Source organism: Alkalihalobacterium sp. TH-98 (assembly GCF_057473385.1).
On record NZ_JBYCKM010000046.1, the window covers coordinates 1 to 47,837 of the forward strand.

The window sequence follows — 47,837 nt, forward strand, 5'->3', positions numbered from 1 at the left end:
CCTAAAAAGTCCCATAAGTGCACACGAACCAGCAGTATACGTTGAAGGGATCACCTAAAAAGTCCCATAAGTGCATACGAACCAGCAGTATACGTTGAAGAGATCTCCTAGAAAATCCCTAAAGTGACGATAATGAAGAGTTACTCTATGTTACTTGAAGTTTAATAATTCCATCGATAGTGTCCGGCAATTGGGGTGGAAAAGGATGAAAGTTTAACTTCGGCCGCAAAGGGTCTGTTATTGTGAATTAAATAGGGTGTTCCGTCTTTTGCTCGTTTGTCGGAAACAATACCTACATGGTGATAGCCTTCGAGGAACAGGACAATATCGCCGGGTTGCCATTCTTTTAAGTTCTCCATGTCACCTGGAATGAGTTCAGTCGTCAAAGACTCAGCATGGCGCTCAAAAAAAACGTATTGATTCGGGACACGTCGAAAATCAATATTCGGATCAGGCTTGCCATCAACCCGCGGGTATAATTCCGTGTGTTCTGAAATATCCTCATCCATAAGATCTTTTAGAATAACATCGGCACCTAGTAACCCTCGCCATATGACATCAGTACAAACACCTTCATCATTTGGCGGGTAACCTCCAGCATAATAGGCACTCTTATAATGGGTCCGTTGCTCGACTTCTTTTCTGGCGGTATACACGATATCCAGAGGGTCGGGAATCCCATTTCCGTTTCGATCAACTGTTGAATATTCCTCAGGGATGTTGACGGTTTGTACAAAAAGACGCTCTATATGAATGCCGAGCGAGTCCAGAATAATTCCACCTTTAAAGAAATACATAAACGAGAGTAGGGCGATTGAAAGAATTGATATCGAGCCAAGCCATCTTTTTAACATTTTCATTCCCAAGCACACCTCATAAATAGTAGATTAAATAGAACAGAAACCAAATATTGGATAAAATAATTGTATTATATGCCTGTCTTAAAGGGAAGAAAGACTTTGAAATTATGCCTAAATTTTTTGAAACTTCTTAAAGCCTTATACGTAGAACAATAAAAAGGTAAACAATCGTTTTAACAATATTTCATGTGTCTCCCATAAAAAGTTTAGTGAGGGATTATATGATTTTTCTGTCATTGCTTTTCTTGTTCAATAGGTGCACTTATGTTATTTCACCTATCAGTCTTCTAGCAAATCACAAAACCAGTGTTAAATCAACAGGTGCAACTGGGCCAGCTGGACTTTATATATGGACCACTCGTTTTGGGGGAGTGATGTTCACAATTGTTGAAATTGACTGATATTTGTTGTGATTTTCGAGTAGTTTAATATAGTTTGTTTGACCTTTTGCTTTTAAAAGTATTCAAAACGAAACGAGAAATTGAGGTGAAAGTGTGGAAATTATTGTAACGCTTATCCCTATGTTTTTATTTATTATTTTTATTTTTTATGTTTGGGATTCGCTGGCTAAAATTAAGAAAAATCAAGATCTGATTATGAAGCATCTAGGGATCGATCCAGAAGGCTCAGGCAGAAATAAGGATGAATAAATCAATCCAACACATAAAGGAGTATGATCGATGAATAATCCACTAATTCAACAATTAGATAATGCTATTGAATTAAGAAAAGAAGGACAGTTAAAGGCATCGAATCAATTACTTTTACAATTAGTCACCGAACACCCTGAGAATGCAGAAGTGAACTACCAATGTGCTTGGAGCTATGATGTCTTAGGCGAAGAAGCAGACGCAGTGCCTTTTTATGAAAAGGCGATTGAGCTAGGTTTATCGAGAGAAGCATTAGAAGGGGCGTTATTAGGTTTAGGAAGTACGTATCGAACGCTAGGGGATTATGAAAATTCAAAACGGATCTTCCAACAAGCGATTAACGAGTTTCCTGCAAATCATGCCATAAAAGCTTTTTATGCAATGACATTATACAATACGAGTGATCATAAATTGGCAATGGAAGTACTCTTAAAAAGTTTGCTTGAAACAACTGCCGATGAAACTATATTAAAATATAAAAATGCCATTCACTTTTATTCGGATAAATTGGATGAAACATGGTAGTAGAGCATAACCATAACCTAGTGGATTTAAGTGACTTTAAAAGAATAAAAGGGAGAAGAGTGTTGATACGGTAAGAATTACTCTCTATAAGAAGATGGATGTGTAATTATCAAACTAGGGTTAGGGGAGAATGGTTGATGGGAGAATTAAATTATAAACAGCCGATGAGTACGAAAAAATTAATGTATTGGATTGGTCTTTTCATATTCGGTGGAATGCTATTAGCTTCAATTATTGATTCCAGCCTATATTTAGAAATATATTCGGCGGCTAAATTATGGGAGTTTCGGTGGTTTACCCTCGGGAGTGCAGTGGTTTACTATGGATTGGTTTTTCTAATGAATAGAAAACGATAGGTGTAAACGTCCAAACGTTTTTATATGCAGCTCTAGTTTAACCAGAAGCTAATTTATTGTGAAAGGAGGAAGTTATGAGGTTTTTATTCGCACTCTTACTTACACTTCTTTTAGTAGCGGGACAGTTTGGTGCAACTTTTTGGATTGCCAGTCTGATTCATATGACATTTTTAGATGTGATGTTCTTTACATCCATCGGTTTTTTAGCATTATTTATCTTTTTTTCTAGTAATGGGGGCTTAGTGTCTAACTATGCTAATGTGATGGCTTCTAAACAGTCATTTGGGAATGATGTGTATAAAAGAGAAGTGTTTTCATTTCGTATCAATCCGTTTGTTCTTTCAGCTCTATTACTTTTTATCATTCATTACATTTAGTCTTTAGAAATTAGTTTGATATGAGAGATGGAACTCATGAATTTTATAATAGCTAAGGCTCAGGATCGATAAATGTACCTGAGCCCAATCAAGTTAGGTCGTTTAAGGAGAATTCTTTATTTTAGTTCAGCTTTCTAATATTCACCTAAAAAACGCTCAACTCTATCAATCATTGTTTTTTTGTTGTAGTTAATAAATAAGCTGCTGGTTAGTCGGACGGGGTCGCCAAAAAAGAATCTTTCATACAAGGTTTGTCTCGTACCAAATGGACTCATGCACAAATCCCAAGCAAGACGAAACAGCTTTACACGTTCTTTAGCATCTCTCGTTTTCGCTTGAAGATATAAATCTAAATCATCCTTGATCCCAGATTCGAAATCTTCCTCAGTAGGTATGTTAATCATTCCACTTGCGCCGAGGAGTTGGAGGATTTCGGTAAGCCTTGGATAAAGCCGTTGAAACATAACCATCCCAGTGTACAAAGGGTTTACTGCCGGAATTATAATCCCATTTTTGCCTTTTTTGGCTTCCGCTTCTGATGCAACTAGAAAGGCTTTCATTGTTTCAAGCGCAATAATGATATCCGACACCTTTTCCTGAACATGCTGATACTCACTCGTATTAATCGAGTCAACAATCAATTGTGCTACCCCTAGAATAAATTCTAGTTTCACTATTTGACGAGATACAACTTGGTGTAACGCAAACGGGGTGAAAGGTCCTTTTGTCGAAAAAGCATTAGCTACTTGTATATTGTTGTAATAAAATACTCGCTCCCATGGAACAACGACGTGATCAAAAACAACAAGCGAATCATTCTCTTCAAAACGAGATGACAATGGATAGTTAAATTTCGATTGACTCGAACAAAATGACTGGCGACATATGAATTTTAATCCTTTGGTATTACTAGGAATGGAAAAGGCAAAAGCATACGATTTGTCGAGAGGATTAGGAGTGGAGTAGACGATGATCTCATCGGTCAGTCCACCTTGTGTAGCAAGTAATTTCGCACCTTTAATAATGATACCTTCACTCGTTTCATCTATCACTTTTGCAGCAATAGGATGCGCAAATTCATCCAAAAAGTGCAGAGGTGCCCGGTTGAATTGTGGATTTATAAAAGTATGAGTAAAGGAGAGATCTTTCTCTCGTGCGTGTTCGTAAAGAGAGATTAAATGTTCGGGAAAGCAATTTTCATTACCTTCTAAAATGTGTTTAGAAGCTACAAAAGACACTAATACCGTATTCATATAATCTGGGCTTCTTCCCATCATCCCGGCATTGGTTTTTGCCCACTCTTGGATCATCAGTCTTCTTTTCTTTAAATCTCTTTTGGTTTTAGGCATCATAAAAGAAATGCCAACCCGTTCGCCGCTCGTTGGGGAAGGATAGGTCAACAACTCTTTTTTGGAAGCGTCATGTTGTAAATCGTAAAGCTTAGCTTGACTGTTTAACACACCACGAAAGGCAGGGTGCTCAGAAATTTTTCCTTCCACCCGTTTTCCGTCAATCCAAACCTCGGATTGAAGCTGATTAATCCGATCGATATAGTCTTTGCCCCTAATTGCTCCCAAGTCTATGCTCACCTCACTAAGTTGGCCATTTTGTAATCATTTCCTGTTCATCTTTACAATTTATTTTTATTAACATTTCTTTATGCCTATCAAATTTTTAGAAATGACTAGAGGTATCACTCATAGCTGCATTATGTGAAATCATATTGTTGTAACTTCAAGGTGTGTTAATGATAAACTTTTAATGATATAAAAAAGCGAGCTAGTTCTATGGCAAAAAAGTCTAACTTACTGCGATTAATTAGAAGTATCATAGAGAGGAGTGGAATATTGCAACAAATAATAGAGAAGCTTTTTGGTCAACCGTCTAAGGATAGTAAGCTTATGCTGTTCAGTTATTGGTCTGGAATTATTTTTTACATTAGTGTCCTTTTGTTTTTTATCATGCAGGCTGTCGTTGGTGGACAGTGGTTATCGGTTTTAGCGATATCGATTGCATTTCCTATTCTATTCCGAATCGTGTACAGTTTGAATGTTACTATAATGCGGAAATTTACAGGCTTCGGAAACCGCGGTATTTTTCTTTTAGCTGGTGTCATTGGTGTAATTACGATTATTTTTGTCGGTGCGATGATGCTATTTGCAGATAATCTAGCCATTAATGCGAGTAAGACAGAAGTAAATGGTCATGTAATTGTATCGATCGGGTCATTAAAAGGCAGTTATTTAGTAGATGATGTTAGAGTCATCGAAGAAGGAATGGTCGGTATACCTTACCGAGCGAGCATTGGTGAAGGGGACTTATTATTAGTCGTTGAACGTGGAGGCGATGTAGTTTGGGAGGACAAAGTGTCGCCTCAAACTGAAGGAATGATACAATTTTATGGTGGAGCAGGGGGCTATGAAATTCGTTTATATACTGAACATGCGGAAGATATTAACCTTGAGGTCATTACTGGACGGTTAAGAAAATAGAAGTTGCCTTATTGTTAAGCTGTTAAAATAATTGCTTATGTGAAAGAAAGAGATGTTATACAGTAAATGGGGAGTGGCTTTAGTGAAAAAAATTAAAATTGCTCTATTACACTTATTACCTATAGCAGGTGATCTTACATACAACCGTTACTTTGGTCGAAAAAGCAGTAAAACAAGCGGCAGCTCGAAACGTTGATTGGGTGATTACACCTGAGTTAGCAATTAGCGGTCTGCAGTTTGATCATCTGATTGGAACGGATTGGATTCTTGAACAGCCTGATGAATGGATGATAAATTTTATGAATGTAATCCAGACATTAAATACGACAGTGTTTTTAGGGTGTGCAGAAAGATCAGAAGAAGGTGCACTTTATAATTCCGTTTTTGTTATTAACGGCGAAGGTAAAATCATTGGGAAGCAACGAAAGCTAGCCAAAATTGATAGATGGTCAACTCCAGGAAGCGTGTTAGAGCCGATTTCGATAGGTGATGTTAAAGTAGGGGTTTTAATCTGTGCGGATGCATATACAAAAAGAATTGCTGACACCTTAAAAGAGAACGGCGCACATATGATTATCGCTCCTTCGTCATGGGGGCCTGGACTGCACGGACCGGACGGGGAGTGGGAGCAAAGATCGATCGACACAGGGCTGCCACTAATTGTTTGTAACCGTACAGGCGAGGATAAGGATGTTTCTTTTTGGAAAGCGGAAAGTTCGGTCATTGTGAATGGAAAACGAGTCATTTTCCACCATTCCGAACAATCGGCGATCCTCACGTTTGAATGGGATCTAGACGAAATGGAGCTGCTCTCCTCGGACTTTACGGTTGAGTATGTGGACTAATCGGTACGCTCGCTTTACGGAGTGTATACCATTTTTCATTATAAATTCCGTTTTTATAACACTAGAACTTATTTGGGATGCATATCTCTCAATTTTGTTGATTGCTGGATTTAGCCATTATATTTGCTAGCCGGACTGAGAAGCCCTTATCTAGCAAAATATCTCCGGTTTTCTATAGATTAATAGCAAATAAGGTTCTCTGAGTCCATAAACACCTACATAACGGTGGAATTTTTGAAAATAAGGTCCTCTGAGTCCGCAAAATTTCTTAAGAATTCTATTTGCTTCTTGTTTATGATGCAATCTCTGTTCACGTAAATTGATAAATAGAAAAATGGCAAAAAGATAAAGCTGAACATTCAGATGTTCAGCTTTTCTTTTATGGAAGATAGCACAACAACTTAATATGGATCAGATGGATGACCCATTTGTTCGGATTGGTGAGCCGCTTCTTCTGCTTTTGTATCTTGTTGTTCACCGGCTTTTTTAAGCCCTTCAGCAATTCGTTTACCGTAATCTTCGTCACACTGAGTCAGCATGTCTACCATACGGTCTTGAATTTCTTTTCGACAGGTCGCAAGGGCCCCTGTTAAATTCGAAATGAGCTCGTCTCGTTCCCAATCGTTTAGTCTGCGGTACGTTTCACCTGCTTGACCAAAGTTATTTTCACGAGAAATTTTTTCTCGTTTTACATTTCCTTCTACATACGGCTCATGCTCTTTACCAGGGTTTTGAGCTTCTTTTAAACCGCCAATAAGTGAAGGTTCATAATTGACATGTGGATTTTGGTGCTTGCCAAAGTCCGTTCTGTAATCCATTTGTCCAGCTTCTTGATTGGAAGCAACATGCTTTTTTGGCTTGTTAATTGGTAATTGTAAATAGTTAGATCCTACTCGATAACGCTGCGTATCGGAGTACGAGAAGGTTCTGCCTTGTAGAAGTTTGTCATCGGAAAAGTCTAACCCGTCAACGAGGACACCTGTACCGAAAGCGACTTGTTCGACTTCAGCAAAATAATTTTCAGGGTTTTTGTTCAAAACCATTTTTCCGACTTTGTGCCACGGGATATCTTCTTTATACCATAACTTCGTTGGATCTAGCGGATCAAAATCTAACTCTGGGTGCTCGCCATCTTCCATAATTTGAACATACAGCTCCCATTCCGGGTAATCTCCACGCTCAATGGCTTCATATAAATCCATTGTCGCATGGTTAAAATCTGTCATTTGAATTTGATCTGCTTCTTTTTGAGAAAGGTTTTTAATTCCTTGGACAGGCTCCCAGTGGTACTTCACTAACACGGCTTTTCCTTCTTCGTTAACCCATTTATAAGCATGCACACCAGATCCTTGCATGTTGCGGTAATTGGCAGGAATGCCCCATGGTGAAAAGAGGAAGGTAACCATGTGCATCGATTCTGGCGTCTGACATAAGAAATCAAACATTCTTTCAGGATCTTGAACATTTGTTACTGGGTCAGGTTTAAAAGAGTGAACCATATCTGGGAACTTCAGAGGATCACGAATAAAGAAAATCTTTAAGTTGTTTCCAACTAAATCCCAGTTGCCATCCTCTGTGTAAAACTTCACCGCAAACCCGCGAGGATCTCTTAATGTTTCTGGGGAATGTCCACCGTGCACAACAGTAGAGAACCGGACAAAAACAGGGGTTTGGACGTCTGTATTTGTAAAGACTTTAGCACGCGTATATTTTGAAATCGGTTCACCGTTCACTGTACCGTACGACTCAAAGTACCCATGAGCACCAGCACCACGAGCATGTACGACACGCTCAGGCGTACGTTCCCGGTCAAAGTGACTGATCTTTTCTAGGAAATCATAATTTTCAAGTGTTGTCGGCCCACGATTTCCGACTGTTCGTACGTCTTGATTGTTTGTAACCGGATGTCCTTGTCTATTAGTTAACATATCATCTGCTTGGTTGTTTTCATTTTGTTCACTGTTCATGTTACGGCCTCCTTTAATGGAAAAATTTCCTTTACCAAAAATAGGTTGCCATAATTCTTGAAAATCATGTATGAAACTGCATCAAAATTAAGATGAATTTTAAAAAGGGGGATCTATTAAAGAAATAAATCAAAAAGCTTACACTAAAAAATTAGTGCAAGCTTTCTTTGTTAAGAATTTAATATTTGTGCAGCTTTCTTAGATGTCTCTTCCATAAGGTGTGCAATGGAGTGATTATCGGTTGTCAGGTTCTCAATAGTGGCTGTCATTTCTTCAAGACTTGCAGAGGATTCTTCGATAATCGCTGCTAATTCGTTTGTTGAAGTTTCAACATTCGTCGATCTCTGTTTTACATCCACTGCTAGTTCCGTCAAGAAATGAACTTTTCCGTCTAACGATTCTAACATCTCTTTCATTGAGATGAGAGAGGTTGTGACATCTTCAGTCGATTGCAGACCTTTACCGATAAAACTACTGCTATCCTTCATTCTTTCTAATGCTTCCGAATTACTATTATTTAGTTGAGAAAGATTAAGGTTGATTTTATCTGTTGTATTTCTACTTAATTCCGCTAATTTTCGTATTTCTTGTGCTACAACTGAAAATCCTTTGCCAGCTTCACCAGCTCTAGCTGCTTCAATAGATGCGTTTAAGGCAAGCAAGTTGGTTTGCTCTGAGATTTCTTGAATAGTACCTGTAAATGTATTTGTTTCTTCTATCGTTTTAGTGAGCACGGTGAACGTATGATTTAACTTTTCTATAATTTGTTCAAGTTGCTTCATATCTTGATTAAGCTCTAATACTTGATGATGTCCTTTGTTAGCAAGCGTACTAGAGTGTTTAGATGCATCCGAAAGATCCGTGGAGACGTTATGTAACTCTTCCATCTTTTCTTTTGTGGTAAAAGCATTTTCGGATATATCGTTTATTTGTTCCGATTGTGTTGTACTTCCTGAGGCGAGCTCATTAATGGCTAAGCGAATTTCGTCTTGCGATTGTAAACTGTTTTTTACTTGATCATTTACTTTCTGTACGTCATCGATAATACCAGTAACGTTTAATTCTAGTTTATTCTTTTGTTCTTCTTTTTTACGACTATCTTCCTCAGCTTGGCTGATAAAATCTTGTAGTTGTAAAAATTGTTTTTGATTTAAATAGATAAGGACGCCAAGCACAATCCCGGACAAGATATATACTAAAATAGCAGTAACATAACTAGATTGAATGAGTTCTGAACTATTCCGGTCAAGAATGGTTGATAGGACGATAGCGATAAACCCTAATACAAATCCAATTGTAAACAGTCTACGGTTAAAGTGCAAAGCTGAAATAAGAGTCAAGAATAATACGATAATTACATTGCTTAAGCTAGGTCCTTGTAATAAAATGTTCAAAATAACAAAGATGTAGATATAAGGGACTGCTACTATAGCAAATAGTTGTGGCCGTTTGATTATAAATTGAAATAACAAAAACAGGATCGCAAAGCCGAGTAATTGAACGGAATAATGTAAAATGCCATAACTATTTCCGGTTGTAATTGTATTACCTATTGCCACAATTAAAGAAATAGAAAAGGTAACAAACATAAGGACATTCTTTTTCTTGATGTCGTTTAAATGCATTAATTCGAGTGCGGTCATAAAAAAACCTCCATGGTTTGTAGTGTCATTAGTTATATTTTACTAGTGAACTACTATTATTGAATATATTATCATAAACTAACATGAAAAACATAGGTACTTTATCATAGTTTTGGTATAAAAGTAATAATTTTTTCTAATAAATATAGAACTCGAGTCCATCGTTATTTAATAGTATTCATATCAATAATAATAGATAAAATAAAACCAGGTGGAGGTACCACCTGGTTTTATTTACTACATTAATTTATCTGTTATTTTTACTCCATGAGGTTTATAGTGAACTTTTATATTTGTGAAGCATTCAGAAGCACCGGTGTTCATACTAACTTGCTGGGTCTTCTGAATTAACTCAAACACTTCATGTAATTCTCCTTCAACGACGGTTTCCATTGGTCCCAATTCATATTTTAACCCAGAATTTTTAACGACTTCGATGGCTTCGGCGATCATTCCGTTAGTATTCATGTCTTTTCCATCAGGCAATACCTGAAAACCAACAGTAGCTGTTGCCATTTTCAATCATCCTTCCGTTTCGGTTATTTTTTTACAGTTTGCTTTAAGTCTTTTACATCTTCCCCTAGTTTCTGTTCAATCTTTTTGACCTCATCTTCGACAACTTTTTTTATATCTTGGCCAGCATTCATTTCCTCCTTCATGATTTCCCTAACTACTTCTTTTAAGTGGTCAATGTTCATTTCATGGGGTGAATCCGTATTTTTTAATAACGCCATGGCTTCATTAATGACCTGCTCACTTTTTTGTTTAACGGTTTGGGAGACATTTGAAGAGCTGTCATTGATGATCTCAGATAGTTCGCTCATCTTTTCTTTAATTTCGTTTGTCACTTCTTCGGTTTTGTTTTTTCCTTCAGCTAGTTCATTCTGAATATCTTTTCTTAGTTCTTCACCCGATTTGGGAGCGGTGAGCAATGCCGCTGTAGCTCCAACTACTCCTCCAACGACAGTACCTAGTGCAAAGTTTTTTTGATGTTTCATGACTACCAACTCCTTTTTAAGTGTCTAGTATTCTGTAACCGAGTTAGAGAAAGTTTAAACATCTGATTTCTTTTGAATGATATAACTGAGTGTTTAAAGTAAGGGAAGGAGTAGGTTTTGATAAAAAATACCAAAATAAGATCTATAAAGATATGTTTTTTTAGGACTTTAAAAGGTTAATAGATGTGTAATTAATATTTAAGGACGATTTAGCAACAAGGGGGAACGAGAATATGGGAAACAAAAAGAAACGAAATAGTGTGCTTAACGTATTTACCATTTCAGCAATAATCGTATTACTTATGACATTATGGGGGATTTTTTTTCCGGATCATATGGAAAATACAATGTCTATTGGGCTGCATTTAGTAAATGATGTGTTTGGCTGGTTTTATGTATTGGCTACAGCATTATTTGTAGGCTTCTGTTTATTCCTTGGGTTTGGTCCGTATCAACATATGAAGATTGGAAGAAAAGAAGATCAACCTGAATACTCCTATTACACATGGATTGGCATGCTGTTTGCAGCTGGTATGGGTGTAGGGCTTGTTTTCTGGGGTGTGGCAGAGCCTCTCTCTCATTATGTAAACCCACCAGAAGGAATTGAGCCAAAAACACAAGAAGCAGCAGAGAAAGGATTATTGTATGGGGTGTTTCATTGGGGGATCCATCCATGGGCTGTATATGGGATTGTTGCGTTGGCATTGGGCTTTGTCAAGTATAGAAAAGGGTTGCCTGGATTAATCAGTTCTACTTTTTACCCTGTTATTGGGCATAGGATAAGAGGTGGATGGGGCAAGGTAATAGACGTCATTGCCATTGTTGGAACAACAGTCGGGATTGCAACTTCGTTTGGTTTAAGCACACTTCAAGTCAGCGGTGGTCTCTCTCAATTGTTTCCTATTCAAAATGCGGAAATTGCTCAGCTTTCTATCATTCTAGTTGTTACTGTCATTTTTCTCATCTCAGTCTTATCAGGAATTGATCGCGGGATGAAATATTTAAGTATAGGCAATCTCACGTTAGCTGCCGTGCTTCTTATTACCGTTATTGTGATCGGGCCGACGCTTTTTATTATGGAACATTTTACATTGACGTTAGGAACCTACATCACTCAACTTGTTCCGCTTAGTTTTCAGACAACACCGTACACAGATAATGATTGGTTAGGCGAATGGACGTTTTTTTATTGGGCTTGGGTGATTGCTTGGAGTCCATTTGTAGGTACATTTATTGCTAGAATATCAAAAGGAAGAAGTTTACGGGAGTTTATCATAGGTGTACTCTTTGTCCCAGCTCTAGGAAGTGTCTTATGGTTTGCTGCATTTGGAGGTACGGCGTTATTCCAAGAAACGAAGGAGGAAGCGGGAATAGCCTCTACGGTTAAAGATACACCAGAAAGTGGTCTATTCCTTATGTTAGATCAGTTGCCTTTTGGATTTATTTTGAGTGTGGCTGCCTTAGTATTGATTTCGATTTTTTTTATAACGTCAGCTAATTCGGCTACGTATGTGTTAGGTGTGTTTTCCTCAGGCGGGAGTCTAAATCCAAGCAAGTATAAGCTGGTGACATGGGGATTACTCGTTTCAGCCATCGCTGCTTCTCTTTTAATGAGCGGCGGGATCAAAGGACTGCAAGCGACAGCCATCATTATCGCGCTCCCGTATACCATACTTATGTTTATCATGATGTTAGCTATTTATAAATCGTTGAAACGAGAAGGAATTAAGGAGCATAAGGTGGAAGAAAAAGAGGATTGGTAATATAGTAGCATAAAAATTGTTATGATGGATGGAAAATAAATATGGGGGACCGAAAATGAACTGTGAAAAAATCGTATTAATTACGGGGGCTAATTCTGGAATAGGGAAAGCCGCAGCTTTCAAGTTTGCTAAAGAAGGTTGTACAGTTATTATGGCATGTCGAAACCTGGAAATTAGTAAGCAAGTGCAAAGCGACATAAAGCAAACAACTAATAATGATCGGGTCGACCTCCTCGAACTAGACGTTAGTTCTTTCAATTCGATCCGTGAGTTTTGTAAGCAATTCAAAAATCGGTATGAGAAACTTGATGTGCTCATCCATAATGCGGCTTATGCCAATCATGGTGAGAAATATCGTCTTAGCGCCAATCAGATTGAATTAACGTTTGCGACAAATGTGATTGGGCCATACTTAATGACGATGTTGTTGGTCGATCATCTAAAAAAATCAGAAGATGCTAGAATTCTTCATGCCTCCAGTAATATTGTAAAGCATTACTTTGATCCGAAAAAAGACATTGATTTTAGTAATTTAAGAGGCGAGCGTAAAGACGACAAGAAATTTAGTGTGTATAACATGTATCGGGACTCGAAGGTGGCCTTGGTGTTACTGACGTTTAAACTGGCAGAAGAATTGCAGGAGAATGGGATTAAAGTCAATGCGATCCAAATAAATGGTGCAAAAATGTCCAAAGAGACGTTAATGAAATTTGCACCTGGTTGGAGAGTGATCGCAAGAATTCAAAATTTATTTTTCCCGCCTCCTGAAAAGTTTGCAGAATGTTACTTTGAAATCTGTATGTCTGACCAATTTAAAATGACAACAGGAAAACTGATTAATGATAAAAATCAAATCATGGAACCAACTGTTACAAAACCAAATTATAAGATGCAAATCAAGCAATTTACAGGTTCAGACTTATCTTGAAAATAGAGATAATTGGGATAAGGTCTGGAATTTATGTAGAGAACTAACGCATTAGAAGATTGTTAGGTACATAGTAAGTGGCACTAACTAAGCGCTTTAATGAATTTAAAACAGACTTAACTAGACGTTACGGGGTCAAAATAATACCGACCTAACTAGATGTTTAGTGGGTCTGTTTTTTTGCTCTGGGGCGCATGTATGTCAAGACTCTCGTATTGTTGTAATACATTCATATCAGTAAAAATTATTATTCTTGACCAAACTCTCTTTGGAATACGATAGAAGTAAAACCAATAGGGGTGAAGTGATGTTACATAAGGCGACTACTGAAGAAATAGAATTCATTTTAACAAAAGCAGCTGAATCAGCAAATGAAGCAATGAAATCAGATAAACCGATTAGTCAGGTGAAGGCGAAGAGTTTAATGTTGAGTGTACTAAGTTCAGGTGCTTATTATGTCGTCCTGCGTAATAAAAATGGGTCACTAAAAGGATGGGCGCTTATTGGTGAGAACATCGACTATATGACTGAAAAAAGGGCAGGGTTTATTTATGAATTATATTTGCTGCCTGAATTTAGAGGAGCAGGATTAGGAAAAAAATTAATTAAAGAAACAGTAAAAGAATTAGAGCGTCAAGGGTACGATGAAGTACGGTTAAACGTCTATTCCAAGAACTTTGCTAAAGAACTATATGAAAAGCTTGGGTTTAATGAACTGCAATCGATTATGTACATTAAAACAGGTCAGATATAAATGGCAAAGATATTAGAACAATATAAGCTGAACGATACTTATTAGAGAGTATCGTTTTTTGTTGATATCAACTTCATTGCTCATGAGTAATTACTTCATTATAATATAGTTCAACATATTTCTAAAAAAATACTCCTACAGAAAGGAGCTTACATATTGGATTATAAAAATATTATTGCTATAGCGATCGGTGGAGCAGTGGGTACGATGCTGAGGTATACCTTAAATGTTTATACATTGTTTGTTGGTTACCCTATCGGTACGGTGATTGAAAATATCGTCGGAAGTTTATTACTTGGACTTTTTACAGGTTGGTTCATCCATCGAAAACCGCGAGAGTGGGTAAAGCTAGGATTAGGAGTTGGCTTTTGCGGTGGATTTACCACGATGTCAACGTTAGCAGCTGATAGTTTGTTTTTATATCAACAAATGTCATTATTGGAGTCGGTCATTTATCTATCGGTATCTTTGTTTGGAGGGTTAACCTTCGCATTTGTTGGCTTACTTCTTGGAACGAAGTGGAGTGAAACGAAAGAAGATGGAAAAGAGGGGCAATGGTCATGAACGTTCTTATTTTAGCTTTGGGAGGAGCGCTCGGTGCTGTATCCCGATACTTGCTTGGCTTAGCAATCATGAAAAGAAAGCCGCATCCACCTATTCCTGTTGCTATGCTTATAGTAAATTTAATCGGATCATTCGGCTTAGGCTTATTTTTTGCAATGGCATACGGGATAATTCCTCTTTCAGCTGCCTATGAGGAGCCGTTGTTTCTTTTTTTAGGCATCGGTTTTTTTGGAGCCTTCACTACATTCTCAACATTTAGTATGGAAACGATTGAGCTGATTCGAAACAAACATATGAAAAAAGCGATGGTTTATTTTTTATTTTCTATTTTTGGAAGCATTGCTACTTTTATCATTGGTTTATCATTTGGTCATTTGTTTACTTAGAGCTTTTTTCAGAATACCTAATGCGTGGTGTGTAATTTTAGTATGTCCAAATGTTCTCTTTGGAAGCATAGAAATATCAATTTTGTGTACCCTAACATTGAGATAAATCTACTTAAATTATACATGTGGAGGAACGGTTATGGATCAACAACAAAATCAGCAAAACCAACAAAATCAACAACAACAAGATCAACAACAGCTTCAACAGGCACAAGCAGAGATGAATGCAGCCGAGCAAGAACTATTGATGGAAAAACAGCAATTGCAACAAGCTGAGATGCAGTTATTTCAAGCAAAAGAACAAGTAAAACAAGAGCAAATGGACGTTCAATCAGCACAGGCAAAAGTACAGCAAAAGCAAGCTGAAACAATGTCACAACGAGAAAAGTTTCAATAAATTGTAAAGTAGTCGATTATCTATGTTATAGAGAGTCATTAATCAAGCTTTATAAATCAACAGGCCAAATCTCAATTTAGATTTGGCCTGTTTTGTTTACAAGTATAGAGTTATGTCAACTTAATGTTCTAGTGCTGTAATATTATTCAGAAAACCTATTTTGATTTGTCTGATGTATGATATGGTGTGGCTATGGTATTAAATAAGAGGGAGGATTGTATATATGGAAAAGAGAAGAAAACATAGAACTTCACTCCTTATTTTAATCGGAATTATCCTTGCACTTACCTCGTTTTGGATAAATAGTGAACGTTTGATTTCGTACTCAGAACCGAGCAAAGCCATGCTTGCGACTGATAAAGAATTAGTACTAATACCTGCTTATAAGTTAAATAATGAAGCACTTTTCTTTTTTATTAAAGATCAACAATTTTTCGGTGCAGCAAAGGTGAAGAAAGGCATATTTGGATGGAAACAACCAATGATGGCTTGGGATCCGATGAGTGATCGATCGACTTATGAAATTCCAGGCAATTTGCAAGGATATGGGGATTTCTTAGTATATGGTCTAATAAAAAATGGTGTTGATTATCGAATTGAAGTGAATGAAAAGCATGCAGTTATTTTACCATTTGCAATGCTCCCACCTGAAAAAGTAAAAGCAAACGAGTTAGAGAATATGTACCTTTGGTATTATGAAAGCGAAGAGCCACTCCACCATGGACGCGTTGAATATTTAAATAGAGAGACTTTAGAATTGATCGAACGCATTGATTTTTAAGACTAGCCCAAAATCAACTCATATCCACAATATCCTAAATAAAGCTTTATAGTAAGTAAGAGGGATTTTTCTAAAACAATGAATGTGTAGGTGATAGTATGAGTCAATCCCGACCGAAAATCACGGTAGTCGGTAGTATTAATATGGATTTAATTACGGAAACGTCTCGCTTTCCGTCTCCTGGCGAAACGATACTTGGTGAAAACTACACAACTTTACCAGGGGGAAAGGGTGCCAATCAAGCTGTTGCTGCAGCTAGGTTAGGAGCTGACGTGTCTTTCATCGGTTGCATCGGTGCTGATTTGAATGGTGAAGAATTAAAAAAGAAGCTGTTAGAAGAAGGTATTGATGTTCGCGGAATTGACACAAGCAAAGTGAAGCCGACGGGTATAGCTCAAATTACGGTTACACCTGATGATAATCATATTATCGTCGTTCCGGGAGCAAATTTTGAGCTAACAGCAGAGTGGGTGGAAAAGAATAAGGAGTTAATTATCAATAGTGATATCGTAGTTCTTCAGCTTGAAATTCCTTTGCCTATTGTGGGCGAAGTGATTACACTTGCTGAACAGCACGGTGTTCCCGTTTTGTTAAATCCAGCACCAGCAAAAGAGTTACCAGAAAATTTTCTTAAAAAAATCACTTACTTTACCCCGAATGAAACAGAATTCATGGTTCTAACGGGAACTTCAATTGAAGAAGGATATGAAGCAACCTTCCGTTCTCTTCGGCAAAAAGGTATTCAACATGTGATTCTGACGAGAGGGAAACAAGGCGTTGTATTTGAAAATGATCAACAGCTCATGAAACTGCCGAGTAGAAAGGTTAAGGTCGCCGATACAACTGGGGCTGGAGATGCGTTTAATGGTGCGCTTGCATTTGGAATAGCATCAAAACAACCGCTTCATGAGGCTGTTGAATTTGCAATAAAAGTATCAGCTCATGCGGTGACAAAAATCGGTGCTCAAGCAGGCATGCCGACGATGGAAGAAGTTCAAAGGTTACGGTAGGCCTAATAATTTTTTGCTCTTTAATTGGCGGTTCTTTTATTATATTGAAATATCTATTATCTGAACTATTAAATAAATGCCCTATGAAAATTTTCTCATGATCTGAGCATTCGATTCGAACTTCATAAAAAATAGCCAGGTCCGGAATCGTATGGACCTGGCAACTATAGAAAAAATGTAGGGGACTGATATATGTAAAAGTTACCCTCATTCCTGATCTAGTAAACTTCTATTTTTGTTATATGACCGTTTTAAAGATATATAGTTAGAAATCGAATAGACAAAGCCAATTAGAAGCACAAGACCGAGAATTTCACTCCATTGTCCTTCGCTTCGTGGAAACCCGATGAAAACCATATAAACTAGTAAGTACAAGCTAATGAAGGTTATCGAACGTATGAGTATTTTCTTCCGTTCAAGCTTAAAAGACGTTTCGTTCGTCACATTTGCATAATCCATTCCTGAGAACATATATCTTGACGCGACATAAAAAATAAACACGATAATACTAATACCTAAGCCAACTTCTACGGAGAGATTCCAATGAGGAAATAAGCGATTTAAGAAGAATAGTGTTAGTAAAACAATGAGGTTAAGAACAGCGGCTTCACCTAAATAGTAGAGTAGCATTTTTTGTTTATACTCGTCTGAAGGTAATATGGTGGACAACCAAGATTTTTCCATACTAATCAACCTCCCAAAATAAATCATCAAGCGTTTTATCTAACGTTTTGGCAATTGCGATACAAAGTTGCAAAGTTGGATTGTAGTTTCCGTTTTCAATCAAACCAATGGTCTGACGCGTCACACCGACTTTTTTTGCTAATTGTTCCTGAGTTATCGCTTGTTCAACACGAGCTACCCTTACTTTATTTTTCACTTGATCACCTACAGTAGGATGAGATGTAATATATATGTTGCGAAATGTAATTTATATGTTACTTTATTATGGTGTTTAGGTCAATAAAAAGTGGTAATAATTCCATTTCTAGGTAAATGTAAGGAAGAAGGTTTATGAGGACATAGTCACTAGTCGTTATGGGCAGTAGAAACCTAGTTATTATGACTTTTTCAACTACAACTGTGTGCCAACCCCTGTAATGGTTCACGGTCCTCCTAATAAATTCCTTAAGTGCACGCCAGACCAACGTATTGGAATACTGGTCCTCTTAGTAAACTCCCTTAAAGTGACGAACTCCTCAACTATCGGAAAAAGTTCAAGTGCATTAAACTTTTCGAAAACAACTGAAAAATAAAGGGAAATCTGCATAGAACAGTGAAGGTATTAATAAGGTGATTTTTAGTGGTACATATGAAGGAGGAGAAAGGATGACGTATTCTAAATACCAGGTTGTTGTAGAAACAAAGAAAAACCATTTAAGTAATGTGGAACTGATCGGCTACATGGACGAAGCAAGGTCGGTTTGGTATGAGTATTGCATTTCAACTGGAGTAGAAGCAGTAGTTGTTCATCTGAGTACAGATTTCAAAAAAGAATTGTTTAATCAAGATCAGCTCAACATACGTACACAGATTGGACGTGTAGGAAACACTAGCTTTACACTGGAACAAAGCGTGGTTGATGTGCACCAACAACTTGTTTCAAAATCTGAGGTAGTTCTCACAACCATTGATATACAAACGAGACAAAAGGTGAGGGTTCCTGATCAAGTCCGAGAGCTACTTGAAAAAGATGGAACTTTACCTGCGAAAGTAGATCCGTCGTATTGTTCCTAATTAATTATGTTACCGTATTGGAATGGTGACGAGAGTTATTGATGAGTAGGATTTCCATTAGGAAGTCCTTTTTTACATTTAATTTACATACTTAACAACTTATTTTTGTTCCATTATGTTACAATTAACAAGATATATTTTAATGGATAGATTTTCCTATGAAAATAAGGAGCGATAATTTTGAGGTTTTTTAAGTTTTTAATCTATTTCGGTATAATGTTTTTATTTGGATACTATTATGCTGTAATTACAAAGGGAACTGTATTTGATAATTTCTTTGTGATGTTACTCTCTTTATTTATCATTCTATTTATATTCGAATGGATGTTTAGTAAGGTCAAAAAGAAAAATCAACCTGAAAAAGAAAACAAGGAAGAATTTGATGAGGATTGGGAGAAGATCAAAAGCGACCTAAAGCAACAGTTTGATGTGAAATATGGAAACCATACGATTTTAGTAAACAATGAATATTATAAAGAAGAGTTATATATTAACGGAAACTTAGTCGACCAAAATGAAAGAAACCGCTGGTACCAATGGTTGTGGTCGTTCTACCAGTTGAATGGAACTTTTGATGATTACGGTACAACGAAGAACGTAAAGGTAAAAATAGGCGGGTGGAAAAACCTTAACTGTCGCATATATGTAGATGAAGAATATATTTTGAAAGAAAAGATAAATTATAAGATACTACTCGGTAAAGTAGAACGAGTGGATAATGACGCGAATAAATAGATAAAAAGCTATCTCAATAGAGTCAGGTGCTCTCCATACTAATTGGAGGCTGCCTGGCTCTGTCTTGTTTTTACGAGATAGTCCTTTCTTTTAATAGATAAGAATATTTCAAGATGTCTAACTCTATAAGGGCGCTTGCACCTTTCCTATTGAAACTTATCTAAGCGGGAAAAGAACTGCTTTACAAACTCATAAAATACTTTTTCAGTAGGTGCTAGCTCACGATTTTTAGGGGTAATAATTCCGACCGTTCGCTTAACTTCAGGTGACGCAATCGATATTTTCGTCGTTAATCGTGATTCGCGATCGTAAAAGGTTCCATCGGGTAAAAGACTGACACCTATACCTGCAGAAACGAGCCCCTTGATCGCATCCATGTCCTCTCCTTCAGCTGTAATATTCGGTTTAAATCCTGCTTTCTTACACGCTTCAACCGCAATGTCATGTAAAACATATCCTTTTGGAAATAAGACAAAGTCATCCGTTCGTAAATCACTGAGTGAAACACTCTTTTGATCCGATAATGGATGGTTGGCTGGAACTAATAATGAAATTCCTTCAGAAAACAAAATATCAGTATAAAGATCCTGATCATTACTTGGGACGGGCCCAAGAAACGCTAAATCAATGTCGCCGTTTTTTACAGAATCAAGTAATAAAGCATATGACCCTTGCCGTAAATGATACGAGACATTCGGATGGTTCGCTTTAAAAGCCGAGATTACTGTAGGGAGTAAGTGGTTAGCTAAGCTCGTGGGATAACCAATTTTAATCGTTCCTTTTTCAGGATCTAGATATTCGTCTACTTTTTCTTTTGCATAATCAATCGCTTTGATCGCTTTTTTTGTATGAACTAAAAACGTCTTTCCAATCGGTGTTAACTTAATGTTTCGTCCGGTGCGTTCAAATAGTGTAATGCCTAATTCAGCTTCGAGTTTTGAGATTTGTAGACTTATAGCCGACTGTGCAACATGGAGATGTTCTGCTGCTTCCGTGAAGTGTTCGCGTTCGGCCACTTCGATAAAATAACGCAATTGCCGTAACTCCATCGATAACTGTCACTCCTATCTATATTGATTCGAGATGGTTTCTATCTAAATCATATATTGTTTATATCGATTTGAAAACCTAAAATAATACTATACAAAAATTCAAACGTGAAATAAACAAAAGGGGGAGAATATATGACATACAATTATCTGCCAAAAGCGCAAGGTCTATATCGACCGGAGTTTGAACACGATGCGTGCGGAATTGGTCTATACGCTCATATAAAAGGATTTGCAACACATGATATTGTAAAAAAAGGTCTAGGAATGCTTTGTCAATTAGATCATCGTGGCGGACAAGGAAGTGACCCGCTTACTGGTGACGGGGCTGGTTTGATGGTGCAAATTCCAGATCAATATTTTCGAAAAGTTTGCCCTGAGATGAATTTGCCGGAAAAAGGTCGTTACGGGGTCGGTATGATTTTTTTCTCAAACAACGATGTTGAACGGAACGAAATCGAAGCACGTATCAACGAAATTATTAAAAAAGAAGGTCAGACGTTATTAGGTTGGAGAACGGTTCCTGTTGATCCAACACAACTTGGAGAAGGTGGGAAAGCAACTTGTCCGATGATCCGCCAAGTGTTTATCGGTGCCAATGATAACGTTAAAGAAGATATTGAATTTGAACGTAAACTATACATTATTCGCAAACAAGCAGAACGCTTTGCTAAAGAACAAGATACGCGTTTCTACTTTGCCAGCCTTTCAAGTCAAACGATCGTATACAAAGGCTTGTTAACTCCTGAACAAGTAGATGCTTTCTATTTGGATTTACAAGATGAGGAGTTTACGTCGGCATTTGCTTTAGTGCATTCCCGCTTTAGTACAAACACGTTCCCGAGCTGGGAGAGAGCGCATCCGAACAGATACCTTATTCATAATGGAGAGATTAATACGCTACAAGGTAATGTAAATTGGATGAAAGCTCGTGAACAACAATTTATTTCTGAAGCATTCGGTGAAGATTTACCAAAAGTCTTACCGATCTTAGATACTGATGGAAGTGACTCGTCTATTCTTGATAATGCATTAGAGTTTTTCGTGCTAGCTGGACGCAAGCCGGCACATGCTGCGATGATGTTAATTCCAGAGCCGTGGTCAGAAAACCCGCATATGTCAAAAGAAAAACGAGCTTTTTATGAGTATCACAGCTGTCTAATGGAACCGTGGGACGGACCGACAGCCATTTCATTTACAAATGGTAAGCAAATTGGAGCGATTTTAGATCGAAATGGTCTGCGCCCGGCACGCTATTATGTCACAAAAGATGACTACATTATTTTCTCATCCGAAGTTGGTGTCATTGATGTCGAGCCTGAAAACGTCGTTTATAAAGATCGTTTAAGCCCAGGAAAAATGCTTCTCATTGATTTAGAAGAAGGCCGCATCATTTCAGATGAAGAAATAAAGTCGGAAATGGCAAGTGCAGAACCGTATCAACAATGGTTAGAAGAGCAGCTTGTTAAATTAGATGAGGAAGCAGAAGAAAATGAGCAGCCTGTTTCTGACTTGGTCGTACGTCAAAAAGCCTTTGGTTATACGTATGAGGATGTTCAAAAATATTTAATTGCGATTATTAACGAAGGAAAAGATCCCATTGGTTCGATGGGGAATGATAGTCCATTAGCGGTCTTATCAGATCGTCCGCAGTCCCTGTTCAATTATTTTAAACAAACGTTTGCACAGGTAACGAACCCGCCAATTGATTCGATCCGTGAGCAACTAGTCACAGCAACGGTATCCTATTTAGGTACAGAAGGAAATATCCTTCATCCAAATCAAGAAAATTGCTATCGTATTCAACTGGATACGCCGGTTTTAACTAACGGTGAGATCGAGCAATTAAAAGCGAATAAAAATCGGAAGTTCCAAAGTGTAACGATTGATACTCTTTTCAAAACCGATCTAGAAAGTGCCCTAGAGCAAATGTTTGCTAAAGCTGAACAAGCGATCCAAGATGGAGTATGTCTATTAATATTATCAGATCGAAACATGAACGAAGAAGAAGCAGCGATCCCTGCATTACTTGCTGGAAGTGCACTTCATCATTATCTGGTTCGTCAAGGATTACGCACGAAAGTAAGTTTAATCGCAGAAACAGGTGAAGCGAGAGAGGTTCATCACTTTGCGGCATTAATCGGTTACGGTGTCGATGCGATTAATCCTTACCTAACATTTGAAACTTACAAACAAGTCGTCGCTGATGGTAGTTTAGCAGTTAGCTATGACGAAGCGGTTAGAAAATATGTAAAAGGTGTAACAGAAGGCGTTGTTAAAGTGATGTCAAAAATGGGGATCTCGACGGTACAAAGTTACCGTGGTGCTCAAATTTTTGAAGCTGTTGGTATTGGTGCGCAAGTAGTGGATCGTTATTTTACAGGCACCGCCTCTCAAATTGGTGGAGTCGACTTAGAGACGATTGCAAAAGAAGCTGTCGTCCGTCATGAGAAGGCGTACCAGGAGATGAGTAATTCATCATTAGAGTCAGGTAGTGACTTCCAATGGAGAAAAGACGGCGAATTCCATGCGTTTAATCCACAAACGATCCATACTCTTCAATGGGCATGTCGTAAGGGGGATTATAGCTTATATAAAAAGTATTCGAAAATGGCGAATGAAGAGAGAATCGGCTTCCTACGCAACTTGTTTGCTTTTAATCCAAATCGTCAGTCGTTGCCAATCGACGAAGTGGAATCAGTGGACTCGATTGTGCGTCGTTTTAAAACAGGCGCAATGTCTTTTGGTTCATTGAGTAAAGAAGCCCATGAAACGTTAGCGATTGCGATGAACCGTATCGGCGGAAAAAGTAATAGCGGTGAAGGCGGAGAAGATCCAAGCCGTTACTCCACGGATGAAAAAGGTGACAACCGCCGCAGTGCGATTAAACAAATTGCATCGGGTCGTTTCGGTGTAAAAAGTCATTATTTAGTGAATGCTGATGAATTGCAAATTAAAATGGCCCAAGGAGCGAAGCCAGGTGAAGGTGGTCAGCTTCCAGGAAACAAAGTGTACCCTTGGGTAGCTGAAGTTCGGGGTTCCACACCAGGTGTTGGCTTAATTTCACCACCGCCTCATCATGACATTTATTCGATTGAAGATTTAGCACAGTTAATTCATGATCTGAAAAATGCAAACCGTGATGCAAGAATTAGTGTCAAGCTTGTATCAAAAGCGGGTGTTGGAACGATTGCAGCAGGTGTTGCAAAAGGGGCAGCAGACGTTATCGTTATTAGTGGATATGACGGTGGTACTGGAGCTTCGCCAAAAACAAGTATTAAGCATACGGGATTACCGTGGGAGCTTGGTCTTGCAGAAGCCCATCAAACGTTAATGTTGAACGGCTTGCGTGATCGTGTGGTGCTTGAAACGGACGGGAAGCTGATGACAGGAAAAGATGTTGTGATGGCAGCGATCCTCGGTGCTGAGGAATTTGCTTTTGCAACGGCACCACTTGTTGTTTTAGGGTGCATTATGATGCGTGCTTGTCATTTAGATACATGTCCAGTTGGTGTCGCAACACAAAATCCACAGCTTCGAGACAAATTCACAGGTGACCCAGACCATATCGTGAACTATATGCGTTTTGTTGCTGAAGAGGTTCGTGAACTAATGGCTGAGCTTGGGTTTAGAACCATGGATGAAATGGTCGGGCGTACAGATGTGCTAGAAGTAAGCGAGCGAGCTAAATCGCATTGGAAAGCAAAACACCTTGATTTATCAACGCTTTTATATCAACCAGAAGGTACGCGTATTCGTCAAACATCACAAAACCATAAAATCGACCAATCATTAGACATTCAAGAAATTTTACCTGTCGTGCAGTCAGCCATAGAAAATAACAAGCCAGTAGATGCTTCATTCCCAATTACGAATGTACAACGTGTTGTCGGTACGATTGTCGGAAGTGAAATCTCAAAGTATTACGGTGAAAAAGGTCTTGCGGAAGATACGATTACACTTCGCTTTACAGGCTCAGCGGGTCAAAGCTTTGGTGCGTTTGTTCCACGCGGAATGACACTTCAGTTAACAGGGGATGTAAATGATTATATCGGTAAAGGTTTATCCGGTGGAAAGGTCATTGTAAAAGCACCAGCAGAATCCACATTCAATGCGTCAGAAAATGTCATCGCAGGTAATGTTGCTTTTATTGGAGCAACGAGTGGAGAAGCTTATATCAACGGTAAAGCTGGAGAGCGGTTTGCGGTTCGTAACAGTGGTGCCCATGTCGTTGTCGAAGGTATCGGTGACCATGGCTGTGAATACATGACCGGTGGACGTATCGTCGTTTTAGGTGAAGTCGGTAAAAACTTCGCTGCTGGGATGTCTGGTGGAATTGCTTATGTATTACCGGAAAATGCGGCCGAGTTCAAATCACTTTGCAACGAAGAAATGATTGAATTCGAAACATTAGTTATAGATGAAGATGTAAATGAAGTTCGTGAAATGATTTCTAAACACCTAGGGTATACCGGAAGTCAGAAAGCAAATGAAATCCTTAACAATTGGGATCAATATGTAAAACAGTTCGTAAAAGTGATTCCCAAAGACTATAAACGCATGATGGAAAGCATCCGAGAGCAGAAACAAGCTGGATTAACAGATGACCAAGCGGTAATGTCAGCTTTCCAAGCCAATGCTGCTCAAGAGAAAAAAGCCAAAACATCTGCTAAAAAACTAGAAGTTGTAGGTCAGTAGAAAGGAGAGGGAGACATGGGAAAAGCAACAGGATTTATGGAGTATTCGCGCCAGAAGCCAAAAGAAAAGAATCCACTTGCACGAGTAAGCGATTGGAAAGAGTATTCCTCGATTTTTTCGGATGAATTATTAAGCCAGCAAGGAGCCCGCTGCATGGATTGCGGCACTCCTTTCTGTCACATGGGAACGGAAATACAAGGAGTTACGACTGGTTGTCCCATTCATAATTTAATTCCAGAGTGGAATGATTTAGTGTATCGTGGCAGATGGAGAGAAGCGTTAGACCGCCTAATGATGACAAACAACTTTCCGGAATTTACAGGAAGAGTTTGTCCGGCTCCTTGTGAGGGGTCCTGTACGGTTGCGATTTCAGATCCGGCCGTTTCTATAAAAAATATAGAGCGTACGATCATAGATAAAGGGTTTGAAAACGGTTGGATTACCCCGCGAATTCCAGAAAAGCGTACAGGGAAAAAAGTGGCGATTGTCGGATCAGGTCCAGCTGGGTTAGCAAGTGCTGATATGCTTAACCAAAAAGGGCACTCAGTAACTGTTTATGAGCGTGCCGATCGTCCAGGTGGATTGCTGATGTACGGTATCCCCAATATGAAGCTTGAAAAAGAAGTGGTTGAGCGCCGTATTCAATTACTCAAACAAGAAGGCATTGAATTTGTGACAAATACAGAAGTAGGAAAAGACATTACAGCAGAAGAACTTCGTGCTCAATATGATGCTGTTATCCTTTGTACTGGTGCACAAAAGCAACGTGATCTCATGATTGAAGGTAGGGAAGCAAACGGCATTCATTTTGCAATGGACTATTTAACAGATACAACAAAGAGCTTGCTTGACTCAAACTTCACTGATGGGAAGTTCATTGATACAAAAGATCAAGATGTCATCGTCATCGGTGGGGGAGATACAGGAGCAGACTGTGTCGCTACAGCGCTTCGTCAAAATTGTCGCAGTGTCGTTCAATTCGGTAAGCACCCTAGATTACCAGAACAGCGCACAGAAGATAACATGTGGCCAGCTTATCCAAATGTGTTCACTTTAGAGTATGCATACGAGGAAGCGGCAGCAAAATTCGGTAACGATCCGCGTCAATACTCCATTCAAACGAAGAAGATCGTTGCAGATGCAGATGGAAATGTAAAAGAATTGCAAACGATTCAAATGGAAAAATTAAAAGATGAAAACGGAAACTTTTACTTTGAAGAAATTCCGGGTAGTGAAAAAGTATGGCCGGCTCAACACGTTTTTATTGCGATCGGATTTGAAGGTACAGAACAACCGTTACTAACACAATTCGGTGTCGAAACGAAGAATGATAAAATTGATGCAGCATACGGCGACTACAAGACGAATGTCGATGGTGTGTTTGCAGCTGGGGACGCACGAAGAGGCCAAAGCCTGATTGTTTGGGCGATCAATGAAGGACGAGAAGTCGCGACAGCTGTTGATGAGTATTTATATGCAGCCGTGGCGAAATAAATTAATCATAAAAAAACCTAGGAAGCGATCGAGTTTCCTAGGTTTTTAATTGCTAACGACCTAACAGTGAGGATAGGTCGAAGGTTTTAAAAATGTAACCGTTATGGTTGTCCCATTCGATCCTGTGTCTAAAGTAATCGTCGCATGGTTTCTCTCGGCAATACTATAACATTTTGACAAGCCCAGACCGATGTGATGATCTTTGGTTGTGAAAAAAGGAGTAGCAATCTTATCTAGAATGGAAGGATGTATTCCTTGACCTTCATCTTTAATCAATAGCAAAATCTCATTTTCATTAAAAAGAGTTTCAATGGTTAAAACTTGATCATCTTCCATTGCCTCTAGTCCATTTCTAATTATGTTCATGATAAGCTGTGAAATTTCATTTTCATCGAAACAAATATGGGGGATTGCGTCTTTTTTAATGAACTTGAAACGGCTAGCGTTAACTCCAAGTTCAGATTGTATTTTCGAAATGCAGTCTCTTACAGTCTTATTGAGATTATTAGGGCGGAGCTCAACTTTTTTATTGTGAGCAAGCATAACAAACTCGGATATAATTGCATTGGCCTGATCAACATCTAATAGCACTGTTGAAATCATTTGTTTTTTCTCTTGTTCGGGTATATTAGTATGACTTAATAATTGTAAAAACATCTTAACGGTCGTCATCCGGTTTCGTATTTCATGTGCAAAGCCGACAGCCATTTCACCAACTAAATGCAATTGGTCCATCTGTCGTTTTTCTTTTTGGAGCCGTTCATTTTCGAGAATTTCTTGTTTCAATTTTTCATTTTTCTCTTTAAGCTCTCTTGTTTTTTCCTCGACGAGTTCAGATAGGTACCTTTTATGGATATTTAATTCAATTTCAAGTTGTTTTACCTCTGTAATATCTGAGATCGTAAGTACAGCGCCATCAATGTGCCCACCATCTGTAAAAAGGGGGATAGCTGAATTTAATATCGTTGCTTTTCGTCCATCAAATGTTTGAATATCTATGACTTCACCAAATGACGTTTCTCCTTTTTCTATTGCTCTAATAACCGCCCAATCTCCTTTTGATATCCTTTCATCTGTACCTTTATAATATCCTTCGTACTCTCCATACACCGTGTGTTTATCCCATTTTGCAGGATCGACACCCCAAATATCATAAACTTTTGAATTGATATGTAAAAATTCTCCTTTTGCATCAACGATCAGTACACCAAATGGCAGTGCATTTAAAATTCTCTGTATGTCAGAATTAGCTAATCCTTTTTTAAGCATTTTTAAAGCTCCTATGAAATATTTGACTCTTTTTTATCAAGGCAATCTCAGTAATTATAGTATTGTGATCAAAATTTATATCGAAAAGTCGTGTCAAATGTTCTGATCTAGTGTTCAATAGAATTAATAAGAGCCATTAAATAATAATCAATTATACTATGTACCCCGCGAATAATCATCCTGTACCGCAATACACAATGTTGAAGTGTAAACTTCAAATCACCAAATAAAGAGCGTCTTTCATTGACGCTCTTTAAAAGGAGAGAAGTTTCTTTTCTTCAAATTAATACTTCTTGTGCGTAAACGCAGTTCCTACAATGATGAGTAGGATAAATAATACAACGATTAACGCGAAACCTGTTCCTGGCGCGTGATGAGCAACACCAGCTACAGGAGCATAACCGAAGTGACAGCCGTAACCTCCGTAGTAACTCATAATTTCACCACCTTCCTTAAGCGGATAGTACATACTATGTAAGAAGCTCAATACGTGAATAGGCCGGAATGGAAGAAAAGTGAAATAGGTTAAGATTGAGAGGGTGTAATTTATAATTTTTTTTATATATAAGCGAAATCTGAAATTTCTTTGGAGTGTGTTCATTCATAGGGGAGGTATGTTAAGATTAAAAAAGTGTATTTTATCATCCAATGATCTAAAAACGATATGAATAGAAAGCGGGAATGTTATGAATGAAGGTAGATTTTTACGAGTCATTAACATTGTTCCTATTGTAATGACATGGCTCATGTTTATTGGAATTTTAATTTTTATTATTTTAAATGCAGAAGGATTACAAGAGTTAAATATGTTGACGATTTGGGTAATCGGTCTTATCGGAGTATTCATCGTTGCTTTATTCGGTACGTATAAAATATGGCAGTGGATCCGAGAAGGGAAGTTGTAGGGGATTACAACATAACCTAAAGAAGAGACAAAATTAAAAAGCTGATGAGAGTCGATCTCATCAGCTTTTCATTGTATTTGATTAGATAATACCTTGAACGATCATCGCATCTGCTACTTTTACAAATCCAGCAATGTTGGCACCGACTACAAGATTACCAGGAGCATCGTATTCTTCGGCAGCCTTTACACTTTCACGATAAATGTTTTTCATAATTTCATGAAGTTTTGCATCCACTTCTTCAAATGTCCAAGAAAGTCTCATGCTGTTTTGAGCCATTTCTAGTGCAGAAACAGACACTCCACCAGCATTAGCTGCTTTTGCAGGACCAAATAATACATCTTGATCTAAGAAAACTTCAATTGCTTCTAAAGTCGATGGCATGTTAGCACCTTCACCAACAGCTTTTACACCGTTAGAAACTAAAAGTTTTGCTGCTTCTTCATCTATTTCATTTTGTGTTGCACAAGGAAGTGCGATATCACAAGGGATAGACCAGATATCAGTACAGCCTTCAAAATAAAGGGCTTCTGGATGTTCTTTTACATACTCACTAATACGCTTGCTCTCAACTTCTTTAAGACGTTTTACGGTATCTAGGTTAATTCCGTTTTTATCGTAAATGTAACCGCCAGAGTCACTACATGCAACTACTTTTGCACCTAATTGCATTGCTTTTTCCATCGCATAAATAGAAACATTTCCTGATCCAGAAACAGTTACTACACTGTCTTTAAAACTTAAACCTTTATCTTTTAACATTTCTTCAACAAAGTAAACAGTTCCATATCCAGTCGCTTCTTTACGAGCTAAGCTACCACCGTATCCGATACCTTTTCCAGTTAGTACGCCTGCCTCGTAACCGCCGCGCATTTTTTTGTATTGTCCAAACATATAACCGATTTCTCGAGCACCTACACCGATATCTCCTGCTGGAACATCAATGTCAGGACCAATATAGCGGCTAAGCTCTGACATGAAACTTTGGGTGAAGCGCATGATTTCAGCGTCAGACTTTCCTTTCGGGTCAAAGTCAGATCCACCTTTACCACCGCCGATTGGTTGGCCTGTTAAAGAGTTTTTGAAAATTTGCTCGAACCCTAAGAATTTAATGATACTAGCATTAACGGATGGGTGAAAACGTAATCCACCTTTATATGGTCCAATCGCACTGTTGAATTGAACACGGAAACCACGGTTCACTTGAACATTACCTTGATCATCTACCCATGGTACTCTAAACGAAATCAGTCTTTCAGGTTCAACGATTCGTTCAAGGATCGCTTGTTTAATGTATTGTGGATTTTTAGCCAGCACAGGAATTAAAGAGTCAAAGACTTCTTTAACTGCTTGTAAAAATTCCTCTTCGTTTGGATTGCGTTTTTTTACGCTTTCGTATACTGCATCTACATACTCTTGAACTTCTTTTGTATACGATTGCTTCATTTTCTCCATTGTTTTCATATTCCCCTACCCCCAAAAATTTATATCTAAAGATTATAAAAAATATGTATATTAACAATTTTTTGTTTGTTAGATTTTTTACTGTAATTTATTTTATAATTAAAATAATCATCTAAACAATATCAAAAATCGATAAAGTTCATGCTTTTTTGAGATGGATTAAAAAGTGGGGGTCTTTCTGTGGAAATTAGACAGATTAAATATTTTATGGAAGTGGCAAAACGAGAACATGTAACAGAAGCAGCGGATGCCCTGCATGTTGCACAGTCGGCTGTGAGTCGGCAAATTTTTAATTTAGAAAACGAGTTAGGTGTAGACTTGTTTATTCGAGAAGGGCGCCGTGTAAAGTTAACACCTATTGGGAAAATGTTTCTAGAGCGAATGAAGCATGCAATGAATGTCATTGATGATGCAACACGGGAAGTGGCCGAGTATTTGGATCCCGAAAAAGGAACGATACGTGTAGCTTTCCCCATTAGTTTAGCAGCGTATACGTTACCGACTGCAATTTATGCATTTCGAAAACATTACCCCGATGCGAAATTCCAACTGAAACAGGCCCTTTATCGCGATTTAATTGACGGGGTAGTAAAAGGCGAATTTAATATGGCATTAATTGGTCCGGTACCGATGCAAGAAAAGAAAGTAAAGAGCAAAATATTATTCACAGAAAATGTTGTAGCGCTTTTGCCAATCCACCATCCACTGGCAGATCGCTCTTCAATCAAATTACTAGACTTAAAGGATGATCCTTTTGTTCTATTACCAGAAGGGTTTGTATTTAGAAATATTGTCGTCAATGCTTGTACGGAGCGCGGTTTTCATCCCCATGTTGCATTTGAAGGAGACGATATCGATGCATTGAAAGGACTGGTATCAGCTGGACTTGGCGTCACTCTAATGCCAGAAGTGACCCTAGTAGACAGCCTACCGCGTTCAACTGTAAAAATACCGTTAATCGAACCGAATGTCACACGAACGGTAGGTGTTATAACGCCTACCGAACGAGTCTTGCTTCCAACAGAGCAATTATTTTATGAGTTTTTACAAGACTTCTTTGCGAGATTAAATGAATTTAGAGAATAATAATTTTGTTTAACTTAAAAACAGGAAAATATGGTTTTATCGTGAAATACTTTCATTACCCATTATTATTAGAAGATAATAGGTGATGATGTTGCTGAGAGAAATTATGGATGACTTACAAGATATTTCCACTAGTGAACTTGAAGAAGTTCACCGGGTTATTAAAAGTTATAGATTGGAAATTTTAATGATCCAGTTTCAAACTTTGGTTGTTAAATGTTAGATGATATACTAGTACTATATTTTTGTTTTAAAAATGAAAATTTCTTTGGAGGGTTATAGATGAGACCATTACAAATCTCAGCAGATACAGCACAAAAGTTAGCGAAGACATTAAATGTCCCGCTAGAACAAATTATGCATATGCCACAACATATCCTTGTTGCCAAACTGGCAGAAGTGGAAGCAGCTGAAAAAAAGAAAGAAACAAAAGAATAAAACAATGAAAACCTGAGCTGATTTGAAATAAGCTTAGGTTTTTTATTTGGAAGTTACCATAGAAGTTAACATAAATTAAAATACTCGGATTGCTGATTATACACAGGACAAACCCCTCTTGAATAGAGTATAGAATTCATAGGTGAATACCTAGTTTTCAAGCATTGAACCGACTATTAAATTAGGGGGGATAAGATGCAAAATAAATATCCTAAGTATCCATATTTTGGTGCAAAAGAGCATTGTGAGGAACAGCTCATTTCATTCCCACCACAAGAACAAGACATTCATCCTGGTATTGAAGGACCAATGGAACCGAAGCCGATAATAGAAAACCCGTATTATAAAGGAAGTAAAAAATTAAAGGATAAAGTCGCTATTATTACAGGAGGCGATAGTGGGATTGGTGCAGCGGTGGCGATTGCCTTTGCGAAAGAAGGAGCAAATGTCGTAATTCCTTACTTTAAAGACTATGAGACAGAAGACGCCTTTCGCACGAAAAAACGGGTAGAGGAATTGGGACAACAATGTCTTCTTTATATAGCCGATTTAAAAGAACCAACCCATTGTGAATATATCGTAAACGAAACCGTTAAACAGTATGGGACGATTGATATACTAGTGAATAATCATGCGGTTCAATATGTGCAAGAGAGTTTACTAGATATCTCAATTGAACAGTGGGAAGAAACCTTTAAAACGAATATCCACTCTTTTTTTTATATGACGAAATATGCCCTTCCTTATTTACAAGAAGGAGATAGCATCATTAATACGACATCGGTTGTTCCCTATATGGGTCATGAAACTTTAATCGATTATACTTCTTCTAAAGGAGCAGTAGTCGCCTTTACAAGATCACTTTCTCAAAATCTAGCTGAACAAAAAATTCGTGTGAACGCAGTGGCTCCAGGTCCGATTTGGACACCGCTCATCCCATCTTCTTTCTCAGCAGAAGAAGTCAAAACGTTTGGAACCGATGTCCCGTTAAAACGTCCAGGGCAGCCGTTTGAATTAGCACCATCTTATGTATATTTAGCTTCAGATGATTCGAAGTATGTAACTGGCCAAGTGCTGCACGTGAATGGTGGAACGATGGTGAGTTCTTGAAGTTTCATCAGTTGATTCACGAACCGTATGATGAGTGAATGCCGGTGCTCTTGATATGAGGGGGAAGCTTGATAACGTACGTGCGGCGGGGTGGTGTGGGTCGAGTTTTGGCTGAACAGGTCGAGAAATCGATAAACGAGGTGAAATTGAAAATAAAATAATAAAAGTTAAAAATAAAACGATAGAAGTTGAAAATAATCCATACAAAGTTAAAAATAAAATCGCAAAAGTTGATAATATACCACAGTAACGTGTAGATAGAATGTTTATTTACTAGGGGAAAAACCTTTTTTCAGTCCTTTAACTAGAAAATGCTCATTTCACCTGCTTTTTTGTTAAGCTGAGTCTATTGAATAGGGGGTTTTCTCCTATTCTTTTAAAAAGGGGACAAGCTTAAAAATTTAATGAAACTTTTTTTCTTTTATAACGTCAAATAAGATAGATACAAACAAGGGGGAAGTATGATGAAAAAGTTAGTTGTAAGCATACTAGTATTGGGAATGATGCTAACGGGTTGTGGGTTAGGTAGTGAAAAAGCGAGTCAGGACTCAAGTCATGGAGGAAGTGAAGTAATAGAAGGTGGAATGGCCACACGTCTTGTTGAAGAAAGTCCTTTGATTTTCAACTATGAAGTGATGAACCAATCGGATAAAGCTGTTACGATGGAGTTTTCAAGTTCACAACGAATCGATTATACGGTTTCGACGGAAGCAGGCGAAGAATTGTTTTTATTTTCTAGTGTCTCAATGTTTCTTCAGGCTCTAGGTGAAGAAGAACTGACAGAAGGCGAAAAGCTAGAATACATGATCGATTTAAATGAGTTAGAGCTAGATCCTGGAAAGTACTTTCTTTCGGTATGGATGACACCAATGGACGGTGCTTCTTACAAGGTAATAAAGGAGTTTAAGATTGATTAAGTTATAGAGTACACTTTTTAACGAACCGATATATAATCTTACTTACCATATAGGTGGAGGTGCTATCGTAATGACGATAAGTACCTCCATTAAGTTTTCCATTCAAAAAACAAATTAACTAAATAAAAGGTAGGAATAAAATGAAAAAAAATATTGTTTCTTTTCGCCGTTGTTATCTTCTTGGTTGGCTGTAATTCGAATTTAACTTTTTCTGAAATTGAACTAAACTGTGTAAAAAAAGATATTCGAACCTTTTATAAAAGTGTAGAGGATGAAAATGGACTTCATCTTTATATGGATGGAAAAGAAGTGATTTATGTGATGTTAAACGGGAAAAACGTCATTGAATGTGAAAAGGCCATTCATTTTACAGGGTTTAGTGTCGATGCCGATGATGAAAGTTTATACATATACTATATTGAAGAAGAAACAGATAACTACTCAGACGAAACTCTAAAGCACCAAGTGGTATATAAAGTAAACAAAGAAAGAGACTATGAAAAAATTCGTACCTATAGAAATAGTGAGGAAGTTACGAGTGGAGTAGTGTCAGGAAACTAACTAATTAATAACAGGGGATAATATACGGATCCATCTATTAAAAAACTAGTAAAATCATTGGTTCTGTTCCATTAGAGGAAAAACGCAGGACAATATCGAAAGTAAAAGCATAGCTTTGTTCATATTAGAGGAAAGATCTAGGAGAAACCGTTAACCAATAGGGAGTAAGGGGCATCCTAGAGCAAAAATAAAGGAGGAATTTAATAACGTGAAACTAGTATTTTTGTATCACCCCGTTAAAGATCTTAATAAATCTCTTACATTTTATCTTGATACACTAGGCTTTGAAGAGGCGTGGCGAGAAGGTGAACACACTGTGGCATTAAGTTTGCCTGGTTCAGATGTGAAACTATTGATTGAAGATGATGAACAGGATTTATCAGCTGGTGGAGTTTTCTTAGTTGATAGTGTAGATACTTTTTTTAAAGACAATAAAGATAAACTCGAATTTGTTAAAGAGCCAATTGATATACCACCAGGACGATATGCGATCTACCAAGATAACTCAGGTAATTATATAAGAATTATTGATTTTACTAATGAGACCTAAAAGGTATGTGAGTTTGATTACATCGTTCTTGGACAGCGATGTAAGGTAGCAAAATTTAGTATATGGACAAGTCCAACCTCATAAATTATTATAATATTAAGAAAACTAAATTCAGCTTAGTATTTCCTTGTCATTTGTCAGTATGGTATCGATATAAAGGATAACGACATAAAAGACATAGAGGTGATCTTATGAGTTTTGTTGGACGTTTTACAAATATAGAAGTAAATATGAATAAAAAATTAGTACAATCTTTTTTAGAAAAAATAGAGCAAGCCTATCCATATGAGTGGGTAACAAACGAAGGATTTAAAACGCTAATTATTCATGGAGACAAACATTATCAGCTTCCATTTAAAGAAGAAAAAGATTCATTACGCTTATCGATTGAAGAACTTATAACGAGTGAGAGAACCTTCTCCATTGCGTTTAATGAATTATTGTTTGAAGCACGAAAAAAGATGATGGGCATTGAGAATGTATACGAACGAAAAAAGAGAAGATTAGAAAAAAGAAAACATGACCTTCAAATGATTCAAAATCGTAGAACAGAAGAGAGTCAGAAAACATTAGCAGCGCCAATCCCTAATAAAACGAAAGAAAAAATGATTGAGTTAGAAATTAATTATTTATTAATGGAGTTACATGAAGCAATGAAAGCTCAAGATAAAGATAGGGAGATCACCTGTAAAAATAAATTACATGAATTAGTCGAACAGTCGAAGCGAATTTCATAATTTAAAATGCTCTAATACTTAGTAATAAAGTGCTGGTCAAAAGAGCAACAAAGAAAAGTGCAGCAGCGCCATAGGGGCGCTGCTGTATTTTTTATTAAAATCCGTCATTGGTTGGTGTAACTGGAATGTTGAAGTTACGCTCAATCGTCCGCACCCTTTGATTTAGACGATTTAAACGATCTGTATGCAGTTCATCATTGCGATTTAAGCGAGTAATTTCCCCGTTAATGCGGCGAATCTCCTCATTGATACGGCTAATTTCATTGTTAATGCGGCCAATTTCCTCATTTTGTCGAGTTAATTCGGCTGCTTGTTCTTGGTTTTGTCTCGTCAGTTGATTTACTTGTTGTTGGAGGTCCGGTTGTTGTCTCGTCATCGATGGTTGGTCTGTTTGTTCTCCTTGTGCTGATGATCCATAGTGGTTTTGATAGTACGGATCATAGTAGTTCGTCGGTTGTTGAACCTTTGCCGGATAATAAGGGTAATAATTCATGAAGGCAGCAACTCCTCTAAGTTTTGTTATGGAAAGAATACATAATAGCCTATGTTATGTTTGTGGGAGTGGCAGGGCGATAACCTAGAGACAATCATTAAAAGTAGAAATGTTGCACTAAGCTGCCATAATGATTATTGGCCATTTAAAATGAGTCAATGCAAATTGTGGAATACAACGGATATAGTAATAGCTGTTTAGGAGAGAAATATTCCAATAAGTGGTAGTAATTGAGTATAAACGGTCGTTTAGGTGAGGGGAATTCCAATAAGTGGTAGTAATTGAGTGTAAATAGTCGTTTAGGTGAGGAATATTCCAATAAGTGGTAGTAATTGAGTGTAAACAATCGTTTAGGTAAGTTATTTTCCATTAAGTGGTAGAAATTGAGTGTAAATAGTCGTTTAGGTAAAAAACATTCCATTTAGTGGAAGAATTCAACTGTAAAAGGTCGTTTAGGACAGTAATATTCTAATAAATGGTAAAAATCTAATCTAAATTGTTGTTCAGGTGTAATTTATTTCTCTCAATGTAAATCAAATTGAAGTTAAGTGTTCTTTTGGTTTATATAATTGCATAAAATGGTAAACCCCTTGAAAATTTTTATAAATGAACGACAAAAAAGAAACAGCTTGAAAAGTAGCTCACTTTTCAAGCTGTTTTTTACAATTACTGTTCAGATAAATTTCGAACAGAAACGCTCATTTTTTGATTTGGGTCATCCATTGGGTGGATGGTTGCCATTTCATTATCCTGATCGACATGTTCAATGTAAACTTGTTGACCATTATAAGTGACTGTTTTCATGTTTTGTGAAGAAGAAATTTCTTGTGCACGTTGTGCGTCCATTTGGGACACCTCCTGTTGGGTTTCTTTATACAGTACTACTATTTGTAGAAAGTGATGGACATATACTCAAAATGTAGTAAAAATTCCCAACAGATATGAAATAATTAAAACGTGTTCTACCTGCTAATCCAAACTACTCTATTTCTTGTATCCCAATGCGATCTCGTCGAAAGAGTCTCATTCAATGTTCGAATGGAAACATAGACTCTAGAGTGCAAAATCTCAGGATGATTTGTAAGTCGAATGTTCCTTGAATTGACTTTTGCTTGCTTACTGTTCACTTTCATGGTGAGTGTTGTTTTTGGATCTCTAACGGTAATATTGTTCGTTGATTTGTTCCAGCTGTAAGACATATTTAAGTTCTCTACTGCACCTTTAAGCGGAATGTACAATGTCTTATTACGGGCAACTGGATTTCCTTGTACATTCGCAACTCTACCATTAATAACCACGGCAGTTTGACCGTTAGCTGCTAACGTTTGATTGAGTGTGAGCAAATTGACATGAATAAATCCTCGAGTTTTACCTGTTTGGATTTGATAGAAGTCACCTGAACGTCCAAGGATATTAACGTTTTGACCTAATCGAGCTGTTCCGACAATAGCAGAAGTTGTTGTTGCGCTTCTGCGGATATTCGCAGCATTGACATTGACTCTCGCGGTTACTTGTGTACCTACGCGAGCCACTTGCACAGACTGAGGCGTTGGCGCTGGTGCCGGCTGTTGAGTCGTCGGTTGTTGTACAGTCTGTTGGCTAGTGGCTGGTTGTTGAGTTGTTGGTTGGCTCATGACCGGTTGTGCAGCTGGCTGCTGAGTTACTGGATGATTCGCAACCGGTTGTGCAGCTGGCTGCTGAGTTGCCGGTTGATTCGCAACAGGTTGGACTGAAGGCTGCTGAGTCGTTGGATGACTAGTAACAGGTTGAGAAACTACCTTTTGAACTGATTGCTGAACTGTTGCAAATACGGATTGGTTTTCTGCTCCTTTTGCTTCAATAGTAAATGAATACGTTCCATTTGGATGAGATCCAACGGTCCAAAATTGAGCTAGGTCTCCAGCTTTTCGGTTCACATCTCGGATCAACGTAGCGATGACTCGATGATTCGCGTCTCTAACGGTGATCGTAACTAAAGCATCTTGATTTAATGTATAGCGAACTACGACTTGATCATGTCTAGCATCGTATTCTGCTCGAGCATGACTAATTTCAATCGGTTTCACTTCTGAAATTACTTGGGAATCTGGAGCCGGAGATGGTTGACTCGGGCTAACGGGCTGACTCACCGGTTGACTTGGAGTTACAGCTTCAGTATTAGCTGGTGCATATTGAATATATGGAGTTAGTGTAGTACCAGGATAATAGAATTGTAGAATGTCATTTACTCTAAATCCGCGGTCTGCCATTCCTTTTGCACCCCATTGGCTCATACCCACACCATGGCCGAAACCTCGTCCATTTACGATGAAAGACGTATCGTTTTCAACAACAGAGTCTACTAGATAACTCCGAACTAAGTTAATCCCAATCATGGCTCTCATACGTTGTGCCGTCGTGTTTTTAAACTCAACGGTATGCAATCTAATGGTTCCGTCTGTATTTCGAACAAAATCATTGGTAGCTATTGAGCGAACTAAGAAGTTTACCGTAATATCACCTTGTCGAACACGACCACCTGTTGTCTTTAGATCCGAAAATTTAAACGTAGGGATAGATACAATTTTTATTTCCGTATTTGGATAACCATTTTGATATAACCAGGTTTTAATGTTATTCGGTATCGTTGTATCTCGTTCTCTAGTTGAAGACCACCACAATTGCGGATTGCTTAAATCTCGATTAGTAAGGTCGATTTGATTTTTATTAATTGTAAAATTCCAAGGTGCAATCGAGTCATACGGATCAGCTTTTATAGGAAGATAGGGTAGATTCGTTCCGCCCCAAACATTACCGTTTGCTTCAGTAATCCCTCCATTACTAGATGAATAGACAGCAGAAATGAGTCGACCGTTATGAGTGAGGGTTTGTCCACTCGTTTCATTTACGGCTCTTGTGCTATTTAAGTGCCAAGCGTAACCTGCATATACTTGATAATTAATCGTATCATCGATTACTTTAGAACCTTGGGACATAACATAAGTTCTAGCTGCAACCGCTTGAGCTTTTAAGGCTTCGACATTCCAGGAAGCTGGCATCTCAGAAGGAACCACACCTTTTAAATAGTCTTCAACGGGCAGAGTGTTGATTGGACGAATGAAAGCTCCTTCTATAACAAAGCGCACTGTTCCAAGGTAGGGACGGTTATTAATTCTAATTAGATGTTGTTCATTATATTGAACTGGTGTGAAAGTCAGTTCAGTAAGACTGTGCATACGGTGAGCACCGTCAAACATTGAAATTCTTCCGTTTTCTAAACGTAATTGATAGGTTTTTCCACTTTCAACCGTTCCTTCATTATTTAAGCGGTAGTTTCCTGAAAACTGGATGGAAAGATTATTAACATTACCTAAATAGTTCACCAACTTAACGGAAACAGTTGGCTGCTGAATAGCTTGTCCAGAAGCATGTATAGATTGAATTGGTAATGACATGAGTACGAGTAAAACTACGATAAAACAAGCAAACAGTCTTTTCATGGATGTCCCCCTAAATGTAATCTTGCAAAATATAAGCTAATCATATTCCGTTTCTAGGATAATAGATAGAGGGGAAAATTATGAAAAATCAGGAATAGGTAAAAATGTCGATGTAAAAAGAACTGCAAATCCCTTGATTCTGTACAATTTTCGGGAAAGATCAATACAATTTTTTATTAAAACCTACTAAAAAAACAAAATTTTTACATATCTAGAACGTACATGTGATGATATGATGAAAGTAATAGATAAATATAAGGGTAAAGAGGGGAAAAGTGAGTGAAAAAGCTACTTGGTCTTATTTTCATAGTATTTTTTTTAGTAGGATGTAGTGCAACGTCAACGGTGGAAAAACAATCAAAAGATTTAGCGTCAAAATCAGATGGGTTGGGCGTGGAAAGGCCGCTAAATGAAGAAGCTGTCCCCGCATTTTTACAAAAAGAATTAGAGCCGATTGAGATTATATTCGTCGGTGATGTGATGATGGAATGGTCGTTAAAAAATACGATCAATACAAAAGGCGTCGATTATCCATTTCAAAACGTCAAAGAGGACATCCAAAAAGCAGATTACGCAGTAGCCAATCTAGAAACGGCGATAACGACTAGTAACAACTCGTTTGGAAAACAATATAACTTTAAAGCGAATCCTATAAAGCTTGAAGGGTTAGTGAACGCTGGCTTCGACTTAGTCTCTTTAGCAAACAACCATACGATGGATTATCGAGAAGAAGGTTTACTAGATACGATAAAATACTTAAGAGAATATGGTATTGATTTCGTTGGTGCTGGTAAAAATAGCGAGGAAGCTTATGCGTCACATACAGTCGTCCTAAATGACCAAAAAGTTACGTTCTTAGCGTTTTCAAGAGTATTACCTGATGTTTCTTGGTACGCTACAGATACAAAACCTGGTATTGCCAGCGGGTATCAGGAAGAAAGAGTCATAGATATTATAGAAAAAGAAAAAGTAGATACGGATTATGTTTTAGTGTATATGCATTGGGGAATTGAACGTGCAAATCGACCGGAAAATTATCAACGAGATTATGCAAGGAAAATGATAGATGCCGGTGCTGATGCTGTCATTGGTGCGCATCCTCACGTACTTCAAGGTTTTGAATTTTATGACGGGAAGCCGATTGCTTATTCTCTAGGGAATTTCCTGTTTCCTGACTACATTACTGGCCCGACTGCAGAAACAGGATTGTTAAGTATTATCATTGAGGAAGAACAAGTGAAAATGAAGTTTAATCCTTTTTATATTGATAACGATGTGATTGTTGATAAAGGGCAAGATTATCGAAATCGAATCTATCAATATTTAGAAGACATTTCATATGATGTACTGATTGAAGATGGTGAAATTAAACCGAAAAACTAGGAGGTTGTTATGAGTTTCCAACAATCAGTTATTGATACGATGAAGAAACGTCAGTCCGTTCGAACGTATGACGCACAGAACATATCAGAAACTCACCTTCAAAAAATTGAAAAATACATGACCGATGAAAAGCCATTTATCGGTCCCTTTGGAAAACAAGGAAACCTACAATTGGTTCATGTTACGAATAATGTTACAGACAAAGGAATAAAGCTTGGAACCTATGGTTTTATTAAAAATCCTAGAGCTTATATTGTTGGGGTGTCTGAAAACAATAAATACGCATTAGTCGACTTTGGGTATACTTTTCATCGCCTCGTCTTATATTTAACGGAGTTAGAACTAGGCACTTGCTGGATGGGGGGAACGTTTAACCGAAATTCATTTGAAAAAGAAATTTCAATAAGTGACGGTCATTTTATTCCATGTGTCACGCCGATAGGATACCCGAAAGAGAAACAGCGAATGTTTGATAAAGCACTGCGCTATGTGGTAAAAGCAGATAATAAAAAAGTGTGGGAAAAGCTGTTCTATGATGCTTCATTTGAGAAACCCTTAACGAAAGATAAAGCTGGCGATCTTGAAACACCGATTGAAATGGTACGTATCGGTCCTTCTGCCTCTAATAAACAACCGTGGCGTCTAGTGTTAACGGAAGATCGCAACACGTGTCATTTTTACATTGAACATACACCGAATTATAGTAGTAAATTAGGTTACGATATGCAGCTGTTAGATATGGGAATCGCGATGTGTCAGTTTGAGCTAGCGTGTAAGGAATTAGATATTAATGGTGAATGGCAAGTAGAAGAGCCGACAATACAAATCCCGAATGAAAATATTGAATATATTGTGAGTTGGAGAAGAAAGTGAAGATGAACCTAAGTATATTAGACCAAGCACCGATTTCTTCTGGTAAAACAGCAAGTGATGCATTACAAGCATCGATAAAATTAGCACAAGCTGGAGAGAATTTTGGTTACAAAAGATATTGGATTGCCGAGCATCATGATTTCTCAGGGCTATCTTGTTCAGCACCTGAAGTCATGTTAGCTGCCATTGGTGCAAACACATCAAGTATTCGGATTGGTGCTGGCGCGATTTTACTCCCCCACTATAAGCCTTATAAGGTAGCTGAAGTGTTTAATATGCTCGCAACACTGTATCCGGGACGAATTGATTTAGGGATTGGACGGGCACCTGGTGGTTCAGCTGAAGTCACAATGGCACTCTCCAATAATTTTCTGCAACAAGTGTACAAATTACCTGAGTCTGTACAAGAGGTGTTTCAGTTTTTATATCGTGATTTTCCTGACGACCATATGTATGCAAACATATCAGCAGCACCTCTTCCATATACACCCCCGCAACCATGGATATTAGGAACGAGTGGAAAAAGTGCGAAGCTGGCAGCGGAACAAGGAGCAGCCTATGCATTTGGTCACTTCATGAGCGATAAAGAGGGCCCTGAGATTGTGAAATCGTATGTGGACCATTTTAAGGCAAGACGAACCTTAATGAAGCCCAAAACGATAATAGCGGCATCTGTCATATGTGCTGAAACAACTGCGAAAGCAGAAGAACTAGCAACAAGTCCATTACTTTGGAAAATCCAACTAGGAAAAGGTGGAGGCACACAAGGTGTCCCTTCAATCGAGGAAGCTAAGAACTACACTTATACAAACGAGGAATTAGCGGTTATTGAAAAGATGAAGCAAAAAATGGTCATTGGTAATCCTCAAGATGTCAAAGAGCAGTTAATGGAATTACAATCAATCTACTGTACAGATGAAATCATGATGGTCACGATTACCCATTCTTATGAAGATCGAATTCGGTCTTACGAATTAATTGCAAATGCTTGGTAGCCGTGGAGAGAAGAGAAGTCGTTTTATAAATAAGCTGTACGATAAATATGGCTGTAATTTCTCTATATTAGTTGTTGATTAGATATGCAAAAGATATTAGAAATAAAAAGAACGAATTGAAAGGTTGTTCGTTTTTTTTAGGCCAAGAGTTATTTCATTGGAAATTATTCTGGTACATATAAAAAAATATTCAATCTATTAAAATGATAATCAATATGTTAACATTAGAAAAGATTAATAGGACAAAAGACACCTCAGTGAAACACCAATTAGTAGTGTCCGATAATGAGCGGCAATGAACATACTGACTCTAGAGGTGAACCTTGTTTAGGTTCACCTTTTTTATGGACAATATCTACATGTATTAGTAAGAACGAACAAGGCGATATAGGACTGTTTCCTAGTAATCGGGCAAAGTTACATAAATAGGGGGTGGATTTAGGGACTTACTATGATGTAAGTGCTTAAAAAAAGACTATGATTTGGAAGATAGTACCTAGATGGATGGTAGCAGCCCTCGGGCGAATTTCTTTTTCAAAAAAGTTTTTTCTGTTCTTTATTGCTTTTGCAGTGCCTATGATTGTGATTATGTTTATAGTGTCTTCAGATATTAACAAGGAAATTACACAAAACAAAATGGAACAAGAGGCATTAGTATCTCTACAACATATGGCCGAACTGTTGAGGCATACGCAATATCATCGTGGATTAAATCAATCGTACTTAAGGGGTTACCAAGAATTTGATGAGATAATAATTGATAGGCAACAGATGGTAGAGGAAAAGATAAAGGACATTGATAGGCAAATTGAAAATGAATGGAACGGGTTTATTGAAATAGACAAATGGAACTTAATTAAAAATCAATGGGAACAAGTTAAAGACGAAACGAATACTTTGAAAAGCTTTTATGGCCATAACGACTTAAACACAGAAATCCTTTTGCTTGTTTCACATATTATCAATAGAGCAAATATTTACTTAAATCCAGATCCACTTATGAACCGTCTCAGCAACACAATTAATAATGATTTGCTTTTAGGAACTGAGAAAATTGGGCAACTACGTGCCTATTCAACTAGACTTACTCTAGAAGAGACGCTATCGGAAAGGCAACAAAACGAGTTGTTAATGATGATTGGTGGTGTCGAATTATATCTTGAAAACTTTGATATGCAAACTTATTATCTTGAGGAATTGGTTGGCGAACAAAGTTTATTAAAAGAAAAGGAACAATTTAAAAGACATACAAAAGCTTTTCTCATATTTCTTAAGAGTGATGAGTACCTTCAAAATGACCCAGAAATGATATTTGATCAGGCAACTACAGCTATTAATAGTGGTTTTCAATTATTTGAAAAAGGAAATCTACTTTTAATTAGTCATCTAGAAGAAGTGCTTAATTCTTATTTTAAAATAAAATTGCTACTGTTTATCTTTTTTCTATTTTCCATACTATTAATTGTCTTTCTTTTTGGTGCGGCGTACGTCTCAGTTATTCAAACGCTTCAATCGTTACAAAGCGGAACTGCGAGATGGATCAAAGGGGACATGCAATCTAGAATAGAAATTAATACAAAAGATGAGCTGAAATATATTGCTGATGCTTTCAATCAACTCGCTAGTAGCTTTGAAGATAATCTTAAAGACAATATGCGAATTCAAGAAGATTTACAACAGTCACTTAAGAAAAATAATCAGTTGGCAACTGCTATTAATAATTTGGAAATTGGTGTTATTATTACCGATCCTCAACAGCCGAATAACCCTATTACCTTTGTAAATGCAGGCTTTGAAAAATTAACAGGGTACAAAGCAGAAGAAGTCATTGGTCGTAAATCAAGTCCATTACAAGGCGAGAAAACGTCTCATGAAGCTAAACGACGAATTAGAGAAGGTATAGAAAGTAAAGAAGCATTTTCGGTTGAAATTTTAAATTATCGTAAAGATGGGGAGACGTTCTGGAATTACTTAAGTATTACACCTGTGTATGAGAATGGAAAATTAGTCAATTTCCTAGGTCTACAAACCGATATTACGAAACAAAAGCAGGCAGCGGAAGAGATTTATTCACTTGCATTTTACGATCAGCTTACAAATTTGCCAAACGATAACAAATTAGAATCAATTGTTAATAATGGCTTTCAATCCAATTTGAAACATGCAGCCATTCTTCGGTTAGATGTGGTTCGGTTTAAAAATATTAATCATGCAAGAGGTTTTAGTTTAGGGAACTTAACTTTAATTGAAATTGCTAAGCGGTTGAAACAATCGATAAAGGACCAAGGAATGGTCTCTAGACAATATGGTGATAAGTTTACGATTTATTTACCAAACATTGCCGATCCTACAGAAATTAATAAAAAGATCGAAGAAATTCATCAACAATTTCTTCAGCCATTTGACGTTAATGGATATACTTTTTACTTAGAAGTTTCGGTCGGTGTGAGTCGGTTCCCGAATGATGGAGAGGATTTTATAACCTTAATGCAACATGCGGAAGCAGCGATGTTTCAAGCAAAAGAACATGATGATAGGCAGTATGTGTATTATCAAGAAGACATGCATAAAGACTATGAAGAAGAATACGTATTGGAAAATTATCTTAGAGTTGCGATCGAAAACGAAGAACTATTTCTTACGTATCAACCGAAACAAGATTTAAAAACAGGAAAAATTAATGGTATGGAAGCTCTTATTCGTTGGAGTCATCCTAAGTTAGGAATGATTTCACCCTTTAAGTTTATTCCATTAGCAGAAAAAACAGGTTTAATCTACGAAATTGGCGAGTGGGTTCTTTTAGAGGCGTGTAGACATAACAAAAGGCTACAAATGCAAGGTTTTAAATCCCTCATAGTTTCGGTTAATATATCCGCGAAACAATTTAGTAATAAAGAATATTTGCTTTCAACGATCGACCGGATCCTTGAGGAAACACAATTAGAGCCTCAATATTTAGAAATAGAATTAACAGAAAGTGTATTTCAAAACCCAACGGTAGTTAAACCAATCTTAGAAGAAATAAAGCAACGTGACATCCGCGTATCTGTGGATGATTTCGGAACGGGTTATTCATCACTGAGTTATTTAAAGTTATTTCCAATTGACGTGTTAAAAATTGATCGTGCGTTTATTAAAGACCTCTTAGAAAATGAGGATGATCAAAAATTAACCCAATCGATGATTGATATTGGTCATGGATTGAACCTTAAAGTTATTGCTGAAGGGGTAGAGACTGCGGAGCATATTGAGGTACTAAAAATAATGAATTGTGATGAAGTCCAAGGGTACCATTTAGCAAAACCGTTAACGGCTGATGAGTTTGTTGAGTTTTTAAAAATAATAAAAATCATGAAGTTGTGATTGATTAGGTAGAGGTAACAATAGAAAAGCTTGGAAAAAGGGGTGCGAACGGATGACAGTTCGTGCTTCTTTTTTGTTTTGAGTATGGAGTGAGCACATTTGAAAAATTCGATATTTTAAATATACAAATTAGGATAAAAAAACCAAACAAACGAATACTACCATGTAGAGCCTACATACGGGGGTGTGGCGTCTAGAAAAGTGCAAGATGAATGTGTTGTTTTATTTCAGTGTGTAGGTCAAAAATATGAAAGAAAAAGTGGAGGTTGGATGAATGAATAAGAAAAAATTTGGGTTAGTTGCGTTAGTTTTCATGATGATTATGTCCTTTTCAGCAGGTGTATTAGCTGCAGAAAACCCTGGAGCTAAAAAGGATATCGTGGATACAGCAGTACAAGCAGGTGACTTCAATACGTTGGCTGCTGCTTTAGAGAAAGCGGGTCTAGTCGAGACACTCAAAGGAAAAGGGCCGTTCACTGTATTCGCCCCGACAGATGCGGCATTTGAGAAACTATTAAAAGAATTAGGCGTAACCGCAGAAGAGTTATTAGCTCGAAAAGATCTTGCTGAGATCCTGTTATATCACGTAGTACCAGGTAAAGTGATGTCTGGTGATCTGAAAGACGGAATGAAGGTCAAAACGTTAGCAGAAAAAGAAGTAACAATTACACTTGACCCAGTTCAAGTCAATAAAGCAAACGTTGTTAAAACAGATATTGAAGCTTCAAATGGTGTGATCCATGTAATTGACGCGGTGCTATTACCATAAAAGCTGGAACAGACTATTTATATTTTAAAAAAACATTTACTAAGGCTGAATTCCTTGATCGGTTGAATTCAGTCTTTTTATTTGGTTGTATAGAGCACCCTTTTAAAGCATAGGTTGCGCTAGCCGCGATGTGAGGCTGGTTTTGTTAATCCACTTTTAATCAGAGTGCAGCAAAGCGGTATGTTAGTTGTTGTATTCTCCCAAAATATTCCTGAAGCGCGCACCAAAGTGGTAGATTGGTTAATGGATTCTCCTAGATTTTCCCTCAAGCGCGCACCAAAGTGGTAGATTGGTTAATGGATTCTCCTAGATTTTCCCTCAAGCGCACACCAAAATGGCAGATTGGTTAGCGGATTCTCCTAGATTTTACCTTGAGTGCACACCAAAACGGCAGATTGGTTAGCGGATTCTCCTAGATTTTACCTTAAGCGCACAC

46 protein-coding genes are annotated in these 47,837 nt (G+C 37.6%); 31 read left to right on the forward strand and 15 right to left on the reverse strand.

Annotated elements, in window-relative coordinates; all coding sequences use genetic code 11:
• Nucleotides 1–161: 161 nt before the first annotated feature.
• Nucleotides 162–860, reverse strand: coding sequence for a DUF1287 domain-containing protein (locus tag AC2VNP_RS19260; RefSeq protein ID WP_486918894.1), 699 nt, complete (start codon nucleotides 858–860; stop codon nucleotides 162–164).
• 494 nt (nucleotides 861–1,354) lie between these two features.
• Here AC2VNP_RS19260 and AC2VNP_RS19265 point away from each other — a divergent pair, with 494 nt between their 5' ends.
• The 4 genes from AC2VNP_RS19265 to AC2VNP_RS19280 all read left to right on the forward strand — a co-directional run bounded on the left by AC2VNP_RS19265 (nucleotide 1,355) and on the right by AC2VNP_RS19280 (nucleotide 2,768).
• The gene (locus tag AC2VNP_RS19265) at nucleotides 1,355–1,510 is read left to right on the forward strand and encodes a hypothetical protein (RefSeq protein ID WP_486918895.1); all 156 of its coding nucleotides are present in this window, start codon (nucleotides 1,355–1,357) and stop codon (nucleotides 1,508–1,510) included.
• Between the two features lie 30 nt (nucleotides 1,511–1,540).
• Nucleotides 1,541–2,035 carry a tetratricopeptide repeat protein gene (locus AC2VNP_RS19270; protein WP_486918896.1) on the forward strand — a complete coding sequence of 165 codons (495 nt, stop codon included), beginning with the start codon at nucleotides 1,541–1,543 and terminating at the stop codon, nucleotides 2,033–2,035.
• Nucleotides 2,036–2,172: 137 nt separating this feature from the next.
• Nucleotides 2,173–2,391, forward strand: a complete 219-nt coding sequence (locus AC2VNP_RS19275; protein WP_486918897.1) for a hypothetical protein — start codon at nucleotides 2,173–2,175, stop codon at nucleotides 2,389–2,391.
• Nucleotides 2,392–2,465: 74 nt separating this feature from the next.
• Nucleotides 2,466–2,768 (forward strand): hypothetical protein, encoded by a 303-nt coding sequence (locus AC2VNP_RS19280; protein ID WP_486918898.1) that lies wholly within the window; start codon nucleotides 2,466–2,468, stop codon nucleotides 2,766–2,768.
• 134 nt (nucleotides 2,769–2,902) lie between these two features.
• Here AC2VNP_RS19280 and hpaB read toward each other — a convergent pair whose 3' ends face one another.
• A complete protein-coding gene (gene hpaB, locus AC2VNP_RS19285) occupies nucleotides 2,903–4,345 on the reverse strand; it encodes a 4-hydroxyphenylacetate 3-monooxygenase, oxygenase component (RefSeq protein WP_486918899.1) in 1,443 nt (480 codons plus the stop codon).
• A 270-nt stretch (nucleotides 4,346–4,615) separates the two neighbouring features.
• Here hpaB and AC2VNP_RS19290 point away from each other — a divergent pair, with 270 nt between their 5' ends.
• Nucleotides 4,616–5,260, forward strand: a complete 645-nt coding sequence (locus AC2VNP_RS19290) for a hypothetical protein (RefSeq protein WP_486918900.1) — start codon at nucleotides 4,616–4,618, stop codon at nucleotides 5,258–5,260.
• Between the two features lie 128 nt (nucleotides 5,261–5,388).
• Nucleotides 5,389–6,105, forward strand: coding sequence for a carbon-nitrogen hydrolase family protein (locus tag AC2VNP_RS19295; protein WP_486918901.1), 717 nt, complete (start codon nucleotides 5,389–5,391; stop codon nucleotides 6,103–6,105).
• 401 nt (nucleotides 6,106–6,506) lie between these two features.
• On the opposite strand, the gene AC2VNP_RS19300 is transcribed toward AC2VNP_RS19295, so the two are convergent.
• The 4 genes from AC2VNP_RS19300 to AC2VNP_RS19315 all read right to left on the reverse strand — a co-directional run bounded on the left by AC2VNP_RS19300 (nucleotide 6,507) and on the right by AC2VNP_RS19315 (nucleotide 10,713).
• Nucleotides 6,507–8,072, reverse strand: a complete 1,566-nt coding sequence (locus AC2VNP_RS19300; RefSeq protein WP_486918902.1) for a catalase — start codon at nucleotides 8,070–8,072, stop codon at nucleotides 6,507–6,509.
• 170 nt (nucleotides 8,073–8,242) lie between these two features.
• On the reverse strand, nucleotides 8,243–9,715 hold the full coding sequence (locus AC2VNP_RS19305) for a methyl-accepting chemotaxis protein (RefSeq protein ID WP_486918903.1): 1,473 nt from the start codon (nucleotides 9,713–9,715) through the stop codon (nucleotides 8,243–8,245).
• Nucleotides 9,716–9,952: 237 nt separating this feature from the next.
• Nucleotides 9,953–10,231, reverse strand: a complete 279-nt coding sequence (locus tag AC2VNP_RS19310; protein ID WP_486918904.1) for a thiamine-binding protein — start codon at nucleotides 10,229–10,231, stop codon at nucleotides 9,953–9,955.
• A gap of 23 nt (nucleotides 10,232–10,254) precedes the next feature.
• Nucleotides 10,255–10,713 (reverse strand): YtxH domain-containing protein, encoded by a 459-nt coding sequence (locus AC2VNP_RS19315; RefSeq protein ID WP_486918905.1) that lies wholly within the window; start codon nucleotides 10,711–10,713, stop codon nucleotides 10,255–10,257.
• A gap of 233 nt (nucleotides 10,714–10,946) precedes the next feature.
• On the opposite strand from AC2VNP_RS19315, the gene AC2VNP_RS19320 reads away from it, so the two are divergent.
• The 8 genes from AC2VNP_RS19320 to rbsK all read left to right on the forward strand — a co-directional run bounded on the left by AC2VNP_RS19320 (nucleotide 10,947) and on the right by rbsK (nucleotide 17,296).
• Nucleotides 10,947–12,476: a BCCT family transporter gene (locus tag AC2VNP_RS19320; RefSeq protein ID WP_486918906.1), complete on the forward strand. Its 1,530-nt coding sequence runs from the start codon at nucleotides 10,947–10,949 to the stop codon at nucleotides 12,474–12,476.
• A gap of 55 nt (nucleotides 12,477–12,531) precedes the next feature.
• Complete coding sequence (locus AC2VNP_RS19325) at nucleotides 12,532–13,404, forward strand: SDR family NAD(P)-dependent oxidoreductase (protein ID WP_486918907.1); 873 nt, start codon at nucleotides 12,532–12,534, stop codon at nucleotides 13,402–13,404.
• 307 nt (nucleotides 13,405–13,711) lie between these two features.
• Entirely contained in the window at nucleotides 13,712–14,158 is a 447-nt protein-coding gene (locus AC2VNP_RS19330) for a GNAT family N-acetyltransferase (protein ID WP_486918908.1), read from the forward strand.
• 156 nt (nucleotides 14,159–14,314) lie between these two features.
• The gene (locus AC2VNP_RS19335; protein WP_486918909.1) at nucleotides 14,315–14,722 is read left to right on the forward strand and encodes a fluoride efflux transporter FluC; all 408 of its coding nucleotides are present in this window, start codon (nucleotides 14,315–14,317) and stop codon (nucleotides 14,720–14,722) included.
• Nucleotides 14,719–15,108: a fluoride efflux transporter CrcB gene (crcB, locus tag AC2VNP_RS19340; RefSeq protein ID WP_486918910.1), complete on the forward strand. Its 390-nt coding sequence runs from the start codon at nucleotides 14,719–14,721 to the stop codon at nucleotides 15,106–15,108. The genes AC2VNP_RS19335 and crcB overlap by 4 nt, the downstream gene beginning before the upstream one ends.
• Before the next feature lie 139 nt (nucleotides 15,109–15,247).
• Nucleotides 15,248–15,505: a hypothetical protein gene (locus AC2VNP_RS19345; RefSeq protein WP_486918911.1), complete on the forward strand. Its 258-nt coding sequence runs from the start codon at nucleotides 15,248–15,250 to the stop codon at nucleotides 15,503–15,505.
• A gap of 223 nt (nucleotides 15,506–15,728) precedes the next feature.
• A complete protein-coding gene (locus AC2VNP_RS19350; protein WP_486918912.1) occupies nucleotides 15,729–16,286 on the forward strand; it encodes an aspartyl-tRNA synthetase in 558 nt (185 codons plus the stop codon).
• Between the two features lie 98 nt (nucleotides 16,287–16,384).
• Nucleotides 16,385–17,296: a ribokinase gene (rbsK, locus tag AC2VNP_RS19355; protein ID WP_486918913.1), complete on the forward strand. Its 912-nt coding sequence runs from the start codon at nucleotides 16,385–16,387 to the stop codon at nucleotides 17,294–17,296.
• 207 nt (nucleotides 17,297–17,503) lie between these two features.
• Here the strand turns inward: rbsK and AC2VNP_RS19360 are convergent, their stop codons facing one another.
• Nucleotides 17,504–17,980 (reverse strand): DUF3278 domain-containing protein, encoded by a 477-nt coding sequence (locus AC2VNP_RS19360; RefSeq protein ID WP_486918914.1) that lies wholly within the window; start codon nucleotides 17,978–17,980, stop codon nucleotides 17,504–17,506.
• A 1-nt stretch (nucleotide 17,981) separates the two neighbouring features.
• Nucleotides 17,982–18,176: a helix-turn-helix transcriptional regulator gene (locus tag AC2VNP_RS19365; protein WP_486918915.1), complete on the reverse strand. Its 195-nt coding sequence runs from the start codon at nucleotides 18,174–18,176 to the stop codon at nucleotides 17,982–17,984.
• A gap of 449 nt (nucleotides 18,177–18,625) precedes the next feature.
• Here AC2VNP_RS19365 and AC2VNP_RS19370 point away from each other — a divergent pair, with 449 nt between their 5' ends.
• The gene (locus AC2VNP_RS19370) at nucleotides 18,626–19,033 is read left to right on the forward strand and encodes an acyl-CoA thioesterase (RefSeq protein ID WP_486918916.1); all 408 of its coding nucleotides are present in this window, start codon (nucleotides 18,626–18,628) and stop codon (nucleotides 19,031–19,033) included.
• Between the two features lie 180 nt (nucleotides 19,034–19,213).
• On the forward strand, nucleotides 19,214–19,768 hold the full coding sequence (locus AC2VNP_RS19375; RefSeq protein WP_486918917.1) for a hypothetical protein: 555 nt from the start codon (nucleotides 19,214–19,216) through the stop codon (nucleotides 19,766–19,768).
• 146 nt (nucleotides 19,769–19,914) lie between these two features.
• Here AC2VNP_RS19375 and gltC (AC2VNP_RS19380) read toward each other — a convergent pair whose 3' ends face one another.
• Nucleotides 19,915–20,817 (reverse strand): glutamate biosynthesis transcriptional regulator GltC, encoded by a 903-nt coding sequence (gene gltC, locus AC2VNP_RS19380; protein ID WP_486918918.1) that lies wholly within the window; start codon nucleotides 20,815–20,817, stop codon nucleotides 19,915–19,917.
• A gap of 135 nt (nucleotides 20,818–20,952) precedes the next feature.
• On the opposite strand from gltC (AC2VNP_RS19380), the gene gltB reads away from it, so the two are divergent.
• Complete coding sequence (gene gltB, locus AC2VNP_RS19385; RefSeq protein ID WP_486918919.1) at nucleotides 20,953–25,515, forward strand: glutamate synthase large subunit; 4,563 nt, start codon at nucleotides 20,953–20,955, stop codon at nucleotides 25,513–25,515.
• 15 nt (nucleotides 25,516–25,530) lie between these two features.
• A complete protein-coding gene (gene gltD, locus AC2VNP_RS19390; protein ID WP_486918920.1) occupies nucleotides 25,531–27,009 on the forward strand; it encodes a glutamate synthase small subunit in 1,479 nt (492 codons plus the stop codon).
• Nucleotides 27,010–27,069: 60 nt separating this feature from the next.
• Here gltD and AC2VNP_RS19395 read toward each other — a convergent pair whose 3' ends face one another.
• Together AC2VNP_RS19395 and AC2VNP_RS19400 are read right to left on the reverse strand one after the other, a co-directional pair.
• The gene (locus AC2VNP_RS19395; protein WP_486918921.1) at nucleotides 27,070–28,278 is read right to left on the reverse strand and encodes an ATP-binding protein; all 1,209 of its coding nucleotides are present in this window, start codon (nucleotides 28,276–28,278) and stop codon (nucleotides 27,070–27,072) included.
• 283 nt (nucleotides 28,279–28,561) lie between these two features.
• Nucleotides 28,562–28,714 (reverse strand): YjcZ family sporulation protein, encoded by a 153-nt coding sequence (locus tag AC2VNP_RS19400; protein ID WP_486918922.1) that lies wholly within the window; start codon nucleotides 28,712–28,714, stop codon nucleotides 28,562–28,564.
• Nucleotides 28,715–28,964: 250 nt separating this feature from the next.
• Here AC2VNP_RS19400 and AC2VNP_RS19405 point away from each other — a divergent pair, with 250 nt between their 5' ends.
• Nucleotides 28,965–29,183 (forward strand): hypothetical protein, encoded by a 219-nt coding sequence (locus AC2VNP_RS19405; RefSeq protein WP_486918923.1) that lies wholly within the window; start codon nucleotides 28,965–28,967, stop codon nucleotides 29,181–29,183.
• Nucleotides 29,184–29,264: 81 nt separating this feature from the next.
• Here AC2VNP_RS19405 and gdhA read toward each other — a convergent pair whose 3' ends face one another.
• On the reverse strand, nucleotides 29,265–30,647 hold the full coding sequence (gene gdhA, locus AC2VNP_RS19410; RefSeq protein WP_486918924.1) for an NADP-specific glutamate dehydrogenase: 1,383 nt from the start codon (nucleotides 30,645–30,647) through the stop codon (nucleotides 29,265–29,267).
• A 180-nt stretch (nucleotides 30,648–30,827) separates the two neighbouring features.
• Between gdhA and gltC (AC2VNP_RS19415) the strand changes: the two genes are divergently transcribed.
• The 7 genes from gltC (AC2VNP_RS19415) to AC2VNP_RS19445 all read left to right on the forward strand — a co-directional run bounded on the left by gltC (AC2VNP_RS19415) (nucleotide 30,828) and on the right by AC2VNP_RS19445 (nucleotide 36,046).
• Nucleotides 30,828–31,733 carry a glutamate biosynthesis transcriptional regulator GltC gene (gene gltC / locus AC2VNP_RS19415; protein WP_486918925.1) on the forward strand — a complete coding sequence of 302 codons (906 nt, stop codon included), beginning with the start codon at nucleotides 30,828–30,830 and terminating at the stop codon, nucleotides 31,731–31,733.
• A gap of 282 nt (nucleotides 31,734–32,015) precedes the next feature.
• Nucleotides 32,016–32,171: a YycC family protein gene (locus tag AC2VNP_RS19420; protein WP_418199315.1), complete on the forward strand. Its 156-nt coding sequence runs from the start codon at nucleotides 32,016–32,018 to the stop codon at nucleotides 32,169–32,171.
• A gap of 195 nt (nucleotides 32,172–32,366) precedes the next feature.
• The gene (locus AC2VNP_RS19425) at nucleotides 32,367–33,281 is read left to right on the forward strand and encodes an SDR family oxidoreductase (protein ID WP_486918926.1); all 915 of its coding nucleotides are present in this window, start codon (nucleotides 32,367–32,369) and stop codon (nucleotides 33,279–33,281) included.
• A 461-nt stretch (nucleotides 33,282–33,742) separates the two neighbouring features.
• The gene (locus tag AC2VNP_RS19430; RefSeq protein WP_486918927.1) at nucleotides 33,743–34,198 is read left to right on the forward strand and encodes a BsuPI-related putative proteinase inhibitor; all 456 of its coding nucleotides are present in this window, start codon (nucleotides 33,743–33,745) and stop codon (nucleotides 34,196–34,198) included.
• 180 nt (nucleotides 34,199–34,378) lie between these two features.
• Entirely contained in the window at nucleotides 34,379–34,759 is a 381-nt protein-coding gene (locus AC2VNP_RS19435) for a hypothetical protein (RefSeq protein ID WP_486918928.1), read from the forward strand.
• Nucleotides 34,760–34,967: 208 nt separating this feature from the next.
• Entirely contained in the window at nucleotides 34,968–35,309 is a 342-nt protein-coding gene (locus AC2VNP_RS19440) for a VOC family protein (RefSeq protein WP_486918929.1), read from the forward strand.
• A 191-nt stretch (nucleotides 35,310–35,500) separates the two neighbouring features.
• Nucleotides 35,501–36,046, forward strand: coding sequence for a hypothetical protein (locus AC2VNP_RS19445; protein WP_486918930.1), 546 nt, complete (start codon nucleotides 35,501–35,503; stop codon nucleotides 36,044–36,046).
• 94 nt (nucleotides 36,047–36,140) lie between these two features.
• On the opposite strand, the gene AC2VNP_RS19450 is transcribed toward AC2VNP_RS19445, so the two are convergent.
• The 3 genes from AC2VNP_RS19450 to AC2VNP_RS19460 form a co-directional block, all read right to left on the reverse strand.
• Complete coding sequence (locus AC2VNP_RS19450; protein WP_486918931.1) at nucleotides 36,141–36,539, reverse strand: hypothetical protein; 399 nt, start codon at nucleotides 36,537–36,539, stop codon at nucleotides 36,141–36,143.
• Nucleotides 36,540–37,205: 666 nt separating this feature from the next.
• A complete protein-coding gene (locus AC2VNP_RS19455; RefSeq protein WP_486918932.1) occupies nucleotides 37,206–37,385 on the reverse strand; it encodes a small acid-soluble spore protein H in 180 nt (59 codons plus the stop codon).
• A gap of 116 nt (nucleotides 37,386–37,501) precedes the next feature.
• A complete protein-coding gene (locus AC2VNP_RS19460) occupies nucleotides 37,502–40,018 on the reverse strand; it encodes a SpoIID/LytB domain-containing protein (protein ID WP_486918933.1) in 2,517 nt (838 codons plus the stop codon).
• 279 nt (nucleotides 40,019–40,297) lie between these two features.
• Here AC2VNP_RS19460 and AC2VNP_RS19465 point away from each other — a divergent pair, with 279 nt between their 5' ends.
• The 5 genes from AC2VNP_RS19465 to AC2VNP_RS19485 all read left to right on the forward strand — a co-directional run bounded on the left by AC2VNP_RS19465 (nucleotide 40,298) and on the right by AC2VNP_RS19485 (nucleotide 47,401).
• The gene (locus AC2VNP_RS19465) at nucleotides 40,298–41,401 is read left to right on the forward strand and encodes a CapA family protein (protein ID WP_486918934.1); all 1,104 of its coding nucleotides are present in this window, start codon (nucleotides 40,298–40,300) and stop codon (nucleotides 41,399–41,401) included.
• A 9-nt stretch (nucleotides 41,402–41,410) separates the two neighbouring features.
• Complete coding sequence (locus tag AC2VNP_RS19470) at nucleotides 41,411–42,274, forward strand: nitroreductase family protein (protein WP_486918935.1); 864 nt, start codon at nucleotides 41,411–41,413, stop codon at nucleotides 42,272–42,274.
• 2 nt (nucleotides 42,275–42,276) lie between these two features.
• On the forward strand, nucleotides 42,277–43,269 hold the full coding sequence (locus AC2VNP_RS19475; RefSeq protein WP_486918938.1) for an LLM class flavin-dependent oxidoreductase: 993 nt from the start codon (nucleotides 42,277–42,279) through the stop codon (nucleotides 43,267–43,269).
• A 477-nt stretch (nucleotides 43,270–43,746) separates the two neighbouring features.
• Nucleotides 43,747–46,632: an EAL domain-containing protein gene (locus tag AC2VNP_RS19480; protein ID WP_486918936.1), complete on the forward strand. Its 2,886-nt coding sequence runs from the start codon at nucleotides 43,747–43,749 to the stop codon at nucleotides 46,630–46,632.
• Between the two features lie 274 nt (nucleotides 46,633–46,906).
• The gene (locus AC2VNP_RS19485) at nucleotides 46,907–47,401 is read left to right on the forward strand and encodes a fasciclin domain-containing protein (RefSeq protein ID WP_486918937.1); all 495 of its coding nucleotides are present in this window, start codon (nucleotides 46,907–46,909) and stop codon (nucleotides 47,399–47,401) included.
• The last annotated feature ends 436 nt before the right edge of the window (nucleotides 47,402–47,837 follow it).

What these genes read in the sequence shown, in the direction of transcription:
- gltC (WP_486918918.1), bottom strand. Translation starts at nt 20,817, where the DNA reads ATGGAGTTACGGCAATTGCGTTATTTTATCGAAGTGGCCGAACGCGAA.
- gltD (WP_486918920.1), top strand. Translation starts at nt 25,531, where the DNA reads ATGGGAAAAGCAACAGGATTTATGGAGTATTCGCGCCAGAAGCCAAAA.
- AC2VNP_RS19360 (WP_486918914.1), bottom strand. Translation starts at nt 17,980, where the DNA reads ATGGAAAAATCTTGGTTGTCCACCATATTACCTTCAGACGAGTATAAA.
- AC2VNP_RS19345 (WP_486918911.1), top strand. Translation starts at nt 15,248, where the DNA reads ATGGATCAACAACAAAATCAGCAAAACCAACAAAATCAACAACAACAA.
- AC2VNP_RS19430 (WP_486918927.1), top strand. Translation starts at nt 33,743, where the DNA reads ATGATGAAAAAGTTAGTTGTAAGCATACTAGTATTGGGAATGATGCTA.
- AC2VNP_RS19270 (WP_486918896.1), top strand. Translation starts at nt 1,541, where the DNA reads ATGAATAATCCACTAATTCAACAATTAGATAATGCTATTGAATTAAGA.
- AC2VNP_RS19445 (WP_486918930.1), top strand. Translation starts at nt 35,501, where the DNA reads ATGAGTTTTGTTGGACGTTTTACAAATATAGAAGTAAATATGAATAAA.
- AC2VNP_RS19460 (WP_486918933.1), bottom strand. Translation starts at nt 40,018, where the DNA reads ATGAAAAGACTGTTTGCTTGTTTTATCGTAGTTTTACTCGTACTCATG.
- AC2VNP_RS19325 (WP_486918907.1), top strand. Translation starts at nt 12,532, where the DNA reads ATGAACTGTGAAAAAATCGTATTAATTACGGGGGCTAATTCTGGAATA.
- AC2VNP_RS19275 (WP_486918897.1), top strand. Translation starts at nt 2,173, where the DNA reads ATGGGAGAATTAAATTATAAACAGCCGATGAGTACGAAAAAATTAATG.
- AC2VNP_RS19370 (WP_486918916.1), top strand. Translation starts at nt 18,626, where the DNA reads ATGACGTATTCTAAATACCAGGTTGTTGTAGAAACAAAGAAAAACCAT.
- AC2VNP_RS19300 (WP_486918902.1), bottom strand. Translation starts at nt 8,072, where the DNA reads ATGAACAGTGAACAAAATGAAAACAACCAAGCAGATGATATGTTAACT.
- crcB (WP_486918910.1), top strand. Translation starts at nt 14,719, where the DNA reads ATGAACGTTCTTATTTTAGCTTTGGGAGGAGCGCTCGGTGCTGTATCC.
- AC2VNP_RS19470 (WP_486918935.1), top strand. Translation starts at nt 41,411, where the DNA reads ATGAGTTTCCAACAATCAGTTATTGATACGATGAAGAAACGTCAGTCC.
- AC2VNP_RS19395 (WP_486918921.1), bottom strand. Translation starts at nt 28,278, where the DNA reads ATGCTTAAAAAAGGATTAGCTAATTCTGACATACAGAGAATTTTAAAT.
- AC2VNP_RS19455 (WP_486918932.1), bottom strand. Translation starts at nt 37,385, where the DNA reads ATGGACGCACAACGTGCACAAGAAATTTCTTCTTCACAAAACATGAAA.
- gltB (WP_486918919.1), top strand. Translation starts at nt 20,953, where the DNA reads ATGACATACAATTATCTGCCAAAAGCGCAAGGTCTATATCGACCGGAG.
- AC2VNP_RS19305 (WP_486918903.1), bottom strand. Translation starts at nt 9,715, where the DNA reads ATGACCGCACTCGAATTAATGCATTTAAACGACATCAAGAAAAAGAAT.
- AC2VNP_RS19450 (WP_486918931.1), bottom strand. Translation starts at nt 36,539, where the DNA reads ATGAATTATTACCCTTATTATCCGGCAAAGGTTCAACAACCGACGAAC.
- gdhA (WP_486918924.1), bottom strand. Translation starts at nt 30,647, where the DNA reads ATGAAAACAATGGAGAAAATGAAGCAATCGTATACAAAAGAAGTTCAA.
- AC2VNP_RS19480 (WP_486918936.1), top strand. Translation starts at nt 43,747, where the DNA reads ATGATTTGGAAGATAGTACCTAGATGGATGGTAGCAGCCCTCGGGCGA.
- AC2VNP_RS19280 (WP_486918898.1), top strand. Translation starts at nt 2,466, where the DNA reads ATGAGGTTTTTATTCGCACTCTTACTTACACTTCTTTTAGTAGCGGGA.
- AC2VNP_RS19400 (WP_486918922.1), bottom strand. Translation starts at nt 28,714, where the DNA reads ATGAGTTACTACGGAGGTTACGGCTGTCACTTCGGTTATGCTCCTGTA.
- AC2VNP_RS19420 (WP_418199315.1), top strand. Translation starts at nt 32,016, where the DNA reads ATGAGACCATTACAAATCTCAGCAGATACAGCACAAAAGTTAGCGAAG.
- AC2VNP_RS19330 (WP_486918908.1), top strand. Translation starts at nt 13,712, where the DNA reads ATGTTACATAAGGCGACTACTGAAGAAATAGAATTCATTTTAACAAAA.
- AC2VNP_RS19425 (WP_486918926.1), top strand. Translation starts at nt 32,367, where the DNA reads ATGCAAAATAAATATCCTAAGTATCCATATTTTGGTGCAAAAGAGCAT.
- AC2VNP_RS19310 (WP_486918904.1), bottom strand. Translation starts at nt 10,231, where the DNA reads ATGGCAACAGCTACTGTTGGTTTTCAGGTATTGCCTGATGGAAAAGAC.
- AC2VNP_RS19405 (WP_486918923.1), top strand. Translation starts at nt 28,965, where the DNA reads ATGAATGAAGGTAGATTTTTACGAGTCATTAACATTGTTCCTATTGTA.
- AC2VNP_RS19475 (WP_486918938.1), top strand. Translation starts at nt 42,277, where the DNA reads ATGAACCTAAGTATATTAGACCAAGCACCGATTTCTTCTGGTAAAACA.
- AC2VNP_RS19350 (WP_486918912.1), top strand. Translation starts at nt 15,729, where the DNA reads ATGGAAAAGAGAAGAAAACATAGAACTTCACTCCTTATTTTAATCGGA.
- AC2VNP_RS19260 (WP_486918894.1), bottom strand. Translation starts at nt 860, where the DNA reads ATGAAAATGTTAAAAAGATGGCTTGGCTCGATATCAATTCTTTCAATC.
- rbsK (WP_486918913.1), top strand. Translation starts at nt 16,385, where the DNA reads ATGAGTCAATCCCGACCGAAAATCACGGTAGTCGGTAGTATTAATATG.
- AC2VNP_RS19315 (WP_486918905.1), bottom strand. Translation starts at nt 10,713, where the DNA reads ATGAAACATCAAAAAAACTTTGCACTAGGTACTGTCGTTGGAGGAGTA.
- AC2VNP_RS19320 (WP_486918906.1), top strand. Translation starts at nt 10,947, where the DNA reads ATGGGAAACAAAAAGAAACGAAATAGTGTGCTTAACGTATTTACCATT.
- AC2VNP_RS19485 (WP_486918937.1), top strand. Translation starts at nt 46,907, where the DNA reads ATGAATAAGAAAAAATTTGGGTTAGTTGCGTTAGTTTTCATGATGATT.